Consider the following 56176-nt stretch of genomic DNA (forward strand, 5'->3'; position numbering starts at 1 on the left):
CTGATCGACTCGGTGCTGATGCCGCCGGCAAAGAAGTAGCTGCCGCCGCCACCATCACAACGCATTGGCCATCCAGGGGGTTGGTGCTCGACGAGAAGGATTCGTCAAGCACCAACCCCCTGATTTGGATCTATGTCGATCTCTCGGGGGATGGGCAGATACGACTTTTCTAGTAGCCGCGCCAGTAACGATGGTGGGTGAGATTTGGAATGCATGAGACCCTTGAACGCATGAGCTCACATCGACTTGGTGAAACGGAACATGTTTCCGCTCCCACACCTGAAGACCTGATGCTCCAGATTGCCGAGGGCAACGAAAACGCTTTTGAACAACTCTACGATCGCTTGTCTTCCCAGGTTTTTGGCCTGATTCGACGCATCCTGAAGGATGAGGCGCAAAGCGAAGAAGTGACCCAAGAGGTATTCGTGGAGGCCTGGCAGCAAGCAACGCGGTTTGACGCGGCCAGGGGTAAAGCGATCACGTGGCTATTGACGTTGGCTCACCGCAGGGCCGTTGACAGGGTTCGGGCAAGCCAGGCGAGCAAGGACCGTGACCTGCGCGAAGGCATGAAGGAATTCCAGGAAAGCTATGATGACGTTGAAGAAACGGCCATCCAACACGACGAAAGCCGTCGCGTTCTGCAAGCTCTGGAACGACTCAGCGAAACACAACGCGACGCCATCCAGCTAGCTTATTTCGGCGGCTACACACATCTGGAAGTGGCCGAGTTACTCAAGATCCCGGTGGGGACTGCAAAAACGCGGATACGCGATGGTATGAACAGACTTCGAGACCTTATGGGGGTGGCGTGATGGAAAAGCACAAGAACGAGCTGACCGGCAGCTTTGCCCTAAATGCACTTGATGACTCGGAGCGCGACGAAGTACTTCAGCATGCAGAGGCTTCCGAGGCTGTTCGTGACGAAATCGATGCCTTGCAGGAAACCGCTGCGCTCCTTGGGCTCTCTGCCGAACCCGTGCATCCTCCTGCCAGGGTCAAGGCAAACATCATGGCCGCCATCCGCAACACCCCTCAGCTTCCACCCGTTCAAACTGAAGTTGAAGAGCCGGCCGAGCCTGTTGCGGAAACTCCGCCGGCGGAACCGACTACCGAAAACGCTCAGCGGGAATCCCCATCCCAAATCCACGAGCCAACGGCGACGGCACTCGCAGCGGGCAAAACCAACCAGCGAATGTTCGCGTTGGCGGCAGGCGTCCTGTTGGTCGCCTCCGGCGTCCTGACCGGGGTGGTGGTGAACCAAAATGCCCAGCAGGAACAGCTCAAGCAGCAACTCTCTGCCTTGAACGACCAACGGGCCGAATTGACCAAGATCCTGACTGCCATTGACGTGAAGTCCAAGACCCAACGGATGGACGACGGCGCCCGGGTTACCCTGGCGTACTCGGCCGCCGAGGGAATGATGGCCGTGACCACGGAGGGCCTGCCGGCCTTGCCCAGCGACAAGGGATACGAACTGTGGCTGATCTCCGATACCGGTGCGGTATCGGCGGGCATGGTTGACGGAACGAAAACCGACGGAATGGTCATGGTTTCCGGCTCGATGGAGGGTGTCACCCACTTCGGCATCACCGTGGAACCGGCATCCGGGTCCCCGGCCCCGACGACCGATCCGATCATGGTCCAAGCTCTCTGACTTCAAACACAGAGAATGCGGCCGCCAACCAATCCGGCGGCGGTACCGTTCCGAATACGAAGTGATTGATGCTTCCCTGGATATGCCGGCGGAGGCAAAACACAACGTACGGGGCAGGTGCACTCATGAATGAGAGAACAGCAACCAGACTGCGTGACCTCGGAGTCTTCGGGCTCGCGGGTTTCGCGTCGGCGGCGGTGCTTTTTTCGGTGGCGCAGTTGGCTTCGGCCTTCTTCGCCACCGCTTCGGCACCGCTGGTGGCCATGGGGGCGGTCTTTATCGATCTGACTCCACCGTGGCTCAAGGACCTCGCAATCGCCACCTTTGGCACCAACGACAAATTGGCGCTCTTCGTCTCGATGGGCGTGATCGCCGCAGCCGCGTCTGTGATCATCGGGTTGATTGCCAAGCGTAGTATCGCCATTGCATCGGGATGTATCGTGGTCCTGGCGATCGCCATCGGCGGCGCAGTGATTTCCCGCCCGGCCACCGGCCTGGTCGATCTGACTCCGATCATCCTCGGAACCGTGGCTTCGTTGATCGTGCTGCGCAAGTTGACGCAATTGGCAGTCGCTTCCCGGGCCCCGGGCCCTGACGCCGACTCCGGCGTCGTGCCCGGTTCCTCGCGCAGGAATTTCCTGCTCGGAACCGGACTTGCCTTGGTCGGTTCGGCGATTGCCACGGGGGTCGGAAAGTCCCTGGCCACGGCCAGAAACGTGGCCGACGCCGCGCGTTCGGCCCTGGGCCTGCCACCGGCCAAGGTGTTGGCGAAACCCCTGCCGGCCGATGCGCAGATCGACCTGGCAGGCATGCCGCAATTCGTGACGCCGAACAAGGATTTCTACCGCATCGATACGGCACTGTCGGTGCCCCGCATCAACCCGGCCGAGTGGTCCCTGCGCGTCCACGGGATGGTCGAGAAGGAATTCACGATCGACTTTGCGGAACTTCTCAAGGAAGACCTTGTCGAAAGCTACCTGACACTGACCTGCGTATCGAACCCGGTGGGCGGGCCGCTGGTCGGCAACGCCAAGTGGCTGGGCTACCCGCTGCGGCTTCTCCTGGAACGGGCAGTCCCGAAGGCAGGCGCGGACATGGTGCTGTCAACGTCCATCGACGGATTCAGCGCCTCCACGCCCCTGGAAGTCTTGACGGACGATCGCATGGCCTTGCTGGCGGTCGGAATGAATGGCGAGCCGCTGCCGCTGGAACACGGCTTCCCGGTGCGCATGGTGGTTCCCGGACTCTACGGATACGTCTCCGCCACCAAATGGGTGGTGGACCTGGAAGTGACCCGGTTCGCGGACAAGGTCGCGTATTGGACCACCCGCGGTTGGTCGGATCACGGCCCCATCAAGATGTCTTCGCGGGTGGACGTTCCGCGTTCCTTTGCCAAGGTCCCAGTGGGCAAGGTGGTCATGGGTGGAACCGCTTGGGCCCAGACCCGTGGGATCTCCGGGGTGCAGGTCCAGATCGACGACGGCGAGTGGGCGGACGCCGAGCTGGGCGCCGAAGCGTCCCTCGACACCTGGCGGCAGTGGCGCTATGTCTGGGGCGGCGGGTCGTCGGGAAACCACACCGTCAGCGTCCGGGCGATCGATGGCCAGGGCGTGGTGCAAAGCAGTGAGAAGGCCAACCCGGCACCCGACGGTGCCAGCGGCTGGCAACGGGTCCAGTTCTCCGTGGAGTGACGCCCGCCGGGGTGGAATCCCTAGGTGTACATCAAGGAACCGGGCGTGGTCAGCCGTTCGCCGGTTTCGAGCCAGGTTTTCAATCCGGAGAGGATCATCGGCCAGCCGCCGTACAGCTCACCGTGCGCCCCGGCGTTCATCCGATCGTGGGTTACCTTCAGCAGGCACGTGTCCTCGACCTGGGTGATCTCGTAGGTGATGCGGCTTTCGCCCTCTGCCAGCACCGCCTCGCTCCACAGCGCCGTCATCGTCACGACCAGCTTGTGGTTGGGCTCGGCCTCGACAACGGTGCCCTCGCCCAGCGGGCCGTCGGCATTGGGGTTGGTCGTGGTGAAGGCGGACCCCGGCGCCCAGTCGGAGATGTATGAATTTCCGAAGTAGTAGATGGCGGTTTGCTCCGGGTCGGTCATCGCCGCCCAGAGCTTCTCGGGGGTGGTCTTGATGTAGTACTCAAAGATTTTTTCCATGTCCACAGGGTAGTCCCGTTGAGTGACAATGTTCTGGTTTGCAGCAGGACTTCCGGTGAATTCGACGCGGTAGGTGCTTAACCAAGAAACCGGCCGGCCCGATGCTTCAGGAGAAGCGTCCGGGACGACCGGGTCCGTGGGAGTCCGTGGGAGAAGACTATTTCTTGTCGTCTCCGGTGAGCCGCTGGCTCAGGTAGACCGGGATCATCGAGGCCACGATGAGCACCGCGGCAATCACGTTGACCACGGGTGCCTGGTTGGGGCGGGACATGTTGTTGAAGATCCAGATCGGGAGGGTTTCGGTGCCCGGCGCGGCGGTGAACGTCGTGACGACGATTTCATCGAAGCTCAGGGCGAAGGCGAGCAGGCCGCCGGCGATGAAGGCCGAGCGGAACCCCGGGAAAGTGACTTGGAAGAAGGTCTTGAACATGTTCGCGCCCATGTCCATGGCGGCTTCCTCGAGCCCGCGGTTCATGCGTCCCATGCGCGCCTGGACGTTGTTGAACACCATCACGATGGAAAACGTTGCGTGGCCGACGATCACGGAGAACAAGCCGAGCCCGATGCCCAGCGGCTCCAGCACCGTCTTGAAGGTGTTATTCAGGGCGACACCTGTGACGATGCCGGGAAGCGCGATCGGCAGGACCACCAGCAGGTTCACCGTGCTCTTGCCGAAGAAGTCGTAGCGTGAGAGCGCGAAGGCAACCATGGAGCCGAGGACCAGAGCGATCACCGTGGCCACGGATGCGACCTTCACGGAGGTCCACAGTGCTTCGCGGACGCCTTCGTTGTTCCATGCGGCTACCCACCACTTGGTGGTGAATTCCTTGATGGGGAATGCGCCCGAGGTCGTCGCGTTGAACGAGTTCGCGATGACCAGCAACAGCGGCAGGTAGATGGCCGCCATGATGAGACCCGCGAAGAGGGTCAGGGTGGTTTTTGCGGGAGTTGAGAGTCTCATGTCCGCCTCCTTAGAGTGCCTTCAGGGCACCGGTTTTGCGGGCCAGGAAGAGGTAGATGACAACGACGACGATCGGGACGATGCCGAAGGCGGCCGCCAGCGGCGGGTTCAGGTTGATGTTCGAGGCGATCACTGTGCCGATGACCTGCGTCTTGCCGCCCACGAACTGTGCGGCGATGTAGTCGCCCAGCGACAGGGAAAAGGTGAAGATGGACCCGGCGATGAATGCGGGCTTCAACAGCGGGATCGCCACGGTGCGGACGGTGGCCCACGACTTGGCACCCAGGTCGGAGGACGCGTCGAACAGGTTGTCGGGGATCTGGCGGAAGGCCGAATACACGGGAACGGCCATGTAGGGGAACCACAGGTAGGCAAGGGTCACCACGAGCGCGGCGGTTCCGTACCCGGGACCCGTCAGACCCAGGGGAGCCAGGAACCAGTCCAACGGGCCGCCCGAGGCGAAGGTGATGCGCCAGGAGAACACCTTGACCAGGTATCCGGCCCACAGCGGCAGGGTGATGCCGATGGCGAAGACGGCCCGCACCTTGGGGGAGGCGACCTTGGCCATGTACAGCCCGAGCGGCAAGGCAAGTGCGGCGCAAAGCACCGTGACCGCGAGCGCAATCAGGATGGTGCGGATGGCGGTGGCCTGGTAGGCCGGCTGGGTGACGATCTCCGCGAAGTTTTCCAGGGTGAACGCGGGGATGACCTTGGAGGTGAATGAATCGGTGGTCCAGAAGGCCGTGATGAAAAGCAGCGCGAGCGAACCGATGTAGAGCACTCCGAGCCACAGCAGCGGCAGCAGCAACAAGCTTGTGACGCGGACCTTGGGCCGCCTGTAGAGATACCGGGAGATCTTGTCGCCCAATGAGTTTCGCGGACGGATGGATGGCGGGGCTGCCGGAGCCGGAGACGGGGCGGTGTCCGGCGGGCTATGGAGTGCAGTCATGGCGGGTGCCGACGAAATTCGTCGATCCTCCTCGTTGATGAGAATGAAAAGTGGGGGAGCATTCACGGCCGGCCCGTGGCGAAACGGTCGTTGTGGGAGGGACGGGGCCGGTCGGCGGGCGGTGAAAAGTATCGGTCACCGCCCGCCGGAGGACCAGAAAAGACGGGACTAGCCCTTGACCTCTGTCCAGGCCTTTGTCCACTCCTGGTAGTTGGTGCAGGTCGCGTCGGTGCGGCCGTCGATGCACTGCTCGACAGGGGTGGTCCACATCCAAACCTGCTTGTAGTAGTCCTCGTCGGTGGCGTGGAACGTCTCGCAGTGGGCTTCGTTTTCCTTGGAACCTTCACAAGCCAGCTTGTTGGCCGGGGCCATGCCGAAGTTCTGTGCGAGCTTTGCGTTCACGTCCGCGCTGGAGGCCCAGTCGATCCACTTGTAGGCGCAGCTCGGGTTCTTCGACTTCGAGGAGATCATCCAGGTGTCGGACCATCCGGTGGCGCCTTCCTTTGGAAGGACCGATTCAACCTTGCCGCCGTCGGCCTGGGCCAGGTTGACCACGACCTGCCAGCCGGTGCCCAAGGAGGAAGTTCCCGAGGAGATCGAAGAGACGGCCTTCAGTGCGTCGTTCCAGTATTCGCCCGCAACTTCGTTCTGGGTCTTGAGTAGTTCAACGGCGGCTGCGAGCTGCTCCTTGTCCAACGCGTAGGGGTTCTTGATGCCCAGCTCAGGCTTGGTCGCCATCAGGTACACGGCGGCATCGGCGATGAAGATCGGGGAGTCGTAGGCCATGATGGAGCCCTTGTAGGGGGAATCCGCAGCCCAGGTGTCAGCCCAGGAAGTGGGTGCAGTGGTGACCTTGTCGGTGTTGTACATCAGCACGTTTGCGCCGCGCCCGATGGGAACGCCGTAGCTCTTGCCGTTGAGCGTGTCATAGATCTGGCCCTTGAGCCCGTCCACGATGTTGCCGAAGTTTGGGATCAATTCGGTGTTGATCGGGGCAACGTCGCCGCCGGCAATCAAACGCAAGGAGGCATCACCCGAGGCCGAGACCACGTCGTATTCGCCGCCGCGCATGAGCTGAACCATTTCATCGCTGGTGGCACCGACCTTGCGGTTGACCTTGCAGCTGGTTTCCTTTTCGAAGGCCGTTACCCAGTCCGCGTCGGGGTTCGTGGAACCGTCTTCGACGAATCCGGCCCATGCCACGATGTTGACCTCGCCCTCGGAGTCGCCGATCGAGGTTGCGGCGGGGATATCGGGAACCTGGATGCCGTTGCTGTTGGAGGCGGCGGTGCTGCCACCGCAAGCGGCCAGAACCAGTGAGAGTGATGCGAGCCCGGCCAGCGGCAGGAACTTCTTTGTTCGTTTCATGATGGTGTGCCTTCCTTGAATGAGGGTGAAGAGAGTGTTCTCAGACTGTGTAGTTGAAACGGGTGGGCCATTCGAGGCGGACGTTGTCGCCCCTTTTTGCCCCTGTGGACCCGGCCCCGTTTTGTTCCTGGATGATCAGGGCCGCGCCATGCTCGGTGGCCGCCACGTAGCGGGTCGTCGGTCCGGTGTAGACGATTTCCTCGATTACCGCGTGCACTGCCGAGGTGCCGGATTCCTGCATCGAGTCCTGCGGCCGAACCACAATGTGTTCGGGGCGTAGCGAAATGAGGTTGTCTTTCCCGGTAAGGTACTTGGCAAGTGCCCCCTCAATCAGGTTGGTGTTACCGAGGAACGAAGCCACGAAGCGAGTGGCCGGGCGTTCATAGAGATCTTCGGGGCTGCCGACCTGGTCGATTTTTCCTTCGTTGAAGACCGCCACCCGGTCAGAGAGCGTCAGGGCCTCCTCTTGGTCATGGGTGACGAAAACGAAGGTTATGCCGACTTCGCGCTGGATCTGCTTGAGCTCGATCTGCATCTGTTCGCGCAGCTGCTTGTCCAAGGCGCCCAGTGGTTCGTCAAGCAGGAGCACTTGGGGACGCAGGACCAGGGCACGCGCCAGTGCGACGCGTTGGCGCTGCCCCCCGGAAAGCTGCGAAGGCAGGCGGCCCGCAACCTGCGGCAGACGAATCATTTCCAGGGCCTCGTTGACAAGGGCCGTGCGTTCGGCCTTGGGTAGCTTGCGGAGCTTGAGGCCGTATTCGACGTTCTGCGCAACTGTCAGGTGGGGGAAGAGCGCGTAGTCCTGGAAGACGGTGTTGACGTCTCGTTCGAAGGGAGCGGCGTAGGTGACGTCCTTGCCGCCAAGCTCGATGCGGCCTGCCGTGGGCAATTCGAAACCGGCGATCATACGCAGGACGGTGGTCTTGCCGGAACCCGAGGGGCCGAGCAGGGAGAAAAACTCCCCGCCGCGAATTTCAAGATCCAGTCCCTTGACGGCATGGAAGTCGCCGAAGGACTTGCCGACCTGCTGTAGGGAGATCGCGGGGGTGCGATTGGAATCGGCTGAATGGGCCGGGCGCTGAAGTGATGTTGCTGTGCTGGGCACCGTATTCGTCCTTTCTCGGTGAGATGTGGTGTGGCTTACTTCCAAACTGTTAACCTATGAAACCAGATGTTAGATGTAATAGCCATCACTTTCTGACAAAATTCTGTGAGAGGATTTCGGAAGCGAGCCGCGCAAAGCTCTAACCTCAGTGTTTTGAAAGGATGGTGAACATGTCTCGAGATTCATCCCCGCATCAACGTCAGCTCTCATCCGTGTTCGCCTCCCTGGGGGACGAAGGGCGTGCCAAGCGCGTCGAAGATCGCATAGTCTCGGGCATCACCGCGGGGATCCTGCTTGATGGGGATCGACTGCCCAGCGAAGCAGAAATGGCCTCCGCATTGGGTGTCGCCACGATGACGGCCCGTGAAGCATTGATTGCTCTCAGAACCCGCGGGCTGGTCAAAACCACTCGGGGGCGCGAAGGAGGAACCTTTATTACGTTGCCGCAGGGGGACAGGGCCAGCCTGCTGCATGAACGACTCACAGCCATGAGCAGGGTCGAGCTTCGCGACTTGGGAATCCACTATGTGGCAATAGCAGCGACGGCCGCGGAGCTCGCCGCGAAGGCGGCTGACGACCAGGACCTGGAGATCTTGCGTCGGATATTGGACCCGAAAACCGCCGGCAATGGGTCGCCCGGCACCATTGTGGGAGATTTTCTCCTGGAGATGGCGGCACTTAGTCAATCGGCGCGGCTTACGCGAGAACACGTCCGGTTGCACACCGATTTTGGCTCACTGCTGTCCTTGGCCCATGCCGATGACACCTTTGATGCGAAGGCGATCGCTTTGTGCGACGAAATTCTTGGTGCGCTAGTGACCGCGGATTCCGCCAAGGCGCGTTCGCTGGTTGGCGACTACGTTGGGGCCGGCGTCGCTTGGCTGATCGCGGCCCAAGCCGAAAACGCCACCAAAAACAATCAATCCAATAAACTGCGCCCGAGCGCCACGTGAGGAGGCCAATGTGACCACCATCAAAACCGCCGACAATGACGCCAGCAGTAGCGTTGTCACCTTCTTTGAGTCCTTGATGGAAGATCTGCGTGTCTGGGCCGGAGGCATGAGTTCGCTTTTTGAAGATCGCGAACATGCCCCTAGCCAGCGGGAAGTGGATGCCGTTGTTCACCCCTTGGCCCGGAAATTGCTGAATCGCCAGGATCTGCCATTGGTGGGTGCCGGATTTGTGGCTGCTTTTGAGGCGGTCTCAGATGTGCCGTGGCACATGGCCTGGTGGCAGGGGGAAAAACAGGAGCGGCTTCTGATGCTCACCATGGAATCGGCGGGCGAAACGTATTCCCGTCGCGAATGGTTCACGGTTCCCATGGAATCCGGGGCTGGGCACATTACCGGACCCTACGTGGATTTCCTGTGCACCGATGAGTACACCCTGACATTCACTGTTCCGGTGAAGGCGCATGGACGCATCGTTGGGGTTGCCGGGGCTGACATTTTTGTGGAATCCATTGAAGGGCTGCTGGTGGACAGGCTTCGTGAAATTGATCCACGAGCGACTTTGATCAACGGTGTTGGTCGAGTCGTTGTTTCGGCAGACCCGCAACTAGCTGCGGGCCGGTTGCTGATCCGGAGTTGGAAAGATGCTGAAGGATCCGTTGTGCCTGTGGACGGTGTTGACCTTGGATTCACCAAGGTGCATGTGGCCCGGTGTGGTGATCTGCCGATGGCTGTTGCGGTGCCCGAATAGTTCATAACTGCTTTGGGCGCAACAGGTCTAAGCTTGAAATAGGTCTTCGGAAGATCCGTTGGCTACCCAAAAATCGAAGTCGGCATCGCACGAAAAAGCAACGAATCTTCTCGTTGGCCATCTTGGAATGGCAGCATTTCGCGATGGTTCCCCAGTATCGTGGACTCATCGAGTGAACCCCGGAATGCGTTGTTCGGACCAAATTCAGGAGCCCGGCGCTCGGAATAGGCGGACAACTTCAACGAAATCGAACCCCAAGTATTTTCCAGCCGGAAGGTACCGGGTCCGACATCGCTTCCCTAATTCTTGAGCCCTAACTTACGGGGCGCCTGTTGCACCAACAGGTGAACACAAGGAGCACACCATGAACGAGACCATGAGCCCTCGGTCCAACGAAGCGGCAGAGGACGTCGCAAGTGCATCGGCAGGTAAACCCAAGTCCTCCAAGCGCAGCGTGGATGATTTGCCGGATGGAACGGGCAATGATTCAACCAAACATCGCCACGGGGACTCCGACGAGGACCGCTACGACGCCGGGTGACAAGAAGCCTGACGCGTGACACATGGGTTGAAGCGGTACGAACCGCAGATCCGTATTCGTGTCACCGTGCCAGGTGCCAACCGAATGGACTTCGCCAGTTTGCCATCTTGCGAAACCCGGCCTGTCCGCAGAGTTTGCCGATGCAAGAAAATACCCCTAGCAAGCCCCGTGCGATAGGCGTAGCGTCAAAGGTGGTTCACCAGCTAGATTGCTGGGTCAACGGACCTGAATTAAGAAATCTGGTGTCAACGAACAACATCCGCGCAAGCACCGGGCGGAAGCAACCGAGTGATGGTTCAACGGCTGACCAAATCCACGAATACTCGTGAGGAATCGGCTCAACATCAAGGAACCGGCATCGACTCCGCCCCACCATCGTGGCACGGGGATTGTTACGGTTATCGGAGGCAACGCATGGGAATATGCGACGTTTGCGGCAACGAGTACGACAAGACGTTCATCATCATGCGCGGAACACAGCAGCACGTATTTGATTCATTCGAATGCGCCATCCACCTGATGGCGCCACGGTGTGCGCATTGCGGATGCGCCATCATTGGCCACGGGCTTCAATCGAAGACGGGCCAATACTGCTGTGCATCATGTGCGCGGCATTCGGGGGAATCGGGCCTTGTCGATAGAAAGGAATGAAGTGACATGGGCAACGAATCGAAAATTCCGGACACGGGCAGTGGCCCGCAAGTACCCAAACATGTTCAGGGGAAGCACCACATCAATGGGTTGCTCATTGGCGGAGGCAGCATTGCCGTGCTCTTCTTGATCTTCCTCGTCAGCGGCGGCTACACGCTCGGCGGCGTTATCAGCCCCCTGTGGATCGGCTTCGCAATCGGTGTCCTGATTGCGGGACTCGGCCTGTTCCGTCTCATCAAGGGACCCATGGCCTTCGGCCTGGGGGACACTGAGCACAAGCACTCCGATTAATGGCGGAAAGCCAAGGCCCGGGTGGTAGCTTCCCGCTCCCGCCCGGGTCTTCCTATGTAAAAGTCAGAGCGTGTCGAGGTGTCATGCCGATGGCGCATAGGGTGCGCAGATTAGGCTGTGGGGAGTATCCAGAAAGGTAATTCCCCTTATGAGACGGACTTTGGCCTACTTGCTTCGGATTGGCGGTTCCATAGCCATTGTGGCTGCATTGGTTGCCCAGATTCAGCGGACGATCCAGAACGAAAGCGCAGGCAAGGGCGAAGTCGGATTCGTGGTCCAGAACTTCTTCTCGTTCTTCACCGTGGAAGCCAATGTTCTTGCCGCCCTGGCGCTGTTCGTGGGCATATTCACGCTTTCATCGCGTAAGAGCGATTCCCAAGGCTGGACGATTTTTCGGGCCGGGGCTACAACGTACATGGCCACGACCGGTGTTGTGTACAACTTGCTGCTGCGGGGCATCGAACTGCCGCAAGGGGCAACCGTGGGCTGGTCGAATGAGATCCTGCACGTCATCGGGCCGGTTATCATGGTGCTTGACTGGCTCATTGCCCCGGGGCGCCGCCCCTTGAATGCGAAGGCGCTTTGGGCGATTGTTGCCTTTCCGATTCTCTGGGCCGGATACACCTTGGTCCGCGGGGCATTGGTGCTGGATCCCAGGACCGGGGACCCTTGGTTCCCCTACCCCTTCTTGAACCCGCATACGAGTGTCAATGGGTATTTTTCGGTTGCGTTCTACATCGTCCTGATTGGCGTGCTGATTGGCGTTGTCGGGGCCGGCGTCCTGCGGCTAAGCCGAGGCCGACGTCGAGCTTAGGGGAGCGATGCCCTGTTCCGTGCGATACCCTTGGGGGTATATGAAAGCAAGATTTTGGGAAGGATGGTGGCCGAGTTTTGCTTCGTGATCGCGTCATATGGATCGTCGTTTCCCTGCTGCTGGCGTCGATGGCAGCCTCCCTCTGGGGCGACCAAGCCATCGTCGGGGCGTTCGGCGCCGGTGCCATGGCCCTCTACGCCGGAATCGCGGCGGTGCGTGGGCGCTGCGTCGGGGCAGCTTGTGCCATGCCGCTGCCATTCCGAAGGAAGAACGGCGACGCCTCGGACGGGTAAGGCTGGGCGCATCTTGAATTCCCGGGAATGAAACCGCAACCACTCGTGTTTTATATGCAAACGCATTCAATCCTCGAGAGGAAATTCCCAGATCATGAACCAGTCAATCGTTGTAGTTTCAGGCGGTCTCGGCACCCCGTCAACCTCGGGCTTGCTCGGTCGGCAACTCGCTGAAGCGGCTGCCAGCGAGCTGGCAGCCAGGGGTTTCCAGGCAGACATCACCGTCCTCGAGCTCCGCGACTACGCCACCGACATCACCAACAACCTGCTGACCGGATACGCCCCTCCGCGACTCCAAGAAGCGATTGACGCTGTCACCGCGGCCGGTGCGCTTGTCATGGTTTCGCCCGTTTTCACGGCCTCGGTCTCGGGACTCTTCAAGTCCTTCATCGACGTGCTCGACCCGAAATCGTTGGAGGAAAAGCCGGTCCTCCTGGCTGCCACAGGCGGAAGCCCGCGCCACAACTTGGTCATCGATTACGCGATGCGGCCGATCTTCAGCTACCTGCGCGCTTCGATCATGCCCACCAGCGTTTTTGCCTCGCCGGAAGACTGGGGCGCGGACCAGGGACATGGCGCCCTGGCCGATCGTGAACGGTTGGCCGGGCGCGAACTGGCGTTGGCAATGATGGCCCGCGGAGGTGGCGGTACGCCCGTGATTCAAGATTTAGGTGACACTCGCTCGATTGCCCCCAACGTCAGTGACACGGCGAACCCCCGCGACGCCATGAGCTCGTTGCCGTTTGAACAGCTATTGGCAAATATCCGAGCCGTATAGTGGATCGCCACGCCGCATCTGAGGAGGGCCAGCGTCGGTTGACGTGGGGCGGGGGAGGGCTGGCCGCTGGACCACTGCGTGATCTGGGCCGTGGCCCTGGCGGCTGGCGCTAGCCTGACCGGGTATCGGCCGAGGCGGTGTGGAGGCAGAAGGACCCGTTGGCCCGGTTCCGCCAACCCGACGTGATCGCGTTCTCCATGCGCAGCCGTTGACCGTCCCATGATTTAGAGGATTCTCTCCCGGGAGTGCCGTGGCAACAGCGGGTCCGGCCACGGAAGCCGGGGCAACCGCCTGATGGTCGCGCACACCACCAGAACCCAGCCGAGCACGCCGGCGAGGCAGACCCGCTCGGCGAGCCCCAACAGGTCCGGCCCAATCGCGGCGGCCAGACCCAGCGATGCGAGCCCGACGGTAGCAATGGCCGTGAGAGTCAATGCCGCCGGGTAGGCATTTGCCAGCTCCGGGCTTGAACGTATCCAGCGGGTCAGCACGAGAATGCCGGCCAGCGCGGCCAAGAACCCCAAGCCGGCCACGAAGAGATGCACGATGCCAACAGTCGTCGCAGCCAGTATGCCGGCGTCGGCGACATCGGTGGGGAAGAAGGCCAAGATCGCCGAACACAGGCCGCCGGCGGCCATGAGGAGCGCTCCGGTCCGCCGAAGTCCGGTGGCCGGACCGACCCCGTTGATGGCGGCGATCGCACACAGGGTGGTGATGGCCCGGCCGATAAAATTCAGGTTCATGATCCACCCGAACGGGCCCACGGCCAAGTTGCTTTCGGCGTCGCTGATCACGCTGTAATAGGGCGGCAGGAACTGGAGTACGACATCGACGAGGACGTAGATGGCGACACCGGTCATGGCGGCCGTGGCAAGTCGTCGTCGAGCATTGTCCTGGTTCTGCGGCATCATTGCTCTAGCTTTCCACATCGGCGTCCACCCTCCGCCAACGCCAGCGCTCGTCCAGATACGGCAAAGTCGCACGGGGCCTCACCCGCAGCGGTCTGTTTGCCGGTTTCCCCTTATCAGCTGGCGAACTCGGGGTCGCTTGCATCAAACTTGTCGCACCCGTCCACGGCGGCGCCCATCCGGTGGATCATGCCGCCCAATACGGGTCCGGGTGTGGCGAAGTTAAGCCTGACAAACCCGCTGCCTCCCTTGCCGCAAGCGCTCCCGCTGGTCAGGGCGACCTGCGCTTCGGTGAGGAAAAATTGGGCAGGATTGGGTTCCAGTGCGAGGCGCGAAAAATCCAGCCATGCGAGGTATGTTCCTTGCGGCGCCTGGTACCTGACCTGGGGCAGGTGTTCGGCAATCAGGCTTCCGAGCAAGATGCGCGATGCATCGAGGTAGTCGAGGACGCCATCAAGCCACCCCGACCCCGTGCGATAGGCGGCCGTCGTCGCGGCAAGCCCCACATTGGCCGCTGCATGTTCGGGAACGTTGCCCACGCGGGACCAAACCGTCCGGTCAACGTCATTGGTCAAGACCAGTTGTGCACACTTGAGCCCCGGCAGGTTGAAGGCCTTTGTGGCGGCGACAGCGGTGATTGAATGACCCGCGGCGATCGGGCTTATGGAAGCGTACGGGATGTGCGTGGATCCTGAATAGACCAGCGGTGCATGGATTTCATCGGAGAAAACCCTCGATCCGGTGGCCTCAACCAGCAACGAGATTCGCTGAAGTTCCTCCCGGGAATAGACCTTGCCGATGGGATTGTGGGGATTCACCAGGACAAGCAGCGCCCCGCCGCTCAGGGCTTGTTCCAGCGCCGTCCAGTCCAGCTCCCACCCGGCTTCGGTTTGGAGCATGGCCACCTGCTTGGAATTCCTGCCAAAACGCGAAGCCGCCGAAATGAACGGCATGTAGGAGGGAGTGAGCAGCACCAGTGGGGCGTCCGGGCGGTGTTTTGGCGAAAAATGCATGATTGCGGCGTCGAGGGCTGCCGCAACGCTGTTGAGGGGGCGAACCTGTTCGCTTTCAAGCCTCCAGCCGAAGCGGGTTTCGAGCCATTGCGAGGTGGCCTGCTGCATGTCGCGGACCAACGAAGTCGGCGCGTATCCGGTTAGCCCGCCTGCCAGTGTTTGCTGTGCCGCCTCGATGACGCCCGGGGCTGTTCCAAAATCCATTTCCGCTACCCAGGCCCCCAAACTTCCCGGGTATTCGGTCCACTTCAATGACCCGTTGTGGCGCAGCTGATCAACGGTGAGGAGGTCAAATGGGTGGGCGGTCATTTAGCAAGCTTAGACTCGATCGACCCCTAGCGGTACAAATCCCTCCCCTTTTCTAACCCCATAAGTCGGCCACTTTCGATAGGTTGATACTCATCACCCAAGTGGGGGAAATCTTGGACCGGGCAACACGCGGACGCTGGGAGGAAGATCCTATGACGCAGGGCCGCCATGAGACCGTCGAAGAGCGGTTGGACCGAAATTGGAATGAACTGCTGCAGGAATTGCGGGTCATGCAGACAGGCGTCCAGATACTGGCGGCGTTCCTGGTGGTGCTTCCCTTCCAGGCAAGATTCACCATTCTCAATGCCGCCGATCGAACCTTTTACATGGTCCTGCTGGTTTTCTCGGCACTGCTGATTGTCCTGATCGTCACCCCGGTGGCGGTGCACCGGCATTTGTTCGGCCACCGGGTCAAGGTCACCACCGTGCGCATGGGCCATTCGATTTCCAAGATCGTCATTCCCGGGGTGGGCATGCTGGTCGCCGGCTGCGTCTGGTTTGTGGTGCAGGTGCTTGACGGGTGGCTCAGCGGGGTGTTCGTTGGCGGTTCCATCATGCTGGCGGTCTTCATCCTCTTGTTCGCGCTGCCGCGCATCATCAAGCCCCGGCTTTCGCTGGAGGAACTGCCGCCGACCGGCGAACCGGGCGCCGAATGATCGAGCCGGTTAAACACCGTGGGCGACGCGATCGCCCGTCTCCGGGGATCGCGCCGCCCACGGGGCGTGCCTGGACCGGCTGCTTCTTAGAGCAGCGAGTCGGCGAACTGCGAGGCGCCGATGGCGACCGCGTCGGTTCCCAGTTCGCTGCGGAGAACCTGGATCGGGTTTCCGGAAATGGGAGGGGTCCGGCGCAGGGACTCATCCATGGCCGGGTGCAGAAGATCCCACGCAAGGGCCACGCCGCCGCCGATGATGAGCGCAGAGACATCGAGGATTCCCGAAATCATCAGCGCCGCCTTGGCCAGCCCCGCACCTGCGTCGGCAAACAACCCGGCGGCGGTGTCGTCGCCCTCGCGGGCCAGCCGGGCCACGTCCTTGGCGCTGAAGGAATTACCCGTTGCCTGTGCGTAGAGCGACGCGATCGAGCGGCCCGCGGCAATGGTCTCCAGGTGGCCCTTGCGGCCACAGGTGCACAACCGGTCGCCGAAGCCCGGGATGTGGCCGATCTCCGCCGCGGCCCCGTGCTCCCCGGTGTGCAGGTCGGAGTTCAGGACAAGCCCGCCGCCCACGCCCGTTCCCAGCGCGATGCCAAAGAAGTTCTCCAGCCCCCGGCCGGCGCCGAAGCGCTGCTCTCCGAGCACGAACGCGGCAACGTCGTTGCCGACGCTGACCGGCATGGCCAGGCTCGCGTTGAGTTTCTCGCCCAGCGGGTAGCCCTCCCAGCCCGTGAACGAGTCGCTGGCGGCCAGGACCACCCCGTCGGCGTCGATGACGCCCGCGGCACCGACCCCGGCAACGCGCGGGCGAAGGCCCGAACGCTCCGTGGCCAAGGATGCCACCTCGCGGCAGGCCGCCACCATGGCGTCCCCGCCGTGTTCGGCGGGGGTGCCGGTGCTGGCGCGGCCCTTGACGCTTCCATCGACATCCATCACGACGGCGGAAATGCCCGTGCCGCCGATATCAATTCCCAGTCGTGGATACACCTCTAGGAACCTTGTGTGGCGGAGGACAACAACAATGCGGTGCGCGCCTCGCGGCGCTGCCTTTGCACGATGGGGTTGGGCGATGGAACCGATGCCAGCAGGTGGCGGGTGTACGACGCCTCCGGGTGCCGGAGCACCTTGGAGGACAGGCCCGACTCGATCACGTTGCCGTGCTGCATGACGGTGACGCGCTGGGACACCGAGTGCACCACCGCGAGGTCGTGGCTGATGAACAGGCAGCCGAAGCCGTGTTCCTTCTGCAGGTCCAGCAGCAGGGTCAGCACCTCGTCCTGCACCGAGACGTCCAACGCGCTGGTCGGCTCGTCGGCGATCAGCAGTTCCGGGGCCAGCGCCAGGGCGCGGGCCAGGCCGATGCGCTGGCGCTGGCCGCCGGAAAGCTCGTGCGGGTAGCGGTTCGCGTTGGCGCCCGGCAGTCGGACGGCCTCCAGCAGTTCGCGCACGCGGACGTCGCGTTCGGCGCGGCTCGGGCGCTTGCCGTTGACCCCGTGCATGACCAGCGGCTCGGCGATCGAGTCGCCCACGGTCATGCGCGGGTCAAGGGATCCGCCCGGATCCTGGAAGATGATGCCGATGCGCGAGCGCAGCTTGCGGATCTCCCGGGTCGAGGCCTTCAGGACGTCGCCGCCGAAGAGCGTGATCGCACCGCCGGTCACCGGGACCAGGCCCAGCGGGGCGCGGCCGAGGGTCGACTTGCCGGAGCCCGATTCGCCGACCAGGCCGACGATCTCGCCGCGGTTGATGACCAGGCTGGCCTGGTTGACGGCGCGCAGCTTGCGCCCGCCGCTGGTGTAGTCGACGCAGACCTCGCGCATGTCCAGCACCGGGTCGATGAGCGGGGCGTTCCCCAGGGAGTCAGCGTGCTGCGGTTCCCTGGCGGGTTCCTCGGCGCGTTCCTCGGCGATGATGGCATCCCACTGCGCCTCGGGCAGCGTCGGGACCGCGGCCAGCAGCGCCTGGGTGTAGGGCTCGGCCGGTTCGGTGAGCACCTGGACGGTGGTGCCGGTCTCGATGACCTTGCCGGCGTTCATGACGACCACCCGGTCGGACAAATCGGCGACGACGCCCATGTTGTGGGTGATCAGCAGCAGCGCGGTGTTGGTTTCCTTCACCAGGTTGCGCAGCAGCTCGAGGATTTCCGCCTGGACGGTCACGTCGAGCGCGGTGGTCGGCTCGTCGGCGATGATCAGCGTGGGGTCGCAGGCCAGGGCGATGGCGATGACCACGCGCTGGCGCTGGCCGCCGGAGAGCTGGTGCGGGAAGTTCCGGGCCTTGACGGCCGGATCCGGGATGCCCACCTTGTCCAGCAGCTCCACGGCGCGGGCCATGGCCTCGGCCTTGGAGACGCCGCGGTGGTTCAGGATGGCCTCGGCGACTTGCTTGCCGACCTTCATGGACGGGTTCAGCGCGGTCATCGGCTCCTGGAAGACCATGGAAACCACGTTGCCGCGCTTGGAGTCCATGTCCGCCGCGGAGGCGTTCAGGACGTCGTGGCCGTCGACCTCGACCAGGCCCGCGGTGCGGGCGGTGGAGGGCAGCAGGGCCATGGCGGTCAGCGAGGTGATGGTCTTGCCGCTGCCGGATTCGCCGACGACCGCCAGCACCTCGCCGCGGTCCACGGAGAAGGAAACCCCGCGCACCGCGTTGACGACGCCGTTCTTGGTCTTGAAGTCGACGACCAGGTCCTGGACCTTCAGGGCCGGGACGCTGGATTCAGTGAAAGTGGTGCTCATGACTGGCCTCGTACATCAAACATGTCGCGCAGGCCGTCACCAATGAAGTTGAAGGCGCTGACGATCAAAACAATGGCAATACCTGCGGGGAAGATCAGCCACCAGGCGCCGGAGTACACCGAGGAGATGCCGTCGGTGAGCATGGCTCCCCAGTCGGTCGCCGGCGGCTGCAGGCCCATGCCCAGGAAGCTCACGTAGGCGATCAGCAGGATGGCGTCGGCAACCTGGAAGGTCGCGTTGACCACCACGGTGCCGATGGTGTTGGGGATGATGTGGCGCAGGATCGCCCGGGCGTTGGAACCGCCGGTGGCCTTGATGGCCAGCACGTAGTCGCGGCTTTTGAGCGACAGCGCCTCGGCGCGGGTCAGCCGGGCCGGGACCAGCCAAGACACGGCGCCGATGATCAGCACCATCATCCATTCGCTCGGGCGGACGATCGCGGAGATCACCAGCAGCAGGAAGATGCCCGGGATGGCGATGCCGGCGTCGACGATGCGCATCATGGTGGCGTCGATCCAGCCGCCCATGTAGCCGGCGACCGAACCCCACAGGGTTCCCAGGATGGTGGCGAGCACGCCCGCGGCCAGGCCGACCAGGATGGAGGTCCGGCCGGCGATCATCAGGCGGCCGAGCACGTCGTAGCCCAGGCCGTCGGTGCCCAGCGGGTGGCCGTTTTCGCCGGGCTTGAGGTCCGCCTGCATGAGGTTGGTGGACACCTGCTCCGTTTGGTAGACCAGCGGACCGATGAAGCTGAAGATCATCAGGGCGACGACGATGACGACGCCGATGACCGCAAGCTTGTTGGAGAAGAACTGGCGCACCGCGCGGGCGGCCGGGGACTTCGGGGGAGCCATACGGCTCAGTGTTGCTGTACTCACTTGACACCTCCACGGGCGCGGGGATCGAGAATGAACTGGGTGATGTCCGCAAGCAGCGAGCCGACGACGGTGGCCACGGAGATGACCAGCACGCAGCCCAGCAGGACCGGGAAGTCGGTGGTCTGCGCGGCGTTCCAGAAGAGCAGGCCCATGCCCGGGTAGTTGAAGAGCTGTTCGACGACCAGTGCGCCGCCGAACATGACGGGCAGGTAGTAGCCGAGCATGGTGACCACGGGGGTCAGCGAGTTGCGCAGCACGTGGCGGGAGATGACCTTGGCCATCGGGGTGCCCTTGGCGCGGGCGGTGCGGACGTAGTCCTCGTGCAGGTTGTCGATCGTCGCCGAGCGCATGTAGCGCGAGAACGTCGCCACGCCGGCCAGGCCGCTGGTGAGGATCGGAAGGACCATCTCGCGCGGCTGGGACAGGATCTCGGCCACGGTGTCGCCCTGCGGAGCGCTGGCCGGAAGCCAGCCGAGCAGCTGCGAGAAGAACATGATCAGCAGCAGGCCCAGGAAGAAGCTGGGGGTGGAGTAGACCACGAAGTTCAGGCCGGTCATCACGTAGTCGAAGGCCTTGTTGCGGCGCAGCGCCTGAGTCATGCCCAGCGGGATGGCGACCAGCAGGGCGCCGACGATCGCGGCGACGGCCAGGATCATGGTCTTGGGCAGGCGCTGGGCGATGAGCGAGGAGACGTCCGTGTTCATGACGAACGAACGGCCCAGGTCGCCCTGCAGCCACTGGCCCAGGTAGTTGAAGTACTGCTGGATGAGCGGCAGGTCGAAACCCTGCTCATGGTTGAAAGCCGCAATCTGGGCTTCGGTGGCCTGCTGGCCCAGGATGCCGCGGGCGGGACCGCCCGGCAGGGCCTGGAGCAGCAGGAACACAATAACCGAGACGATCGCGATGACGACCGCCGCCTGCACAAGTCTTTTGGCTAAAAACCAACTGAACAGCCGAATCCCTGAGCTATCGCGAATGGCGGTGGTGGTGGTCGACATCGACGATCCTCCCTTCTTGGTGGGCCGAAGCCCGGTTGTTGGGCTAGTTAGCCCGAATTACTTGTTCCAACCCCAGCGCTGCGGGAAGAAGTTGGCGGTCGGGTCCTGCGTGGTGCCCGTCATGCCGTCGCGGATGACCGAAACCTGGTAGACCGGGTTCGGCAGCCACATCACCGGCAGCTGCTCGGCGAGCAGGGCCGAGTACTTCTGCATGGTGGCGGGGTCGTTGGTGGTCAACGCCTCGTCCATGAGCTTGTCGGCATCGGCGTTCGAGTAGTTGCCGAAGTTCACCGAGGCGTCGGTGCCGAAGATGCGTTCGCCGGTCGGGTAGGCCGGGAAGTACCAGGAGCCTGCTGCGCCGAAGTAGGAGAACTCCCACTTGCATTCGGCCGAGTCGGCCTTGCACGGGGCGGTGTTGTTCAGCACGGTGTTCAGCGGGGCGCGGTCGAACGTGACGGCAACGCCGATGTCGCGGAAGGAGGACTGCATGGCGGCGAACTGCTTGTCGGCCTCGTCCGAACCGGACTGGACCATCATGGTCAGGTCCATCTTGGTGCCCGCCTCGACGCCTTCGCCGCACTGGTTCTCGGCGGTGCCGGCTTCCTCGCACACCAGGACGCCGTCGGCTCCCGGCTTCCATCCGTGGTCGGCGAAGAGCTTCTTGGCCTTCTCGATGTCGAACGGGTACGGGTTGTTCTTCTGCGCCTCGGAGAGGTACGGGGACGGGATGTCCTGCGGGACAGGGCCGAAGACCGGGTTTGCGCCGCCCTTCCAGACGACCTTGGAGATGGTCGGCTGGTCTATCGCGGACTGCAGCGCCTGGCGGACGTAGAGCTGCTTGAAGGTGTTGCCCAGCTTCGGGTTGTTGAAGTTGTAGGGCATGTAGGTGACGGCCCAGCCCTCCCACGGATCGACCTGGTAGCCGTTGGACTCGAACTGGTTCTTCTGGTCCATCAGCGAGGTCGGGATGTAGCCGTAGTCGACGCCCTTGGAGCGCAACAGGTTGACTTCGGCGTCTGCCGAGGTGAACGGAAGCAGGTTCACGGTGGTGACCTGGGCAGCGTCCTTGCCGTCGTACTTCTCGTTCTTGGTCAGCGTGGTCTTGCCGGCGTTGTCGAAGGCGCCCAGGGTGAACGGGCCGGAGACGGTCTTCCACAGCGGGTTGGTGGCGTAGGAGGCCATGTCCTCGGAGGACTTGTTCAGGTAGGCGAAGATTTCCTTCGCGCCCTCGGCGGTGCGGTCCGCGTCGCCGATCTTGCCCTCGTCGCTGGTCTTGGCCCAGGCGTGGTGCGGCAGCGGCCGGATCGAGGTCAGCTGCGTGGAAGACATCCAGTCCTGGTTGTAGACCTTGTCGAAGGTCAGGGTGAAGGTCGTGTCATCGGTGTAGTCGATGTCGGTGATGTTGTCCGGAAGACGGCCTTCCTTGTAGCCGCCCCAGGCTTCCTTGTTCGCCTTGATGAGGTTGAACCAGAACTCGACGTCGCGGGTGGTGATGGCGGTGCCATCGGACCAGTGCATGTCGCGCATGTGGAAGGTGACCGACTTGCCGTCCGCGGCGTAGTCCATCTTGTCGGCGATGCCGGTTTCCAGATCCAGCTTCATCTCGCCCTTGGAACCGTCGAAGGTCATCATGGGGGACCAAAGCGCCTGGGCGATGGAGGAGTTGTGGGTCGCCATCTTGCCCGCGACGCCGATCGGCAGAATCCAGTTGGGAGTTGAATTCGGGGGAAGAGCGTAGTTGACCGTGGTGGTGTCCACGCCCGCCGCCACCGTGGCGGCGCTTCCGGAAGCGCCGGGCTTGTCACCAGCACCGCCACCGGCGCAGCCGGTGAGCAGCAATGCGAAGGCGGTGATGCCTGCGGCAAGACCAACCTTCAAGCGTTTGCGATCGTTAGACATTGAGCGATCTCTCCTGATCTAGATGTGGGGTGGAGCCATGTAAAGGTTAGTTCGTCATCGAACAAAGTATGATCACGAATGGATGAACTATGTGTAATATAGAGCACAAGTAGGGTTGCGCGCATCTCGGAAAGATAACGATTCGAACGTAATGGGCGAAAAACCCCTGCTGAGACGCCAAAGTCAGAAGTTATGCGAATCGAAAGAAGTTGCCCATGAGCACCGGAGACCTTGCAGTGGATGTACTGCGCAGAATTGCCGTGGAACCGGTCACCCGCTCGGCCCTGGCCAAGGAAATGGGACTGGCCCCCTCGACCATCTCGGCCAAGATCAACGACCTGATGGAGGCCGGCCTTGTCCAGGAGGGCGGCTCAGCCCCCTCCCGCGGCGGACGGCCCGGGCGACTTCTCTCGATTTCCTACCAAACCGGCCGCGTCGCCGTGATCTCCATGGGCGCCAAGCACGCACGCCTGGGGCTCTCCGATCTTTCCCGCGCCATCCTGTCCACCACGTCGATAGCCATCGACGTGACCCAGGGCCCCGAGGCGACGGTTGAACTGCTGGCCGCGGGAATCCGCTCCATGCTGGAGGCCGACGGCGGTGACCTGCTGTCGGTCGGCATCTGCCTGCCCGGCCCCGTCGATGCCGTGCGCCGCGTCGTGGTGGCACCCTCGCGCATGCCGGGCTGGCACAACCAGGACGTCGGCGCGCTGCTCGAAAAGGCGCTAGGCGTCCCGGCCATCACCGACAACGACGCCAACCTTGCGGCGCTGGGGGAGTACCTCTCGCGCCCGGATGCGGCGGCAAACTCCATCACGGTGCTGGCCGGCACGGGCGTGGGCACCGGCATCATGGTCAATGGCCAGCTGTACCGGGGCTCCACATACGCCTCCGGCGACATCACCCACACCAAGGTCGAGGCCGCGGCCGATCGCATGTGTTCCTGCGGAAACCGCGGATGCCTGGAAACCATCGCCTCCGGTGCCGCAATCGTGCGCGACCTGGCCAAGGTCGGCATCGAGGCAAGCGACATCTTCGAGGTGCTGGACATGGTCCGCGACGGCGACCCCACGGCCAACGGCGTGGTGCGCGAGGCCGGCCGCCAGCTCGGCCTGGCGCTGAGCACCGTGGTGAACTTCTTCAACCCCGGCGACGTCTACCTCGCCGGCGCACTGTCCGGAGCCAGCGTCTACGTGGCTGCCGTCCGTTCCCAGCTCTACGAACGCTGCCTACCGCTGGCCACGTCCGGGTTGCGCGTCGAGGCGGCACACTCGGGAAGCGAGGCCGGACTCGTCGGCGCCGCCGAGCTGGCCATCATCCACCTGTTGAACCAGCCGACCCTTCCGGCCAGGTTCTCCGAATCAGCCGGCTCCTGAGCCGGCCCCCGATTTTCAACACCAGCAAGATCATGTACCCCTCGTTTGCACAAGGAGCCCCACTCTCATGAGCGCAGCAGCAACCCGTCCCCGCATCGGCACCGGCGGCATGTCCATCGAAGCGTCCAACTTCTCCCCGCACCGCTCGGGCTTCGAGGCGTTCAACTTCACCAAGGACGACGTGCTGCTCTCGCGCTACACGGTGCTGGCCCCGGAACACGAGAACCACGATGCCGCCGTCGCCGACGGTGCCACCTGGGTACCGCTGGTGCACGCCCGCTCGCTGCCCGGCGGCATGGTGGAACCGGTGGTCTACGAGACCCTGAAGACCGAGCTGATCGAGATGATCCACGCCCAGGGTCCGTTCGACGGCTTCTTCCTGGACATCCACGGCGCCATGACCGTGGTGGGACGCCAGGATGCCGAGGCGGACCTGACCCGCGCCGTCCGCGCGGCGCTGGACGAGGTGAGCGCCAAGGCCGGCGCCCCGCGCACGCTGATCTCCGCCACCATGGACCTGCACGGCAACGTCTCCGCCGGCCTGGTCGAAAACTGCGACCTGATCACCTGCTACCGCATGGCCCCGCACGAGGACGAGCAGGAAACCAAGACCCGCGCCATGGCCAACCTGATCACCCGGCTGGTCGACGGCACCGGCGCCCCGGCCAAGGCGTTCGTGCGCATCCCGGTGCTGCTGCCCGGCGAAAAGACCTCCACCCGCCTGGAACCGGCCAAGGGCCTCTACGAGGCGATCCTGCCGATCGAGGCCTCCGAGGGCATCGTCGACGCCTCGATCTGGGTCGGCTACGCCTGGGCCGACGAGCCGCGCTGCTACGCCACCGTGGTCGTCACGGGCGACGACGCAGAGCTTGCCTCCGCCAAGGCCACCGAGCTGGCCACCGGTTACTGGGACGCCCGCGCCGACTTCGAATTCGTCGCACCGGCAGCGGACCTGGCCACCTGCCTGGCCGCGGCTCTGGCACCCGGGGCCAAGCGCCCCTACGTGCTCTCGGACTCGGGCGACAACCCGACCGCCGGCGGCTCCGGGGACGTCACCTGGACGCTGACCCAGCTCATCAACGACCCGCGCTTCGCAGAGGGCGGCCCGCGCACCGTGGTCGCCTCGGTCTTCGACAAGGCCGCGGTCGCGGCATGCTTCGCCGCGGGCCTTGGCTCCGAGATCGAGGTTTCCGCCGGCGCGCTGGTCGACCACGTGCACTCCGGCCCGGCCATGCTCAAGGGCACCGTGCTGCGGCTGACCGAGGGCGATGCCACCTCCGGCCGCGTCGCGGTGGTCAAGGTCGGCTCGATCGAGGCCATCATCACCGAACGCCGCAAGCCGTACCACCAGATCTCCGACTTCGCCGCGGCCGGCCTCACGGTCACCGACGCGGACATCGTCGTGGTCAAGATCGGCTACCTGGAGCCCGAGCTCTTCGAGCTGGCCGCGGACTGGATGCTGATGCTCACCCCCGGCGGTGTGGACCAGGACCTGATCCGCCTGGGGCACAAGAACATCGAACGCCCGATGTTCCCGTTCGACACCGACATGGACGCGCCGGACCTCGCAGCCACCGTGTTCCCGGCAGTTCCCGTGGGAGCCTGAACCATGACAAAACTCGAGATTGCCGTCCAGGATGCGGCCGGCGCACGGATCGCGCTGGAAAACGGTGCCGACCGCATTGAGCTCTGCACGGCGCTGGTCACCGGCGGCCTGACCCCCTCGCTGGCGGCCATCGAACAGGTGGTCGCCGTGGGAATCGGCGTCCACGTGCTGATCCGCCCGCGCGGCGGCGGCTACACCTACACCCCGGCCGAGGTCGAACTGATGGTTGCCGACGTCGCCCACGCGGCGCGCGCGGGTGTTGCCGGGATCGTGATCGGCGCGCTGACCGAAGGCGACGCCGCCCTGGACCTGCCGGTGCTCTCCGCGCTGATCGACGCGGCGCACCTGGTGAACCCGGACATCGAAATCACCGTCCATCGCTGCGTGGACGTGCTGCTGGAAAACGGGACGCCTGTTGCCGACCTCATCGGACAGCTGCGTGCCCTGGGCGCACACCGGATCCTGACCTCGGGCGGCGCCCCGGCGTCGGGCGCGGGTGCCGAGGTGTTGCACCAGCTGCGTGCCGAGGCGCAGGGAAACCCGCAGATCCAGGCCGGCGGCGGCGTGAAGATCGACGACATCCCGGCCTTGGCCGGGGTGGACGGCGTCCACCTCTCCGCACGCACCCAAACCACGTGGGGAGCCTCGGGTCCCGGCGGCGGCGAATCGGTCTTCGACGTGACAAGCCCGGAACTTGTCGCGGCCGCGGCAGGCGCGCTGGCCCGGGCCAAGTAGCACCGGACCAATTTCACCTGCGGGCGTTCCCACATACGTGTGGGGGCGCCTGCAGCGTCGTTTGCGGCAGGGGCCGTCATGCGCCGGTTTGACCCGCTGTCAGTGGCTTGTCAGGACCTCCGGCACCGGCAGGTCGTGGAGGGCCAAGGCTTCGCAGAGCGCGGTCAGGGGATAGGGGCTGGAAAGTGCCCGATTGCCCCGCAACAGCGGGAAAATGATGTTTGCCTCGGTGGGGTACACCTTGGCGATCCCCGCACGTTCCCAGAGCCAGAGGATCTCCAGCGCCACGCGGGCCGCGGTTCCGTTGGGCTCCTGGCACAGCGAGAATGTCCGGTGTGCCGCCTTCGGTTCGGCGCCGACCTGTCTCAGCAGCAGCATGGCAAGTTCCTCGATGCGGACCTGCTCCGGGCCCCCGGTGGAAAACGCCGCGACAAAAAGCTCGGCGGCCGCCCGGATGCGATCGTCTAGCAGCAGCCCGTACAGGTCCTGCGCGGCGGTGTCCGGAACGTGGAATGTGCTCGTGTGTTGCGTGACGGGAGCTCTGTGGCGTTTCCAGTTCATGGGACCCACGCTAGAAGCCGAAGATGAACCGGGCGTGAACCACTCATTGACATGTTGCTGTGCTGAATGTGAGTTGCGCTACCCATGTGGCTACCATGTTCAAGTGTGGCCCGGATTTGCAGAAGGGTCCCAGCAACAAACACGATCTCCGGAAGGGCCCAGGCCAGCATGCTCAATGATGAGACCATCACCCAGATTGCCGATGAACTCGTTCAGGCGGGTCAAGACCGCGTTCCGGTCAAACGTCTGACCGCACGATTCCCCGAAATGACGGTGGAAGACTCCTACAAGGTGCAGAACCTGTGGCGCCAGCGCTCCGAGGCCAACGGCCGCAGGCTTGCGGGCCGCAAGATCGGCCTGACCTCCCGCGCCATGCAGATGGCCACGGGCATCACCGAACCCGACTACGGCATCATCTTCGACGACATGGTCCTGGACTCGGGCTGCACCTTCGAATGGGACAAGTACACCCACCCGCGCGTGGAGATGGAACTTGCCTTCAAGCTCAACAAGGACATCGAAGGCCCCAACGCCAACATCTTCGACGTGCTCAACGCCACCGAGTACGTCATCCCGGCCCTGGAAATCCTCGACTCACGCATCGAGATGGAGGGCCGCACCATCGTCGACACCATCTCCGACAACGCCGCCATGGGCGCCATGGTCATCGGCGGCAACCCGATGAAGCCCTCGGACATCGACCTGCGCTGGGTCTCCGGCATCCTCTTCAAGAACCAGGTCGTCGAGGAAACCGGCGTCGCCGCCGGCGTCCTGAACCACCCGGCCGCCGGCGTGTACTGGCTTGCCAACAAGATCGCCGCCCACGGCGACAAGCTCAACGCCGGGGAAATCATCCTCGCCGGCTCCTTCACCCGCCCCATGTGGGTCGACAAGGGCGACACCGTCTTCGCGGACTACGGACGCATGGGAACCGTGACATGTCATTTCGCATAGAACCCGACCCGTCCTTCAAGGACGCGCTGTCCGCCGCCGACCGTTCGCTGGCCGGCATCTGGGTGTGCTCCGGGTCCCCTCTGGTGGCCGAGATCTGCGCCGGGGCCGGCTTCGACTGGCTCTTCATCGACGCCGAACACTCGCCCAACGGGCTCGAGTCCATCCTGGCGCAGCTGCAGGCGGTGCGCGGCTACCCGGTGGTGCCGGTGGTCCGCCCGCCGGTGAACGACACCGTCGTCATCAAGCAGTACCTCGACCTGGGTGTGCAGTCGCTGATCGTGCCCATGGTGAACACCGCCGAGGAGGCGCTCGCCGCCGTCCAGGCCTGCCACTACCCGCCGATGGGCGTGCGCGGCGTCGGCTCGGCGCTGGCCCGCTCGGCACGCTGGAACCGCATCCCTGACTACCTGAACCGTGCCTCCGAATCCCTGACGCTGATCGTGCAGATCGAATCGGCGCAGGCCGTGGCCAATGTCGAGGAGATCGTGGCGACGGAGGGTGTCGACGGCATCTTCATCGGCCCCTCGGATCTGGCCGCTTCCATGGGCGTGATCGGGCAGCAGGACCACCCCGAGGTTGTTGCCGCCGTGGAGAAATCCATTGCCGCGGGCAAGACCGCCGGAAAGTTCGTGGGCGTCAACGCCTTCGCCGAGGGCACCGCCAAGCGGTACATCGAACTCGGCGCGGATTTCGTGGGGGTCGGCGCCGACGTGGCCCTGCTGGCCCGGGGCTCCGAGGCGCTGGCCGCCAAGTTCGTCTCCGCGGAAGCCGCCAAGAGCGGAACCCCGGCCAGCTACTGATGAGCCGGCCGAGGCGGGCGGGCACCGCACCGGGCGACCGGTGAGGTGCCCGCCCGCCTTTTTGCTCCCGTGTGTTGTGCCTCACCGGACCCGCGGCGGCCCGACAAAACAGATTAGGCTCGCTTGAATGGAACTCTCCCTTATTTTTCTGGTGCTTGGCATGGTTGTCATCGGCGCCATTGCCCAGCGCGTTGCGGGACTGGGATTCGCGATGCTCGTCTCGCCGTTCCTGGTCCTGGCGCTCGGTGCCCACCAGGGCGTTTTCCTCGTCAACATCTGCGGCGTGGTGTCCTCGGCAATCATCGTCCCGAGGGTCTGGAAGGACATCGACTGGTCGATGTTCCGCTGGCTCACCGGCTTCAGCGTGTTCGGCTCGGTGGCCGGTGCGCTGCTGGCCGGCGGCCTGCCGCAGGCGCCGTTGTCGATCATCGTTGGCGCCACAGTGCTCGCGGCGCTGCTGCTTTCGCTGATCCTGGTACGCGCCGACGTCACAGTGACGGGCCAAATCCCCAAGGGCAGCGCGGGGTTCCTGTCGGGCCTGACCAATTCCCTGGCCGGCGTCGGAGGGCCGGCGGTCAGCGCCTACGCGGTGCTGGCCCGGTGGCCGCAGCGCCCCTTCGCGGCAACCCTGCAACCCTTCTTCGTGGTGACGGGCCTGGCCACCATCGGCATGAAGTTCCTGACCGTGCCGGACCAGTTGCCGCTGCTTCCCGCCTGGGCCTGGGTCGGCGTCGCCGTGTTCATCTGGGGCGGGGTGCTCATCGGGGAACAGGTCCAACGGGTGGTCAGCGACAAGCACGCCCGGTTCTTTGTCCTGTGCTGCGCCTTCGTCGGAGCGGTCACCGCCCTGGTGAGCGGACTGCGTGCGCTCTGACCCTGGCACCTGGCCCGGCAACGTGCCCTGCTTGGTGCGCGTCGGTGAACCGTGCGCGGGGGCATCGGTGGCACGATTGAATCAATGAGTGAGAAGAAGAAAAAGCCGCCGGCCGCAGCGGCGTTGAACGCGGCGCGCGAGCGGCTGAATACCGGCTGGCCCATGCCGCTGTTCCTCCAGGGTGCCTTCGAGCTCCTGCAGGCCGCCCTCTTCTCCGCGTTCCTTGTGGTCATCCCGTGGATGGCTGTCTGGTTCAGCGGCGGTTTCGCCGACCGGAGCATCGAATCGGTGCTGAAGATGAGCGGCCAGATGTGGCTGCTCGTCCACGGCGTTCCCCTGCACTTGCTGCAGGTGGGAACGGGAGCCGACCCCTCCAACCTCTCCGGGGTGCTGAACGTCGTCCCGCTGGGGCTGACGCTGGTCCCGTTCTTCCTGTGCTGGCGCGCGGGACGGCGCATCGCCCGGGCCTCCTACACCGACCAGCTGTGGCAGGGCATCCTTGGTGCCCTGGGCGTCTACCTGCTCTGCGGACTCTTCACCGGCTTCCTGGTCAACAACGACGAGGCCCAGACCACGCTGATGATGGCCTCCACCATCCCGCTGATCTCCGCCGGTGCCGGCGTCATCATCGGCGCCCGCCGCGAGGCGGGTTCCTGGGGCAGGCTCATCGGGTTCGACGCCGCGGCGTGGATCTCCAAGACCTCCCAGCATTCGCGCTGGGCCGGTTCCTACCTGTGGGCCGTCGTGTGCGGCGGGACCCTCGCCTACATGATGACCTTCGGGCTGGCGGCGCTGCTGCTGACCATCAACATCGGCCTGCACTGGGTCGACATCTCAAACGTCTACCAGCAGCTGCGGCCCGGGCCCATCGGCTCCGCGGTGCTGACGCTGGGCCAGCTCGGGGTCATGCCCAACCTGGTGCTGTGGACCCTGGCTTGGATCACCGGCGGCGGGTTCACCTTCGGCGTCGGCAGCACGATCTCGCCGCTGGAAACCACAGTGGGGCCGCTGCCCGCGATCCCGATCTTGGCGGCACTGCCCTCCGGGGACCTGACCTATGCCTGGGCCTTCATGCTGCTCCCGGTGTTCGCCGGCTTCATGGCCGGCTGGTACTTCCTGCGCGTCGGGGAGAACCACTTCGACGACTGGATCTCGCTCAAGGTCCGTTCGCGCTGGGTGTCACTGGGGTTGTCCACGGTTGTCCTGGGCGTCGTCGTCGGTGCCACCGCTGGGATCCTCTCGCTGGCCGGAAGCTGGCTGGCAAGCGGGTCGCTGGGCATCGGCCGGTTCACGGAGATCGGGCCGAACATCCTGCTGACGGCGTTGTTCCTGGCGGCCGAGGTGGCGATCGGCACGGCCATCGGCTACCTGGTCTCCCCGTTGCTGGAGCACGACCCGGTCCTCGGCGTCTAGCAATCCCCGCCCGGTGAAGCGTCCCGTTGACGGCCGCCGCCTGACAGCGACAGCCGCCCAGGGAATCCCCTTCACCAGGGAGAAGAGGACGTCAAGCCCCGATGTCGTGCAGGTGGTGCGCCGCGTCGTGCCAGGCATACCGGGCCAGCGTGGCGGCGGTGAAAGCCGACCCGTTGGAACGGAAGCCCGGGCGTTCAAGCTGCGCACCACGCAGCGTACCCAACGTGACCGCGAAGGCCTCCGCCGTGGCCCGCAGGCGTTCAACAACGAGTCTGGGGGACTGCGCCGCATAGTCGCTGCGGAGCGCTGCCTCGTCCTGGTCCCAGTTGGCGAACTTCGGTGCTTCCTGCCCGACGATGAGTTCCAGACGCTGGTTCATCACCTCGTACATGTCCCCGACGTGGGCGCAGTATTCCAGCGGGCTCCACACCTTCGGGGACGGCCGGGTGCAGGCATCGGGCCGGCGCAGGGCCGCGGCGAAGCGCGGAACGGAATCGCGCACCAGCCCGGCAATCAGGCGCGGTTCCAGGCCTCGCACATCCTGCCTGCATTCGTCGCACACGGAATCCAGGACCCAGGTCCAGTCCTTGGAATCGGGAGTCGGTTGATCGCTCATGGTGCCTTCCTTGGGGGAACAGGTAGTAGCTGGTTTTGCAGGTTGTTGAGGCATTGCTGCTGGGAACCCAGGGTCAGCGCATCCGCCATGCACCGCTGGTACTCGAGGCTGGGCTGGTAGAACAGGGCCTGGGCACCCAACGTCGCGGTGAACAAGGCGCAGGCCAGGGTCGCGATCGGGGCCGCCAGCCGGAGGAAACCGGCGCCAGGGTTCCCGAAGGCCTTGAGGCAGGTGATGAAGCCGACGACAAGCCCTGCGACGGCAAATGGCAAGCCGACAAGCCGCCACGGCAGGTGCGCGAAGGAAGCGGCGTAGGCCGCGGCCATCAGCAGGATCGTCGCCCGCACCCAGGCGAACATCGGGCGCGCGGGATCGGCTCCCGGCGAAAGCGGTTTGACGGCCATGGATCCAGACTAGTCCCGAATCCGAACTCCTTCGATGGATGTGGCAGCACATGCCTCCCGGCCATACGATAATGGTTTGTTGTGGTGTTGGATCGATACGCCAGTCGGGGCAGCGGAGACGCACCCTGGTTTCCCGATTCCGCCGGGGGGAAGCAGCCCCGTGCGGGACAAAGAAGTAAAAGTGAAGGAAACTCTTCCATGCAACGTTCGACCACAAGCCGTCGCGCCGGGGTGCTCGGTGCACTCATGGCGAGCGCGATACTTGCCCTGACCGGTTGCACGGCGGGATCCACCGGGACACCGGGATCCACCACGGACAAGACCAAGCTCACCGTGGCTCTCACCGGCGAACCCGTGAACCTCGACTTCACCACCACCGCAGGTGCCGCCATCCCGCAGGCCATGATGTCAAACGTCTACGAGGGCCTGGTCACGGTCGACCAGACCGGCGCCATCAAGCCGCTGCTGGCCACCGGCTGGGAAACCAGCGGCGACAACAAGTCCTACACCTTCACCCTCCAGAAGGGCGTGAAGTTCTCCAACGGCGCCGACTTCGACGCGGAGGACGTGAAGTTCTCCATCGAACGCGTGAAATCCGACGCCTGGCTCAACGGGCTCAAGTCCAAGATGGACGTCGTGGACACCGTGCAGGTGGTTTCCCCGGAAACCGTCACCGTCAACCTCAAGCGCCCCTCGCAGGCCTGGCTGTACTCCATGACCACCTTGGTCGGCGCGATGTTTGACCCCTCCGGCGTCGACGACCTGGCAAACCGCCCCGTCGGCACCGGCCCCTACGCGCTGGAATCCTGGGCGCGCGGCGAATCCATCAAGCTCGCCGGCCGCCACGACTACTGGGGTGCCGAGCCGGGCATCAAGAACGTGACGCTGCGCTACTTCGCCGACGCCATTGCCACCACCAACGCCCTGACCAGCGGGGACGTCGACCTGGTCTACAACATGCAGGCCCCGGAACTGCTCAACGGGTTCCAGTCGCAGCCCGGGTTCCAGGTCATCGAGGGAACCAGCAACGGCGAGATCATGCTCTCCATGAACAACAAGGTCGCCCCGTTCAACGACAAGCGGGTGCGCCAGGCCGTCATGTACGCGATCGACCGCCAGGAAGTGCGCGACACCGCGTGGAACGGCCTCGGGACCCTCGTGGGCGGCCCGGTCCCGCCGACCGACCCGTACTACGAGGACCTCAACGACCTCTACCCGCACGACCCGGCCAAGGCCAGGGAACTGCTCAAGGAAGCGGGCGCGGAGAACCTGGACGTCACCTTCACCGTCCCGACCCGGCCCTACGCCAGCGCGGTGGCCGAGGTCGTCTTCTCGCAGCTCAAGGACGTGGGCATCAACGTGAAGATCCAGAGCGCCGAGTTCCCGGCGGTCTGGCTGGACAAGGTCTTCAACCGCCACGACTACCAGATGTCGGTGGTGCTGGCCGTGGAGGCGCGCGACGTGCTGACCATGTTCGACAACCCGAACTACTACATCGGCTACGACAACTCGAAGATCAAGGACGAGGCCGCCCTCGCCGACGAGTCCGACGAGGCCAACTACGTGGCGGGCATGAAGAACGTGGTCCGCACCATCGTCGAGGACGCAGCCTCCGACACCCTGTTCATCTTCCCGAACATCTCCGTGGCCAAGTCCGGGCTGAGCGGCATCGGCGCCAACTCGGTCACCGAGGCGCTGACGCTGTCGACCATCGCCTGGTCCTAAGCGACCGGCACCCCGTGAACCCGAACAGGCCGAGCCCTTGCTGATCCGCATCGCCAAGAACCTGGCACGCTTCGTCGTGACGTTCCTGGTCGCCACCCTGGCCGTGTTCGGCATCATGCGCGTGCTGCCGGGCGACCCCGCGGCGATCGCGGCGGGGGAGAACGCGACCCCCGAGCTCATCGCGCAGCTGGCCAAGGAATTCGGCACCGACAGGCCGCTGCCCGAACAGTACTGGGAATGGTTTTCCGGGCTGCTGCGCGGGGACTTCGGCGTTTCCTACGTGACGCGGACCGACATCTCGCCGCTGGTGCTGGACAAGGTGCAGGTGTCGCTGATCCTTGTCACGCTGGCGATGCTGCTGGCGCTGGTCATCGCCATCCCGCTGGGCATCCTGGCCGCCGTCCGCCACGGGAAGCCCAGCGGTGCCCTGGTGTCGGGCCTCAGCCAGCTGGGCATCGCAATCCCCGGCTTCCTGCTGGGCATCCTGCTGGTGTCGTTCGTGTCGCTGCGCCTGGGCTGGCTGCCGGCCAACGGGTGGACGCCGCCCGGGCAGGACTTCGGCGATTTTCTCCGGCGCATCATCCTGCCCGTGACGGCGCTTGCCGGGGTGCAGTCCGCGATCCTGATGCGCTACGTGCGCTCGGCCGTCCTGGAGGTCATGCACGAGGACTACCTGCGCACGGCACGCGCCAAGGGGCTCTCTCCCGCACGGGCGCTGCTCAAGCACGGCCTGCGCAACGCGGCGATCCCGGTGCTGACCGTCACGTCGGTCCAGTTCGCGGCGCTGATCATCGGGGCCGTGGTCATCGAGCGAGTCTTCGTGATACCCGGGCTGGGGTCCATGCTGCTCACCGCGGTGGGCAACCGCGACCTGCTGACCGTCCAGTCCGTGGTCATGGTGCTGGTGGCCATCACCCTCATCATCAACCTGGTCGTTGACGTGCTCTACACCGTCCTTGACCCGCGCATCCGCGCCGCCAACTAGCAGAAGGGGAAGACGACGACGATGGGCGAAATCCCCGTGTTGCCGCAAGCCGCACCCGCATCCGCACCCGCATCCGCACCCGCGGCCGGGAGCCGTCCGGGCCGCAGGCCGAACTTCAACCTGCTGGCCGGAGGCCTCCTGGTGGGGCTGGTGGTGTGCATCGCGCTGCTCTCCTTCTTCTGGACCCCCTACGACCCGGTGCGGATCGACCCGCCGGCCAAGCTGCAGCTGCCCAGCGCCGCGCACTGGCTGGGGACCGACAACCTGGGCCGCGACCTGTTCTCGCGCATCCTGGTGGGCGCGCGCATCACGCTGCTGGTGGGCGTGGTCTCCGTGGGCATCGCGGTGCTGATCGGGACGCCGCTGGGCATCTGGGCCGGCATGAAACGCGGCGCCGTGGAGGAAATCACCATGCGCGGCGCCGACATCCTGCTGGCCTTCCCCGCCCTGCTGCTGGCCATCATGTTCGCCGCGATCTACGGGGCCTCCACAGTCAGCGCCATGGCCGCGATCGGGCTGGCCTCCGTCCCGGGGTTCGCCCGCGTGGCACGGGCCGGGACGCTGCAGGTGATGAACGCCGAGTACGTGCTGGCGGCCCGCGCAGCCTCGCAGCGTCCGCTGCGCATAGCCCGCAGGCACGTGCTGCCCAACATCGCCGGCATGCTGATCATCCAGTGCTCGGTGACGTTCGCGCTGGCCGTGCTGGCCGAGGCCGCGCTGTCCTTCCTGGGCCTCGGCACGCCGCCGCCGATCCCGTCGTGGGGGCGCATGCTCCAGGAGTCCCAGCAATACTGGGGCACCTTCCCCGCCATGGCCGTCTGGCCGGGCGTCGCGATCGCCGTCGCGGTGATGGGGTTCAACCTGCTGGGCGACGGGTTGCGCGACAGGTTCGATCCCAAACTGGGCAGGGGCAAGGCATGAACGAGACCGCGAACGAAACCACGGCCGAGACGCTGCTCGAGGTCAAGGGGCTGTCCATCCATGCCGGTGCCACGGCACTGGTGCAGGACCTGGAATTCTCCATGCAGGCCGGCGAGCGCATCGGGCTGATCGGCGAATCCGGTTCCGGCAAGTCGCTGACGGCCACCGCCCTGCTGGGCCTGCTGCCCGACGAGCTCGCCGTGGACGGGAAGGCGCGCCTGCGCGGCGTCGACGCCAACCTGCTCAGCGCTCCGGACAAGGTCATGCGCTCCCTGCGCGGGGACGAGATCTCCATGGTGTTCCAGGAGCCGCTCACCGCGCTGAACCCACTGATGCAGGTCGGGGCCCAGGTGGCCGAGGTGATGACCCGGCACCGCACGGTGCCCAACCGCCGGGCCGCCCGCAGGCGCGCCGTCGAGCTGCTGGCCTCGGTGAAGATCCCCGACCCGGCCGTGGCGGCGCGTGCCTACCCGCACCAGCTCTCCGGCGGGCAGCGCCAGCGCGTGATGGTGGCGATGGCGCTGGCCAACGACCCGCAGCTGCTGCTTTGCGACGAACCGACCACCGCACTGGACGTGACGGTGCAGCGCCAGGTGCTGGACCTTGTCTCCACCCAGGTGCGCGAGCGCGGCACCGGGCTGCTGTTCATCACCCACGACCTGGCCGTCGTGGCGAGCATGTGCACCCGCGTGCTGGTCCTGAACCGGGGGCGGATCGTCGAGTCCGGCCCGATGGAACAGGTATTCTCCACCCCGGCCCATCCCTACACGCGTGCCCTGCTGGCGGCCAGCGACCTGGAGGCGACCGACGAGCGCGGCCGTCTCTTCACGGTCGCCACCGCCGGCAGCTACGTGCCCCCGGCTCCCGGGGAGGAACCGGCCCAGGCCGGTGCCCAGACCCCGGCCCCGGCCCCAGGCCGGACCGCGGCGCCGGAGCAGCTGGCCGTCAGCGCGCAGCCGACGCCGGGGCAGGTGTCGGCGACGGGCCCGCTGGTCAGCGTCACCGGGCTGAACCGCACCTACCACCGGGCCCGCACGTCCCTGCGCGGCCCTCGCCCGGAGGTCCGCGCCCTGAAGGACGTGGACTTCACCCTGGTCGCGGGGGAACGGCTGGGCCTCGTGGGGGAGTCGGGCTCCGGCAAGTCCACGCTGCTGCGCATCCTGGCGGGCCTCGACCAGCCGACCAGCGGCTCGGCAGTGGTTGCCGGCACGGAGGTCGCCGGCGCCAAGGAGAACCGGCTGGAGGGATTGCGCCGGCAGCTGCAGATCGTCTTCCAGGACCCCATGGGTTCGCTTGACCCCCGGATGCGGGTCAGGGACATCGTCGGGGAGCCCCTGCTGGTTCCCGGGCAGTCGCTCAACGGCGCCCAGCGGTCCGCCAAGGTCGCCGAGATGCTGCTGGCCGTCGGGCTGGACCCGGAGTCGGCCGAACGCTTCCCGCACCAGTTCTCCGGCGGCCAGCGCCAGCGCATCTCCATTGCCCGGGCGCTGATCTGCCGCCCGCGCGTGCTGGTGGCCGACGAACCCGTCTCGGCGCTGGACGTCTCGGTCCGCGCGCAGGTGCTGAACCTGCTGGCCGACCTCGTGGACGAATACGCGCTCACGCTGCTCTTTGTCTCCCACGACCTCGCCGTCGTGCGGCACCTGTGCGACCGGGTGATCGTGATGAAGGACGGGGAGATCGTGGAGGCCGGGCCGACCGGGGACGTCTACAACAACCCGCAGCACCCCTATACCCGCGAACTCATTGCCAGCTCGCTGAACCTGCGAGAACAGGTCGCCAAGGCTTGATGCGGGGAGAAGGAACCCGCAGGTAGCCGAAACCGGTCGGTGCATGCCTGCCCACGGGCCAGACACGTGTCACACGGAGGGAACGAAGTTGGGCGGACCTCCTGCCGCGACCTAGGTTTGGTCCCATGGACTCTCGAACACTGGACTTCGGCACACTCAGCTTTGCCCCGGCCCTGGACGCCCCCGAACTCGTCGCCGAACCGGTGCGTGCCGCGCTCGACGGCTCCGCCGCAACGGAGGTCCATGTCGCCGCGATCGACCCGGCGCTCGCCGACACCGTGGCGTTCTGCGAGCACTACGGGATCGGGCTTGAGGACGGCGCGAACTGCGTCATCGTCGAGGCGAGGCGGGGTGACTCCTCCTGGTACGCGGCCTGCCTGGTCCTGGGCCACGAGCGGATCGACGTGAACTCCCTGGTTCGCAAGCACCTGGGCGCCAAGAAGGTGTCCTTCGCGCCCATGGACGCGGCCGTCGAGCTCACCGGCATGGAATACGGCGGAATCACCCCGATCGGCCTGCCCGAATCGTGGGCGCTGCTTATCGACGAATCCGTCGCCGCGGCACCGAGGCTGATCATCGGCAGCGGCGTACGGGACTCGAAGGTCCTGACCTCCGGCGCGTTCCTGGCATCGCTGCCTGGGGCCGAGGTGATCTCCCTGGTCAAGCGGCAGGAAAATTGAGCCGAGGCGTGATGTGCGTCCAGCAGGCCGCGGTTGCAAGTCCCGCCCGCGCAAACAACTAAACTTGAACCCATGCGCATCGTAGCCCTCGTTTCAGGAACCGGATCCAACCTCCAAGCCGTCATCGACGCCGTCGCCGACGGGTCGCTGGAAAACGTGGAGATCGCCGCAGTCGGCGCCGACAAGCACGGCACGTTCGGCGTCGAGCGCTCCGCGGCCGCAGGCATCGAGACGTTCGTGGTGAACTTCAAGGACTACGACGACCGCGCCGACTGGAACCACGCGCTGACCGAAAAGTGCCTCTCCTACGCACCCGACTACGTCGTCTCCTCCGGATTCATGCGCATAGTCGGCGAGGAGTTCATCAACGCCTTCGACGGCACCTACATCAACACGCACCCGGCGCTGCTGCCGTCCTTCCCGGGTGCCCACGGTGTCCGCGACGCCATGGCCTACGGGGTCAAGGTCACCGGCTGCACCGTGCACATCGCCGACGCCGGAGTGGACACCGGACCCATCCTGCGCCAGGAAGCCGTCGCCGTCCTCGACGACGACACCGAGGAAACCCTGCACGAACGCATCAAGGTCGTCGAGCGCCGCCTGCTCATCCAGACCCTGGCGGACCTCGCAGCCAAGTAACCCGACCGCCACGTAGCCCGCCCGCCTGCGTGGCAGGGCGCGCCTTGTCTTGCCGCGTCTTGTCCGCAGCGCACGTTTCCCCGGTCAGGCCGCCTGCTTTCGGGTTCCGCATGAATCCGGCGCCGGATCGGCGAAAACGACGAACCTGCCGTTCCCCGCAGCGGCCGTCACGCGGTCTGATGGGGCTTCCCCGCACAGCACGGTCGGCCCCCGCAAGGTCCCCACAACCCCGCAGCGCCGCCCCCTGCAGGTCGGCCCGGGGACCCAGACTCGGTTCATGGAAACCGGCACGCTCATCCAAGCACTCACGGACCCCCGTGACCATCCGGAACACCCCGTGTCACCGGACGATGAGCTGCGCCTGCTGATCGCAGCCGGAAAATTCCTCGGGGACCTCTGCACGGCACTGGCCTCGCACACCACCAATTCGCCCACCCGCGCCGCCCTGCTCGCCTTCACCGTGGAAAACGTCCACAAGACCCTGGACTATGCACAACTCCAGGCTGCGAAGACGGCCCAAGGGAACCTGGTCCACGAGTTGCCCGCCGGCATCCTCACCGAGTTGCGTGCAATCGGCGATGCGCCCGGGCCCTATCTCCAGGGCGAAACCGCCCTGCCGGCAGATCCACGGACGGTGCCCACCGGATTGCTGGCATTCAGGGACACCACCGAATTCCTGCAACGCACCCTGGCCATCTCGCACTTCGATGCCAAGGCACGCATCCACGCCGCGTTCGCGCTGCTGCCCGGCACCGACGTCTTCAGGAACCCCAAACCGCCTCGCTACCCGATCTTGGCCGAACAACTGCGCTCCGGGGCGGCCCGGGTGAAACCCACCGCCGCGGCGGCCCGCAAGCTCGACAAGCTGCGTCCCGGCATCCAGAAGCAACCGGGCCCCGATGACCTGGGTAGCCGCATCGAGGAACAGGTGGCGCAGTCCGTGAAGGAAGAAACATCCCGGAACACCAAGCGGCTCCTTGACGCACTGGGGGACGAGCTCGACGGTGCCGCCACGGCCCCCACTGTGGAGGAAATCCGCGCCAAGACCGGTGTATTCATCACGAAGCGCACCAGGAACTTCACCTACATGAACGTGTGCATGTTGAATCTGGACGCAGAGGTGTTCCTTTCCCACTTCGCCCAAACCGACAACCCGCGGACCCTTGCCGGGAACCGCGACGCCATGGCCGCGGCTGCAACCCACCCCGGCCCGGCCAACGCCAACGGCACGACAGAAACGCAGGACGGCCCGGATTGGTTCACCAAGCCGGCCGACGCGGCCACCTTCGAGACCCCTGCCCCCGCCGAAGGATACGACTTCGGCGAGGAATCCCTGGGCATCTTCAACACCACCGACCCCGGCGCCGACGGCCTCACGCCACCGCAACGACACCTGCAAACCCTGTTGAACCTCATGCGCACGCCAAAGAACGGAAGCGCGAAGGGCACCACCGGACTTCCCACCGCCCAACTGGTGGTCTACGTGCACCTTGAAACGCTGCTCGGCCTGGCTCGTGGAACAGGCTGGAGCGCCCACGGGCTGGAAATCCCCATCGGGGAGATCCGACGACGGCTCAGCACCGACGGAGTCATTCCGGTCGTACTGGGCGGGCAAAGCGAAGTCCTCGACGTCGGCCGCGGCATGAGATTCGCCCCGGACTACATGAAACGTGCGGTCCTCGCCCGCGATGGCGGCTGCATCTACCCCGGTTGCAGCGTCCCGCCGGAACACTGCGAGTTCTGTCATGTCGAGGCCTGGGCCGACGGAGGTACGACGAGTGTCGAAGGCCTGACTCCTGGCTGCACCAAACACCACCACATGTTCGACACCGGCGAAGCCAAACTCGTCATCCACGACGGGCTGCCCCACGTGATCCTGCCCAAATATCTCGATCCCGAACAAAAACCTGTCCGGAACACCTACTGGCCCGGCCCCCAGACACCTTTGTTCTAGTGTGCCGACGCAAGGGGCGCCGTGGTCTCACGTGAACATGCGTTCATGGAGATCACGGCGCCCCTGGCAGGGAGGAAAGACCCCTACTGCAGCGCGCGCCCCTTGGTTTCGGGGGCGAAGAACGCCATCATGACGACTGCCACCAGCACCAGGGCCCCGGCGGCCAGGAAGAGGTTGGCCAACCCGACGATCGGCCAGAGCGATGCGAAGACCAGCGGTCCGAATCCGGCACCCAACCGGCTGAAGGACGACGCCCAGCCGAACCCGGACCCGCGCAGTTCCGTGGGGTAAAGCTCGGAAACGTAGGCATAGAGCACCGGGATGGCGATCTGCACCACCACTCCGAAGACGAGCAGCCAGGCCAGTGCCATGCTCGGCGCGTTCAGCGACAGCGCAACCAGAACCAGCACGATTGCCGAGAGCGGCCCGGTAATGCCCAGCAGCCATTTGCGTCCCACGCGTTCGACCAGCAACGCCGCAATCACCACGCCGACCAAACCCATCAGCGCCATCACTGCGGTCATGAAGAACGCGGTGGATTGCGCCATGCCGGTGTCGGCGAGGATCGAAGGCATCCAGGTGAGCGCCAGGTAGTAGACCAGCAGGATGGTCAGGAACAAAGCCCACGACGTCATGGTGATCTTGGGGCTGAACTTCCAGATTTTCACCAGCTGCTCTAGCCAGGAACCGGCCGAGAGCCGGGGCGCTTCCTCGGGCTCCGGCAGCGTGTATTGCTGCTCCGGGGCCCCGGTGCGCTTCACCAGGTCGTCAATGACCTTCGCGGCTTCGTCGCGTTGTCCCTGGCGCACCAGGTACAGCGGAGACTCGGGAACTCCACGGCGGACCCAGAAGACCAGCAGCGCCGGCAGCACCATGACGGCCAGGATCAGGCGCCAGTTGCCTGTGGTTGCCTGCACCCAGCCGGAGATGAAGAATGACAGCGCGGCGCCCACCGGCCACCAGCCGTCCATGGCGGTGAGCACCCGGCCGCGTTGCTTGGCCGGGGTGAACTCGCCGACCAGTGCGTAGTCCACGGGGATGCAGCCGCCCAGGCCCACGCCGGCCAGGAAACGGCAGGCGATGAACCAGGCGAAGTTCGGGGCCAGTGCCCCGGCGACGGTGAAGAGCGAGAAGATCAGCAGCGTCCAGGTGAAGGCCTTCTTGCGCCCGATCTTGTCGGCAATGGTTCCCCACATGAAGGCACCGAGCGCCATGCCGATCAGGTTCGCCGTGCCCAGCCACGCGGCGGTGGGACGGTCAAGGCCCCATTCGGCGGAGACCAGGGGGATCAGCGCCCCGTTGAGCGTGACGTCCCAGGCGTCGAACATGAAGCCGAGCCCGCCGATGATGAAGATCTTCCCCTGGACGCCCCACCTCCATGGCAGGTTTTGGACGACTGACTCGCCGCTGGGCAACTTGCGGAAATTATTCATGCGGGGCCTTCAAAGAGGTGTGATCGGGTGCTTCGGGGGACATCGCGCTCGTGGAATCCGGCGACGCAAAGAGGTGCCGACGGAATAGATCGAGCAGCACTGCACACAAGGCTACGCCGACGGGGCAGAAAGCACAGAATAGCTATTGACTTTTTGTAGGAAACCGGGCGCTGTCTTCGCGAAACTGGGCGGTTTTCCGCTGGAAAGACCCGTGTGCCGCCGGACTGTTCCCGAGCTGGCCCTGCCGGGGTAGAGTCTGGATATGGGAGTAGATTGGACCGCTCTCGAAGAGGCGATACGGGTGTCGGCTCTTCGCCAGGCGGAAGAAATTATTGACCGTCACCCGAACGAGGTTTTCTATGCCGTGGCCCTTGACGGGGTCAGTGCGGATGAAACAGACCATCTGGACCTGCCGGTGCTCGCCCTCAATTCCCTCCAGGCCTTGGCCCGGAAGCAGAAGGAAGAAGAGGACGAAGAGGTTGTTGTCGAGGATGACTTTGACGACGACGAGGACGAAGGGTTCGAGGAACGCCCGGACGCCGAAGACGACGTTTCCGGCCGCGAGTATGAAGACGACGAGGACGAAGATGAGGACGACGAAGAGGATGAAGAAGACCTTGACGATGTCCTGAAGGAGCTCGAAGCCATGAACTCCGTGGAGGAGCAGGGCTTCTATTCCTCCAAGTGGAATCCGCCTGATTGGTTCTGGTGCTCGATCGAGCTCTTCGACGATTCGGCCACCGATCTGTGGAGCCAGGCGCTCACCAGCGTCGCCAAGCACCACGGCTGGGAAGAGACCAACCGCTTGTATTACGAGATGCTCATTCGCGTCACCGATTCATTGCGGCAGGCACTTGCCGTGGGACGCAACGCCGACATGGTCGTCTATCTTTCCGATGAGGAGCATGCCGACCGGATCCTGCGCCGCTGCCTCACCCAGGATCAGCTGGCCAAGCATTTCCCGGAGCTGGCGCACTAGCTTTGCGGACCAGGGTCCTGCGGCAGCGTCACCACCGCCAGGACCCTGGAATCGTAATCGCGCAATTGCACCGTAGCGATGTTTCCCAGCTCTGTGGGGACGGCTCCGGTGAGCGTGGTCTTGCCCGTCTTGGTGGCCTGCCAAGACCCCGCCCGGTCTGCAACGCCTCCGTGGTCGACAACCCACAGCGACAGGATCCCGGAGGTGGGAAGATCGGCGCCGGTGAATTCCAGCTCGGTTCCCCATGCCTTGGCATTCATTCCCAGTTCCACACGCGGTCCGAGCGCGGAGGCCACCGCAAATCTGGCGTCGGGTGCCGGGCCGGGGCGAACCACCGGGGCAAGGAACACCCCGGTGGCCACCGAGGCCGCCACTGCGGCAAGCCCGATAGCCCCGATCTTCAAGCGTTTCTTGCGGCGTTTGGCGGCCAGTCGCTCCAGCAAGTCGATGCACGCCTCCGGCTGCGCCGGATCGGAGGCGGTGTCCATTTCCCGCACAGTTCTGTCCACCGGCGGTTCTGTTCCCAAGAGCGCATTGGCATCGGAGGGATTCAGGGTGCCCAGTAGTGCCGAAAGGCCGGAAGCCCCTTGCATTTCCTCCTGGCAGGCGGCGCATCCTTCAAGGTGCGATTCAAACTCCAGGCGTTCGATGGGCGACAAGCCACCGAGAATGTAGGCGCCGAGCAGGATGTGTTCGTTCCCCGGTTCATTGGATGCGTTCAACGCTCAATCCCCATATCTTTAAGAATGCTTCGTAGGGCACGCACCGCGTAGAAGGCGCGTGATTTCACTGTTCCCTCGGGGATGCCCAAATGTGCGGCGGCCTGGGTGACCGTCGATCCGGCGTAGTGCAATTGCAGGACCACTTGCCGGTGTTCATCTGACAAATGCAAGAGTGCTTCCTCCATCAGGACACGGTCCAAGAGCTCATCGATCCGCCCGGAACTGCTGGGCGGAAGCGGCGTCTCATCTGTCAGCGCCGTGGTGGAAACACGGACAGCGGCCCGCCGGTTCCTGTCGATGAGCACATTGCGTGCCGTGGCAAACAAGTAACTGCGCAGCGACCCGGTGATGCGGGGCGCGGCCTGCCAGACCTTGAGCACTGTTTCCTGCAAGATATCCTCGGCGGTGTCCCTGTCGTTGGACACCCGCATGACATAGCGCCGCAGTGCCGGGCCATGTTCACGATATATCTCAGATACCACTTGTGCATCGAACGGCACATCGGCTCCATCATCTTCATTCGAGGACATTCTTCACCCACTTAGACGCACATCAATGACGAATGGTTCAACGTACCTATCGAGTATGCGCAAAAACGTTGTGGATTTCTCTGAACCGAATGATGAACCGGTGCGTCTTACCAGTCAGGAAGCCCGCCCCAAATCGTTCCCAAGGCGCCCGCCGCGGGAAGAACCGGGCTTTCTTGATCCCCAGAATTTAGGATGTGCCACCATGAAACTGCACCACAGCAAGACCTTTGCCGGATCCGCCGCGCTCATGATCGGAGCGGCCGTACTTTTGTCGGGATGTTCTTCCAGCACCCCGACCACGACCAGCCCTTCGGCCACCACCGCGCCTTCCAGCACGGCTCCATCCAGCATGGCGCCCTCCTCGCCCGCCGCCGCAACCCTGGATTTGAAGTCGGGGGAGTCCGCAAAGGGAACCATCGTCGTGGACGGCAAGGGCATGAGCCTGTACTACTTCTTGAAGGACACCAAGGACACCAAGGTCAGTGCCTGCACCGGCGCATGCCTGGACGCCTGGCCCATCGCCGTGGCCAGCAGCGAAACCCCTGTGGTCGAGGGAGTCACCGGCAAGGTCGGCACCATCAAGAGCCCCGACGGAAAGCTGCAGCTCACCCTCAACGGCATGCCGCTGTACTACTTTGCGCAGGACAGCAAGCCCGGCGACATCCTTGGACAGGATGTCAAGGAAGTCTGGTACCTGGCCGCTCCCGACGGAACGATGATCAAGTAGCACGTGTGAGGTAGATCAAGCGAGAGGTCTGGCGCACACTCCCAGCCGGTAGAATGGGTGAACACCCCTCAAACCGCACCCTGGGAGACTTCTGTGAGCCAGACCGTCCTTGATCGCGTCCCGATTCGTCGCGCCCTGATTTCTGTTTACGACAAGACCGGGCTGGAGGAACTGGCTGCGGGTTTGCACGCCGCCGGCGTCAAGCTGGTGTCCACCGGATCCACCGCCAAGCGCATCGCGGCGGCCGGCATCCCGGTGTCCGAGGTCGAGGAAGTCACCGGTTCGCCGGAAATGCTTGATGGTCGCGTCAAGACCCTGCACCCGCGCGTGCACGGCGGCATCCTTGCCGACCGCCGCGTCCCGGCACACATGCAGACCCTGGCCGACATGGAAATCGAGACCTTCGACCTGGTCGTCGTGAACCTCTACCCGTTCGTGGAGACCGTCCGCTCCGGCGCCGAAGGCGACGCCGTGGTGGAACAGATCGACATCGGAGGGCCGGCCATGGTGCGCTCGGCGGCCAAGAACCACGCAGCGGTTTCCATCGTGGTCGACCCGGCAGCCTACGGTGCGGTCGTCAAGGCAGCGGCCGAGGGTGGCTTCGACCTGAAGACCCGCCAGCGTCTGGCAGCCAAGGCCTTCGCGCACACTGCCGCCTACGACACGGCCGTTGCTTCCTGGACCGCGGCACAGTTCCTCGATGAAGACGGCGACGGCTTCATCGACTGGCCCGCATACACCGGTCTGGCCCTGGAGCGTTCCGAGGTCCTGCGCTACGGCGAAAACCCCCACCAGCAGGCTGCACTGTACGTTGACAAGGCCGCCCCGGCCGGCATCGCCCAGGCCGACCAGCTGCATGGCAAGGCCATGAGCTACAACAACTACGTCGACGCCGATGCCGCACTGCGTGCCGCCTTCGACTTCGAGCAGCCTGCCGTTGCCGTCATCAAGCACGCCAACCCGTGCGGCGTGGCAGTTGCCTCGGCAGACGCCGTAGACCCGATCGCCGACGCGCACGCCAAGGCCCACGCCACCGATCCGCTTTCCGCCTTCGGCGGCGTCATCGCGGCAAACCGCCCGGTGACCGCGGCCATGGCCAACACCGTCAAGGACATCTTCACCGAGGTTGTCATCGCACCGGCCTTCGACGCCGAGGCAGTGGAAATCCTGTCCAAGAAGAAGAACATCCGCCTGCTGGCACTGCCGGAGGGCTACGGCCGCTACCCGGCGGAAATCCGCCAGGTTTCCGGCGGCGTGCTGGTGCAGCTCAGCGACAAGGTTGACGCCGAGGGCGACAACCCGGCGAACTGGACCCTTGCCGCCGGCGAGGCAGCCGACGAGTCGACCCTGGCCGACTTGGTCTTCGCCTGGACCGCCGTGCGTGCCGCGAAGTCCAACGCCATCCTGCTGGCCAACAACGGTGCGGCCGTGGGCATCGGCATGGGCCAGGTCAACCGCGTGGACTCCTGCAAGCTCGCCGTCGAGCGCGCCAACACCCTTGGCGTGAAGATCGAATCCAAGGTCGACGCCGCGGGCGGTGCCGCCGGAACCGGCGACGCCGTCTCCGTGCAGCGCTCCCACGGTGCCGTTGCCGCATCGGATGCGTTCTTCCCGTTCGCCGATGGCCTGCAGATCCTCATCGACGCCGGCGTGCGCGCCGTCGTGCAGCCGGGTGGCTCGGTTCGCGATGAAGAGGTCATTGCCGCGGCCAACGCCGCAGGCATCACGATGTACTTCACCGGGGCGCGTCACTTCTTCCACTAGGGGAGCGCTCGACCTGAAACCGGCGCGGGGCGCCTGCCGCGGATCAAACGATCCGCGGCAGGCGCCCCGCTTCGTTTACAGCGAAAAACCCGCCGCCAAGCCGGTTTTCAGTTACTTCGAAGTAACTGAAGTTCGCCGGTGAAACAAAATGTACGCTTGCTCACATTGGGCGCGCATTCGGGGTCGTTCACCGATTTCATCCAGTCCTAAAAGGTGGTTTTGGGGTCGAATTCGGGTAAGTTGGGGACGTTGAGATCAGTTCGGACCACCCGTATCCGTAAGACCGTTCAGGGAGACGCCTCACCTATGGCCAAGATTATCTATACCCACACCGACGAAGCTCCGATGTTGGCGACCCACTCTTTCCTGCCGATTGTCGAAGCGTACGCTTCGACCGCGGGCGTAGAGATTGAGACGCGCGACATCTCGTTGGCTGGCCGCATCATTTCCACCTTCGGTGACTACCTCACCGCGGAACAGCAGATTCCCGATGCTCTCGCAGAGCTCGGTGCCCTGGCCAAGAGCCCGGACGCAAACATCATCAAGCTGCCGAACATTTCGGCATCCATCCCGCAGCTCAAGGCAGCCATTGCCGAACTGCAGGCCGCCGGCTACGCACTGCCGGATTACCCGGACAACCCGTCTTCGGACGAGGAAACCGATATCCGCGCCCGCTACGACAAGATCAAGGGTTCCGCAGTGAACCCGGTGCTGCGCGAAGGCAACTCCGATCGCCGCGCACCGTTGAGCGTGAAGAACTACGCCCGCAAGAACCCGCACTCCATGGGTGCATGGTCCGCGGACTCGAAGACCAGCGTCGCCACCATGGGTGAAGACGACTTCCGTTCCAACGAGAAGTCCGTGGTCATCACCAAGGACCAGAACATCTCCATCCGCTTTGTCGGCGAAGACGGCGAAGTCAAGGTCCTGAAGAAGGGCTTCCCGGTCCTCAAGGACGAAATCATCGACGGCACCGTCATGCACGCCGCCTCGCTGGACAAGTTCCTGAAGGACGCGGTTGCCCGCGCCAAGGCCGATGACGTGCTCTTCTCGGCACACCTGAAGGCCACCATGATGAAGGTCTCCGACCCGATCATCTTCGGCCACGTCGTCAAGGCGTTCTTCCCCGAGCTCTTCGAGACCTACGGTGAGCAGCTTGCCGCAGCAGGCCTGAACCCGAACAACGGCCTGGCAGCAATCCTCGGAGGGCTCGACGAGCTGTCCGACGAGGTTCGCACCGGCGTCGAGGCATTGATCGCCAAGGGCTTCGAAGAAGGCCCGGCCCTGGCCATGGTCGATTCGGACAAGGGCATCACCAACCTGCACGTTCCGTCTGACGTCATCGTCGATGCCTCCATGCCGGCAATGATCCGTTCCTCGGGCCACATGTGGGGCACCGACGGCAAGGAAGCCGACACCCTGGCAGTCCTGCCGGATTCCTCCTACTCGGGCATCTACCAGGTCGTCATCGATGACTGCCGTGCCAACGGCGCGTACGATCCGACCACCATGGGCACCGTCCCGAACGTGGGCCTGATGGCCCAGGCGGCCGAGGAATACGGATCCCACGACAAGACCTTCGAGATCAAGGCCGCCGGCCACGTCCAGATCCTGGATGCCAGCGACGCCGTGCTGATCGAACACCAGGTCTTCCCGGGTGACATCTGGCGCGCCTGCCAGACCAAGGACGTGCCGGTGCGCGACTGGGTCAAGCTGGCCGTCAACCGCGCCCGCGCCTCGCAGACCCCGGCCGTGTTCTGGCTGGACAAGACCCGCGCGCACGACTCAGTGCTGATCGGCAAGGTCAACGAGTACCTCAAGGACCACGACACTGAGGGCCTTGTCATCGAGATCCTGTCGCCGGTCGAGGCCACCCAGTACACCATCGATCGCATCCGCCGCGGCGAGGACACCATCTCGGTGTCCGGCAACGTGCTGCGCGACTACCTCACCGACCTGTTCCCGATCCTCGAATTGGGCACCAGCGCCAAGATGCTTTCCATCGTGCCGCTGATCGCCGGTGGTGGCCTGTTCGAGACCGGTGCCGGCGGTTCCGCCCCGAAGCACGTCCAGCAGCTGGTGAACGAGAACCACCTGCGCTGGGACTCCCTGGGCGAGTTCCTGGCCCTGGCCGTCTCCTTCGAGCACCTGGCCAACACCTCGGACAACGCGCGTGCGCAGATCCTGGCAGACACCCTGGATGCCGCAACCGGCACCTTCCTCCTGGAGAACAAGTCGCCCAAGCGCAAGGCCGGCGAGTTGGACAACCGCGGCAGCCACTTCTACCTGGCCAAGTACTGGGCAGAGGAACTGGCCGCACAGACCAAGGACGCCGAGCTGGCAGCGGCCTTCAAGGCAGTTTCCGAGGCGCTGGGCGGCAACGAGGAAGCCATCGTGGCAGAGCTCGCAGCCGTGCAGGGTGCCCCCGTCGACCTGGGCGGCTACTACCGCCCGGTCGAGGAAAAGGTCGCAGCCATCATGCGCCCGAGCGCGACGCTGAACACCGCACTGGAACTGCTCAAGAAGTAGTCTCCGGCCGCACATCACAACGGCGGGCCGCCTTCCCTTTCCGGGGGACTGGCGGTCCGCCGTTGGCGTTTGCAGAATCGGGGCAGGGGCTAGAGCCCCCGGCCGACCTCCCACAGCCCCTCGTAGGTCCCCGTCAGCAGGGCGTTCACCGAGACGGCCTGCGCGTCGGTGAACGAGGCGATGTAGTCGACGATCGCCCGGGCCCGGCCCAGCCTCTCGACCTCGCCGTGGCTGGCCTGCGCGAACAGCCCGGGCGACTGGGTCCGAAGCAGGCGGTATTCGCCGGTTGCCGCCTCGACGGAGTCCAGCAGCCTGCGCGGCGCACGGGCCGCGTCATCGCGGTCCTCGAGCCATGCGTGCAGCCCTTCTGCCAGCGAAGCGATGATGCGGGTTTGCCCGCGCTGGTACACCGCCAGGTCGGAACGCTCCAGCACGAAGCGCGAGTGCACGAACTTGAGCACCACCACGTCGTGCCAGGCCTCGTCGGCCAGCCGGACGTGCCCGCTGCGGACCGTGGGGTTCTTTTCCACCGCGATGGAGGCCTGCAGCCTGTCGATCCAGCGCCGGGTGAATCCCGTGACGGCGCGGTCCGCCTCGATCCCGCCGTCGTAGGGGACGGCCAGCAGCCCCTCGACCAGGTCGTGGCCGACGCGTTCCACCGAGGCGCGGAAGGCCTCGGCGTTGGCGATCCAGGGATCCTTCGCCGCGACGTGCCGCCACGTGCGCTCCAGCGCGTGCCCAGGCCTGCGCGTATCCAGGGCTGCATCCTCGGTGCCCGCCAGCTGCGCGCCGGAATCCAGCCATGCCCGCAGCTCGGCGGAGACCGTGGTGTACTGCAACACCCCGGCCCGGTAGAAGTCGTCGAGGTCGTGCACCGCGTAGGCAATGTCGTCGGCGATGTCCATCACCGAGCACTCCAGGGTCTGCTGGTTCTTCGCGATGCCGGGGAACACCGAGAGCACGTCGTGCATCTCGGCGGCCTCGATGTCGTAGGCGGAGAACTTGTGGGCGCCGGAGCTGCCGACGGAGCCCACGCCGCGGGGGAGCATCTCCGGGGCGCCCGGAGGTTGCGACCGCCATTCGTTGCGGGTCCACGGGTACTTGAGCACCGCCGCGCGCACGGCCCGGGTCAGGTTCAGCCCCCGGGGCGTCGCGTCGCAGCTGTCCAGCGCTGTGAGGATGCGGAAGCTCTGCGCATTGCCCTCGAAGCCGTCGGGCAGTCCGAGCGTCTGGCGGGCCACGCGGTCGAGTTCCTGTTCGCCCAGGTGCCCGAAGGGAGGGTGCCCCATGTCGTGGGCCGCCGCCGCGGCCTGCACCACCACGGGGTCGCAACCGCCCAGCCCGGCCACGAGCTTCCGGGTGGGCTCGTCGGCATTGATCAGGCCGATGGCGATGGAGCGCGCCACGGCGGAGACCTTGAGCGAGTGCGTCAGCCGGTTGTGCACCACGGTCCCGGCGCCCGCCTGAGGGATCACCTGGGTCACCGCGGAGAGCCGCGAGAAGTAGGGGGAGAACCTGATGCGCTCGATGTCGATGCGGAATTCGTCTTCCCCGGCGCGCATCTCCTCGATGATCGCGCGGTCGCGTCCGCCGGTCTGGTGGGTTTTCTGCCTGGTATCCATGGTGCGAACCAGCCTAGTGGGCGCCGGGTGCCAGTCGCGGACAAACCACGGGACATTCGAATGATGTCGCAAATGATTTGGCTTGACGGCGCCTTCGACTGCGATTCACACCGGTACAGGGTTTCAACGGACGGCTGCCGCTTACCACTGTCTCAAGAACCAGCAGGGTAGTGGGGCCTGGGGAGGAGTGACCCGAGAGTCGCTGGATCCGGGGCTGCAATGTATCCAGGACGAGCGTGCTGGCGCGCACATTAGCCTCACCGGTTCTGTTGCCCTTCCGCGAGAGGCTCAGCGGTTGGCGCCGTCGCAGCGTTCACCAGCCGGGTGACGAGTTCCGCATAAGGGATGCCCGCAGCCGCGAACATTCTGGGTACTTGGGATTCGGCTGTCATTCCGGGCATTGTGTTGACCTCATTGAGGACGGGGCCTTCGTCGGTGAGGAAGAAATCCATGCGCGCTACACCGGCACAACCGAGTGCCTCGAACATTTCGAGTGCCACCCGCGTGATCGCGTCGCGCTCCGTGCTGCCGAGATCGGCAGGAACGCTAAACCGAGCTGAGCCGTCGTACTTCGTGGTCGTGTCGAACAAGCCACTGGTGTGGATCTCAAGCGGCGGCGGAGCCCAGCAACTTCCGTCAGGCTCGCGTATGACGGCAACGTCGATCTCCCGTCCGTGAACGACGTGCTCGATGAGGATCCGGTCATCAAAGCGCGCTGCCGTCCGCAGCGCCTCACGAAGCTGGGCGGTGTCCCGCGCCAAGCCGACGCCGTAGCTGGACCCCGAGGAAGCTGGTTTCACGACAACGTCTGTCTCGAAGTCGATGTCCTCCATGTCGGCTGCGTGGACCAGTCTCCCTCGCGCGGTACGTATCCCGGTGGATTCGGCAACAAGCTTCGTTGCCCATTTGTCCATGCCGAGTGCTCCTGCCCGCAGGCCCGAGCCGACTACGGGTTTATGGGCGAGTGCACACAATGCTGCCAGCGTCCCGTCCTCGCCCAAGGGGCCGTGCAGGGCGGGGAAAACCACATCCGCCTGCTCGAAGAAGAACAATGCGCTCCTAAGCGAGGCGGCGGCGCTTTTTCCAAGCGGTCTTCGGGCCTGCCTCCAGATTCCATCGCGGCCGATGGTGACGTCGGTGACCTCGAATCCGTTGCTGCACAGTGCCTTTCCGATGGCTACGGCTGTTGCCAGCGAGACGTCGTGTTCGGCGTTCTGGCCGCCGCCGATGACCAAGATGTGCTGTGTCATGCAATTGTCCTTTTCACTCGTGATCCGATGTTGGTGACGATGGTGTGGGGAATGGTACCGGCCCAGCTGGCCCATTCCTGGATGGTTGGTGTGACCCCGTCCTTCGGGCCGAACACGGTCGCGGTTGTGCCGCGCGGGTAGTAGGTGGCCCCGGTGTTGATAACGATCTGGTCCATCGAGACGCGTCCGACCACCGGGTACCGGCATCCGTGGATCTCCACCGAGGCGTCCGGGGAGATTTCTCGAGGGATTCCGTCGGCGTAGCCCACCGGCAGGGTGCTCAGCCGAGTCGTCCGATCGGTGGTGTAGGTGCCGCCGTAGCCGACGGGAGTTCCTGGCATGACGGTTGCGTTGTGCACGATGGGTGCGGTCAAGCGGGATGCGCCGGAAAGGTCGGTGGTCCCGCTCGGATCGATGCCGACAAGTCCGGCCCCGAGTCGGATCATTCCGAAATGGGTCGCAGGGTCCGTCAGCGCGCCGGCGGTAGCGGCCAGGTGGGTGATCGGATCATCGAACCCCGCAGCCGTGATCTTGGCTTTGGCTTCGTGCATGAGCGCAACTGCTTCTTCGTTTGCCCTTGGGTCTGCCCGGTCAGCCAACGGTAGATGCCCCATGAGGCCGACGACGAAGATCTTGCCTCGCCGTTGTCCCTCGAGGGCGCGGAGGATAATGGCGTCCCACTCGGAGCGGGGGACACCTTCTCGAGACATGCCGGTATCCACGTGCAAGTGAATGCGGACGGCAGCACCGGAAGGCTGTTCGAGAAGTGTCTGCAATTCCTCGACCGAGCCGACCGCCAAGTCGATCCCGCCTGCCGAGGCGGCCCCGGCATCGAAACCCGCGGGGTTCAACCAGGCAAGGATCGGCACGCTCAGGCCCGCCTCGCGCAGGTTCACGGCTTCGTCGAAATCGGTGGTGCCAAGCCACTGTGCTCCGGCGGCGATCGCGGCGCGGGCCACGGTCAGGGCGCCATGTCCGTAACCGTCTGCTTTTACCACTGCCATGATTCGGGAGTCGGACCGGGCTTGCACGATTGCCATGTTCTTCGCGATCGATTCGGGGATCGTCTGCAGCGTGGGTGGTCTGAGACCAACGACCGTGGACTGGGCGCGGCAGGGCGTGCTGGTCACCGCTTCATCCTCGGGTCGTAGGTAGGGTCGAAATACTTGGCGGGGCAACCATTCTTGATCGCCTCGGAACGCAGTTCGAAGTGCCAAGCCTCGTTGTCGTAGATCTGGCACAACCCGTACTTCGCACCGTTCTTGGACAGCCATGCACTGGCGTCCCAAAGCCCAATGTCGACCGCGTCCCCCGACACATGTGCGGAGGTTTCCGCGGTTGCCACCCACCGGGAGGCTTCCTCCTTGGAACCGTACGTAGTGACCGCTTGCTGGAGAAGATTGTGCTGGAAATCCGGGGAACGCCAACCACTGTTGACATGGAACTTGATTCCTTCCCGGGCTGCATCCTTGGAGGCCCTGCCCAAGGCAGCACGGAGAGCGGGATCCAGGTTAACCACCGCCGGAATGTCAGAGGCAACCGTCGTGCCTTTGGGGACGTCACCGCCCGCCACTCCAAGCCCCCCGGATTGCTTCCCGTGAGGTTTCGCGAAGCGCGCTGCGGGGGATTCGAGATAGTTCGACACCGGATGGAAGTCGCGAGCCCCGAGAATCGCTCCCACCATGAGTACCAGGAGGACGGTGGCCAATGCCAAGACGGCCGTCATGATGACGACGATCGTCGATGGCTTCCGTCGTCCGGGAGTTTGTGCTGGTTCGTTGTACGTCATGTTTCCAGTCAAGAGCGTCCGATGTTGCCAGCATGTATGTGGTTTTCGATATGCCGACGATATGTCTCACCTCGTAGCATGGGGAGCATGCGCGTGTTGATCGTCGAAGACGAGCCATATATGGCCGAAGGTATCCGCGATGGTCTACGCCTGGAAGCGATCGCGGCAGACATCGCCGGTGATGGCGATACCGCCCTGGAACTGCTGACCGTCAACACCTACGACATCGCCATCCTTGACCGTGATATCCCCGGGCCGTCCGGCGACGAGGTCGCAAGACACATCGTGGCTTCAGGCAGTGGTACGCCAATTCTCATGCTTACCGCCGCCGACCGTCTCGATGAAAAGGCCTCCGGGTTCGGGCTCGGTGCCGACGACTACCTCACGAAACCATTCGAACTCCGGGAACTCGTGCTCAGGCTCCGTGCCCTCGACCGCCGGCGAGCACACCACCGGCCGCCCGTACGAGAGATTGCAGGCTTGCGACTGGACCCGTTCCGCCGCGAGGTCCATCGAGAGGGGCGCTACGTCGGACTTACCAGAAAGCAGTTCGCTGTCCTGGAAGTTCTAGTCGCATCCGAAGGCGGTGTCGTCAGCGCCGAAGAACTCTTGGAACGCGCCTGGGACGAGAACGCCGACCCGTTCACCAACGCCGTACGCATCACCGTCTCGGCACTGCGTAGGCGCCTTGGCGAGCCTTGGATCATCGCCACTGTCCCGGGAGTCGGATACCGCATCGATACAGGGACCGTCCCCGAGGCTGAAGGACGCGGACGTGCATAGGACACCGGGGATGAGCGTACGGCTCAAGCTCACCCTCAGCTACGTCGGGTTCCTCGTGCTCGCAGGGGCTTTGCTACTCGCCGCCGTGTGGATCTTCCTTCTTCGGTATGTTCCTGAAGGCGCGATCAACAACAATGGCGGATTCGTTCCAAACCGCTCCGACCTCCAACGCGCATTCGGTCCCGCAGTAGCCGCAGTGATGGCCTTCCTGCTGGTGTTCGGAGTGCTTGGAGGCTGGCTCCTCTCCGGTCGAATGCTCGCGCCCCTTTCCCGAATCACCGACGCCACCCGAACCGCTGCGAACGGATCGCTATCCCACCGAATCCGGTTGGAGGGCAGAAAGGACGAGTTCCGCGAACTCGCCGATTCCTTCGACACGATGCTCGAACGACTCGAAACACACGTTGCCGAACAACAGAGATTTGCCGCCAATGCCTCCCACGAACTGCGCACACCGCTGGCAATAACACAGACACTTCTCAACGTGGCACGAAACGACCCGGACCGAAACACCAACGAACTTCTCGAACGTCTCGACACCGTCAACACTCGTGCAATCGACCTCACCGAAGCACTGCTGTTGCTCACACGGGCCGACCAGAGATCCTTCACGCGAGAACGCGTCGACCTTTCCTTGGCGGTCGAAGAAGCAACCGAAACCCTCCTCCCGCTTGCGGAAAAGCGCGGAGTCACCATCGATGCTTCCAGCAGTTTCACCCCGACATTCGGTTCATACGCACTCCTGCTGCAGATGGTCACGAACCTTCTGCACAATGCGATCGTCCACAACCTCCCGGTGCAGGGGACAGTCTGGGTGAACACCAAGGTCGGCCCCGAATTCGTTGTGCTCATCGTCGAGAACACCGGTGAGAAACTCACCGAAGAACTGGTCTCCACGCTCACCGAACGATTCCAGCGCGGGACCGAACGCACCCGCACGAGCGACCACGCAGGCGTCGGTCTCGGGTTGGCAATCGTCAAAAGCATCACCCTCGCACACGACGGAACGCTTACCATTGCCCCGCGCCCCGCTGGCGGGCTCCGCATTGCGATCCACCTGCCGACCGCACCGGGTGATGTTGGGCAGTAACAAGAGAACTGTCGGGCATGCGTTGCTTCGAGACCGGCTGTGTTGAAGAGGTGGCGCAGCGATTTTTGGGCATTGCTATTTCCTGTCACCAGTACCGTGATGGGCTTCTCGCTGGTGAAGTAGAGCATGCGGTGTTGCAACACTGAAAGCAGCAAGAGCGCGAAATGGAACATTGAAAACCCCAGCATGGACCGCCGGTGGGAATTTTCGGCTCAGCGACCGGTTACTGACCGAGATCGAACGCCCGCAGGTGGCGAAGGACC

At 64.4% G+C, this 56176-nt stretch carries 54 protein-coding genes (1 of these 54 cut by a window edge); 32 read left to right on the forward strand and 22 right to left on the reverse strand.

All coding sequences use genetic code 11. The features are described from left to right. Nucleotides 1-230: 230 nt before the first annotated feature. The 3 genes from sigK to ACIQLF_RS13515 all read left to right on the forward strand — a co-directional run bounded on the left by sigK (nucleotide 231) and on the right by ACIQLF_RS13515 (nucleotide 3345). On the forward strand, nucleotides 231-812 hold the full coding sequence (gene sigK / locus ACIQLF_RS13505) for an ECF RNA polymerase sigma factor SigK (RefSeq protein WP_400299214.1): 582 nt from the start codon (nucleotides 231-233) through the stop codon (nucleotides 810-812). Next, complete coding sequence (locus ACIQLF_RS13510) at nucleotides 812-1654, forward strand: anti-sigma factor domain-containing protein (RefSeq protein ID WP_400299217.1); 843 nt, start codon at nucleotides 812-814, stop codon at nucleotides 1652-1654. The genes sigK and ACIQLF_RS13510 overlap by 1 nt, the downstream gene beginning before the upstream one ends. A gap of 125 nt (nucleotides 1655-1779) precedes the next feature. Continuing rightward, nucleotides 1780-3345, forward strand: a complete 1566-nt coding sequence (locus ACIQLF_RS13515; RefSeq protein ID WP_400299219.1) for a molybdopterin-dependent oxidoreductase — start codon at nucleotides 1780-1782, stop codon at nucleotides 3343-3345. A 20-nt stretch (nucleotides 3346-3365) separates the two neighbouring features. Here ACIQLF_RS13515 and ACIQLF_RS13520 read toward each other — a convergent pair whose 3' ends face one another. The 5 genes from ACIQLF_RS13520 to ACIQLF_RS13540 all read right to left on the reverse strand — a co-directional run bounded on the left by ACIQLF_RS13520 (nucleotide 3366) and on the right by ACIQLF_RS13540 (nucleotide 8195). Next, nucleotides 3366-3812, reverse strand: a complete 447-nt coding sequence (locus ACIQLF_RS13520) for an SRPBCC family protein (protein WP_400299222.1) — start codon at nucleotides 3810-3812, stop codon at nucleotides 3366-3368. Between the two features lie 157 nt (nucleotides 3813-3969). Continuing rightward, complete coding sequence (locus ACIQLF_RS13525) at nucleotides 3970-4773, reverse strand: ABC transporter permease (protein WP_400299224.1); 804 nt, start codon at nucleotides 4771-4773, stop codon at nucleotides 3970-3972. 10 nt (nucleotides 4774-4783) lie between these two features. After that, nucleotides 4784-5722 carry an ABC transporter permease gene (locus tag ACIQLF_RS13530; RefSeq protein ID WP_400299227.1) on the reverse strand — a complete coding sequence of 313 codons (939 nt, stop codon included), beginning with the start codon at nucleotides 5720-5722 and terminating at the stop codon, nucleotides 4784-4786. A gap of 168 nt (nucleotides 5723-5890) precedes the next feature. Next, nucleotides 5891-7090 carry an extracellular solute-binding protein gene (locus ACIQLF_RS13535; protein ID WP_400299230.1) on the reverse strand — a complete coding sequence of 400 codons (1200 nt, stop codon included), beginning with the start codon at nucleotides 7088-7090 and terminating at the stop codon, nucleotides 5891-5893. Nucleotides 7091-7130: 40 nt separating this feature from the next. Beyond that, nucleotides 7131-8195: an ABC transporter ATP-binding protein gene (locus tag ACIQLF_RS13540; RefSeq protein WP_400299233.1), complete on the reverse strand. Its 1065-nt coding sequence runs from the start codon at nucleotides 8193-8195 to the stop codon at nucleotides 7131-7133. A gap of 170 nt (nucleotides 8196-8365) precedes the next feature. Between ACIQLF_RS13540 and ACIQLF_RS13545 the strand changes: the two genes are divergently transcribed. The 7 genes from ACIQLF_RS13545 (at nucleotide 8366) to ACIQLF_RS13575 (ending at nucleotide 13264) form a co-directional block, all read left to right on the forward strand. Beyond that, entirely contained in the window at nucleotides 8366-9148 is a 783-nt protein-coding gene (locus ACIQLF_RS13545) for a FadR/GntR family transcriptional regulator (protein ID WP_400299236.1), read from the forward strand. A 10-nt stretch (nucleotides 9149-9158) separates the two neighbouring features. Beyond that, the gene (locus ACIQLF_RS13550; protein ID WP_400299239.1) at nucleotides 9159-9896 is read left to right on the forward strand and encodes a cache domain-containing protein; all 738 of its coding nucleotides are present in this window, start codon (nucleotides 9159-9161) and stop codon (nucleotides 9894-9896) included. Nucleotides 9897-10260: 364 nt separating this feature from the next. Then, nucleotides 10261-10437, forward strand: coding sequence for a hypothetical protein (locus ACIQLF_RS13555; RefSeq protein WP_400299242.1), 177 nt, complete (start codon nucleotides 10261-10263; stop codon nucleotides 10435-10437). A 657-nt stretch (nucleotides 10438-11094) separates the two neighbouring features. Continuing rightward, on the forward strand, nucleotides 11095-11379 hold the full coding sequence (locus ACIQLF_RS13560) for a hypothetical protein (protein WP_400299245.1): 285 nt from the start codon (nucleotides 11095-11097) through the stop codon (nucleotides 11377-11379). A gap of 148 nt (nucleotides 11380-11527) precedes the next feature. Further along, entirely contained in the window at nucleotides 11528-12193 is a 666-nt protein-coding gene (locus tag ACIQLF_RS13565) for a Pr6Pr family membrane protein (protein WP_400299247.1), read from the forward strand. Between the two features lie 77 nt (nucleotides 12194-12270). Continuing rightward, nucleotides 12271-12486 carry a hypothetical protein gene (locus ACIQLF_RS13570; RefSeq protein WP_400299250.1) on the forward strand — a complete coding sequence of 72 codons (216 nt, stop codon included), beginning with the start codon at nucleotides 12271-12273 and terminating at the stop codon, nucleotides 12484-12486. Between the two features lie 94 nt (nucleotides 12487-12580). Next, nucleotides 12581-13264, forward strand: a complete 684-nt coding sequence (locus tag ACIQLF_RS13575) for a CE1759 family FMN reductase (protein ID WP_400299252.1) — start codon at nucleotides 12581-12583, stop codon at nucleotides 13262-13264. 224 nt (nucleotides 13265-13488) lie between these two features. Here ACIQLF_RS13575 and ACIQLF_RS13580 read toward each other — a convergent pair whose 3' ends face one another. Continuing rightward, nucleotides 13489-14175: a DUF998 domain-containing protein gene (locus ACIQLF_RS13580; protein ID WP_400299255.1), complete on the reverse strand. Its 687-nt coding sequence runs from the start codon at nucleotides 14173-14175 to the stop codon at nucleotides 13489-13491. Between the two features lie 113 nt (nucleotides 14176-14288). Next, a complete protein-coding gene (locus tag ACIQLF_RS13585) occupies nucleotides 14289-15494 on the reverse strand; it encodes a MalY/PatB family protein (RefSeq protein ID WP_400299258.1) in 1206 nt (401 codons plus the stop codon). A gap of 152 nt (nucleotides 15495-15646) precedes the next feature. Between ACIQLF_RS13585 and ACIQLF_RS13590 the strand changes: the two genes are divergently transcribed. Then, nucleotides 15647-16150, forward strand: coding sequence for a DUF6328 family protein (locus ACIQLF_RS13590; protein ID WP_400299260.1), 504 nt, complete (start codon nucleotides 15647-15649; stop codon nucleotides 16148-16150). Between the two features lie 86 nt (nucleotides 16151-16236). On the opposite strand, the gene ACIQLF_RS13595 is transcribed toward ACIQLF_RS13590, so the two are convergent. The 5 genes from ACIQLF_RS13595 to ACIQLF_RS13615 are packed head-to-tail and all read right to left on the reverse strand — an operon-like array spanning nucleotide 16237 to nucleotide 22662. After that, complete coding sequence (locus ACIQLF_RS13595) at nucleotides 16237-17136, reverse strand: ROK family protein (RefSeq protein WP_400299263.1); 900 nt, start codon at nucleotides 17134-17136, stop codon at nucleotides 16237-16239. Nucleotides 17137-17138: 2 nt separating this feature from the next. After that, nucleotides 17139-18887: an ABC transporter ATP-binding protein gene (locus tag ACIQLF_RS13600; RefSeq protein ID WP_400299266.1), complete on the reverse strand. Its 1749-nt coding sequence runs from the start codon at nucleotides 18885-18887 to the stop codon at nucleotides 17139-17141. Then, on the reverse strand, nucleotides 18884-19765 hold the full coding sequence (locus tag ACIQLF_RS13605) for an ABC transporter permease (protein ID WP_400299269.1): 882 nt from the start codon (nucleotides 19763-19765) through the stop codon (nucleotides 18884-18886). The genes ACIQLF_RS13600 and ACIQLF_RS13605 overlap by 4 nt, the downstream gene beginning before the upstream one ends. Next, the gene (locus tag ACIQLF_RS13610) at nucleotides 19762-20763 is read right to left on the reverse strand and encodes an ABC transporter permease (RefSeq protein ID WP_400299272.1); all 1002 of its coding nucleotides are present in this window, start codon (nucleotides 20761-20763) and stop codon (nucleotides 19762-19764) included. Before ACIQLF_RS13610 ends, ACIQLF_RS13605 begins: the two co-directional genes overlap by 4 nt. 57 nt (nucleotides 20764-20820) lie before the next feature. Next, nucleotides 20821-22662: a peptide ABC transporter substrate-binding protein gene (locus tag ACIQLF_RS13615; RefSeq protein ID WP_400299275.1), complete on the reverse strand. Its 1842-nt coding sequence runs from the start codon at nucleotides 22660-22662 to the stop codon at nucleotides 20821-20823. A 215-nt stretch (nucleotides 22663-22877) separates the two neighbouring features. Between ACIQLF_RS13615 and ACIQLF_RS13620 the strand changes: the two genes are divergently transcribed. The 3 genes from ACIQLF_RS13620 to ACIQLF_RS13630 all read left to right on the forward strand — a co-directional run bounded on the left by ACIQLF_RS13620 (nucleotide 22878) and on the right by ACIQLF_RS13630 (nucleotide 26379). After that, nucleotides 22878-24038 (forward strand): ROK family protein, encoded by a 1161-nt coding sequence (locus ACIQLF_RS13620; protein ID WP_400299277.1) that lies wholly within the window; start codon nucleotides 22878-22880, stop codon nucleotides 24036-24038. A gap of 67 nt (nucleotides 24039-24105) precedes the next feature. Continuing rightward, on the forward strand, nucleotides 24106-25644 hold the full coding sequence (locus ACIQLF_RS13625; RefSeq protein ID WP_400299280.1) for a M81 family metallopeptidase: 1539 nt from the start codon (nucleotides 24106-24108) through the stop codon (nucleotides 25642-25644). Nucleotides 25645-25647: 3 nt separating this feature from the next. Next, nucleotides 25648-26379 (forward strand): copper homeostasis protein CutC, encoded by a 732-nt coding sequence (locus tag ACIQLF_RS13630; protein ID WP_400299283.1) that lies wholly within the window; start codon nucleotides 25648-25650, stop codon nucleotides 26377-26379. 99 nt (nucleotides 26380-26478) lie between these two features. Here the strand turns inward: ACIQLF_RS13630 and ACIQLF_RS13635 are convergent, their stop codons facing one another. Then, nucleotides 26479-26940 carry a hypothetical protein gene (locus ACIQLF_RS13635; RefSeq protein WP_400299286.1) on the reverse strand — a complete coding sequence of 154 codons (462 nt, stop codon included), beginning with the start codon at nucleotides 26938-26940 and terminating at the stop codon, nucleotides 26479-26481. Between the two features lie 168 nt (nucleotides 26941-27108). On the opposite strand from ACIQLF_RS13635, the gene hpaH reads away from it, so the two are divergent. From hpaH to ACIQLF_RS13655, 4 genes are all read left to right on the forward strand, one after another. After that, a complete protein-coding gene (gene hpaH / locus ACIQLF_RS13640; RefSeq protein WP_400299288.1) occupies nucleotides 27109-27894 on the forward strand; it encodes a 2-oxo-hept-4-ene-1,7-dioate hydratase in 786 nt (261 codons plus the stop codon). Further along, the gene (locus ACIQLF_RS13645; RefSeq protein ID WP_400299291.1) at nucleotides 27879-28694 is read left to right on the forward strand and encodes an HpcH/HpaI aldolase/citrate lyase family protein; all 816 of its coding nucleotides are present in this window, start codon (nucleotides 27879-27881) and stop codon (nucleotides 28692-28694) included. The genes hpaH and ACIQLF_RS13645 overlap by 16 nt, the downstream gene beginning before the upstream one ends. A gap of 127 nt (nucleotides 28695-28821) precedes the next feature. Beyond that, nucleotides 28822-29568: a TSUP family transporter gene (locus ACIQLF_RS13650; RefSeq protein WP_400299293.1), complete on the forward strand. Its 747-nt coding sequence runs from the start codon at nucleotides 28822-28824 to the stop codon at nucleotides 29566-29568. Between the two features lie 84 nt (nucleotides 29569-29652). Continuing rightward, the gene (locus ACIQLF_RS13655; protein ID WP_400299295.1) at nucleotides 29653-30981 is read left to right on the forward strand and encodes a DUF6350 family protein; all 1329 of its coding nucleotides are present in this window, start codon (nucleotides 29653-29655) and stop codon (nucleotides 30979-30981) included. A gap of 91 nt (nucleotides 30982-31072) precedes the next feature. On the opposite strand, the gene ACIQLF_RS13660 is transcribed toward ACIQLF_RS13655, so the two are convergent. Together ACIQLF_RS13660 and ACIQLF_RS13665 are read right to left on the reverse strand one after the other, a co-directional pair. Next, a complete protein-coding gene (locus ACIQLF_RS13660; protein ID WP_400299297.1) occupies nucleotides 31073-31597 on the reverse strand; it encodes a DinB family protein in 525 nt (174 codons plus the stop codon). Further along, nucleotides 31594-32001 carry a hypothetical protein gene (locus ACIQLF_RS13665; protein WP_400299299.1) on the reverse strand — a complete coding sequence of 136 codons (408 nt, stop codon included), beginning with the start codon at nucleotides 31999-32001 and terminating at the stop codon, nucleotides 31594-31596. The genes ACIQLF_RS13660 and ACIQLF_RS13665 overlap by 4 nt, the downstream gene beginning before the upstream one ends. A gap of 198 nt (nucleotides 32002-32199) precedes the next feature. On the opposite strand from ACIQLF_RS13665, the gene ACIQLF_RS13670 reads away from it, so the two are divergent. From ACIQLF_RS13670 to ACIQLF_RS13700, 7 genes are all read left to right on the forward strand, one after another. Next, nucleotides 32200-33726, forward strand: coding sequence for an ABC transporter substrate-binding protein (locus ACIQLF_RS13670; protein ID WP_400299302.1), 1527 nt, complete (start codon nucleotides 32200-32202; stop codon nucleotides 33724-33726). Between the two features lie 37 nt (nucleotides 33727-33763). Then, a complete protein-coding gene (locus ACIQLF_RS13675; protein ID WP_400299304.1) occupies nucleotides 33764-34711 on the forward strand; it encodes an ABC transporter permease in 948 nt (315 codons plus the stop codon). Nucleotides 34712-34732: 21 nt separating this feature from the next. Next, a complete protein-coding gene (locus ACIQLF_RS13680; protein ID WP_400299307.1) occupies nucleotides 34733-35632 on the forward strand; it encodes an ABC transporter permease in 900 nt (299 codons plus the stop codon). Beyond that, on the forward strand, nucleotides 35629-37422 hold the full coding sequence (locus tag ACIQLF_RS13685) for a dipeptide ABC transporter ATP-binding protein (protein WP_400299310.1): 1794 nt from the start codon (nucleotides 35629-35631) through the stop codon (nucleotides 37420-37422). The genes ACIQLF_RS13680 and ACIQLF_RS13685 overlap by 4 nt, the downstream gene beginning before the upstream one ends. Nucleotides 37423-37547: 125 nt before the next feature. Beyond that, nucleotides 37548-38102: a YbaK/EbsC family protein gene (locus ACIQLF_RS13690; RefSeq protein WP_400299313.1), complete on the forward strand. Its 555-nt coding sequence runs from the start codon at nucleotides 37548-37550 to the stop codon at nucleotides 38100-38102. A gap of 72 nt (nucleotides 38103-38174) precedes the next feature. Next, nucleotides 38175-38741 (forward strand): phosphoribosylglycinamide formyltransferase, encoded by a 567-nt coding sequence (gene purN / locus ACIQLF_RS13695; RefSeq protein WP_400299316.1) that lies wholly within the window; start codon nucleotides 38175-38177, stop codon nucleotides 38739-38741. Between the two features lie 277 nt (nucleotides 38742-39018). Beyond that, nucleotides 39019-40695 carry an HNH endonuclease signature motif containing protein gene (locus ACIQLF_RS13700; RefSeq protein ID WP_400299318.1) on the forward strand — a complete coding sequence of 559 codons (1677 nt, stop codon included), beginning with the start codon at nucleotides 39019-39021 and terminating at the stop codon, nucleotides 40693-40695. 83 nt (nucleotides 40696-40778) lie between these two features. Here ACIQLF_RS13700 and ACIQLF_RS13705 read toward each other — a convergent pair whose 3' ends face one another. Next, nucleotides 40779-42128, reverse strand: a complete 1350-nt coding sequence (locus ACIQLF_RS13705; RefSeq protein WP_400299321.1) for an MFS transporter — start codon at nucleotides 42126-42128, stop codon at nucleotides 40779-40781. Between the two features lie 262 nt (nucleotides 42129-42390). On the opposite strand from ACIQLF_RS13705, the gene ACIQLF_RS13710 reads away from it, so the two are divergent. Next, nucleotides 42391-43107, forward strand: coding sequence for a DUF4303 domain-containing protein (locus ACIQLF_RS13710; protein WP_400299323.1), 717 nt, complete (start codon nucleotides 42391-42393; stop codon nucleotides 43105-43107). Here ACIQLF_RS13710 and ACIQLF_RS13715 read toward each other — a convergent pair. After that, nucleotides 43104-43829, reverse strand: coding sequence for an anti-sigma factor family protein (locus ACIQLF_RS13715; RefSeq protein WP_400299326.1), 726 nt, complete (start codon nucleotides 43827-43829; stop codon nucleotides 43104-43106). The genes ACIQLF_RS13710 and ACIQLF_RS13715 overlap by 4 nt on opposite strands. Beyond that, the gene (locus tag ACIQLF_RS13720) at nucleotides 43826-44329 is read right to left on the reverse strand and encodes a sigma-70 family RNA polymerase sigma factor (RefSeq protein WP_400299823.1); all 504 of its coding nucleotides are present in this window, start codon (nucleotides 44327-44329) and stop codon (nucleotides 43826-43828) included. The genes ACIQLF_RS13715 and ACIQLF_RS13720 overlap by 4 nt, the downstream gene beginning before the upstream one ends. Nucleotides 44330-44561: 232 nt before the next feature. On the opposite strand from ACIQLF_RS13720, the gene ACIQLF_RS13725 reads away from it, so the two are divergent. From ACIQLF_RS13725 to ACIQLF_RS13735, 3 genes are all read left to right on the forward strand, one after another. Further along, a complete protein-coding gene (locus ACIQLF_RS13725; protein WP_400299328.1) occupies nucleotides 44562-45086 on the forward strand; it encodes a hypothetical protein in 525 nt (174 codons plus the stop codon). Between the two features lie 93 nt (nucleotides 45087-45179). Continuing rightward, nucleotides 45180-46850 carry a bifunctional phosphoribosylaminoimidazolecarboxamide formyltransferase/IMP cyclohydrolase gene (gene purH / locus ACIQLF_RS13730; protein WP_400299330.1) on the forward strand — a complete coding sequence of 557 codons (1671 nt, stop codon included), beginning with the start codon at nucleotides 45180-45182 and terminating at the stop codon, nucleotides 46848-46850. 306 nt (nucleotides 46851-47156) lie between these two features. Next, nucleotides 47157-49379, forward strand: coding sequence for an NADP-dependent isocitrate dehydrogenase (locus ACIQLF_RS13735; RefSeq protein WP_400299332.1), 2223 nt, complete (start codon nucleotides 47157-47159; stop codon nucleotides 49377-49379). A gap of 89 nt (nucleotides 49380-49468) precedes the next feature. Here ACIQLF_RS13735 and ACIQLF_RS13740 read toward each other — a convergent pair whose 3' ends face one another. From ACIQLF_RS13740 to ACIQLF_RS13755, 4 genes are all read right to left on the reverse strand, one after another. Next, a complete protein-coding gene (locus tag ACIQLF_RS13740; protein ID WP_400299335.1) occupies nucleotides 49469-51001 on the reverse strand; it encodes a deoxyguanosinetriphosphate triphosphohydrolase family protein in 1533 nt (510 codons plus the stop codon). Nucleotides 51002-51258: 257 nt separating this feature from the next. After that, nucleotides 51259-52251, reverse strand: a complete 993-nt coding sequence (locus tag ACIQLF_RS13745; RefSeq protein ID WP_400299338.1) for a D-alanine--D-alanine ligase — start codon at nucleotides 52249-52251, stop codon at nucleotides 51259-51261. Beyond that, nucleotides 52248-53381 carry an alanine racemase gene (gene alr, locus ACIQLF_RS13750; RefSeq protein WP_400299341.1) on the reverse strand — a complete coding sequence of 378 codons (1134 nt, stop codon included), beginning with the start codon at nucleotides 53379-53381 and terminating at the stop codon, nucleotides 52248-52250. Before alr ends, ACIQLF_RS13745 begins: the two co-directional genes overlap by 4 nt. Next, complete coding sequence (locus ACIQLF_RS13755; protein ID WP_400299344.1) at nucleotides 53378-54040, reverse strand: M15 family metallopeptidase; 663 nt, start codon at nucleotides 54038-54040, stop codon at nucleotides 53378-53380. The genes alr and ACIQLF_RS13755 overlap by 4 nt, the downstream gene beginning before the upstream one ends. Nucleotides 54041-54127: 87 nt before the next feature. Here ACIQLF_RS13755 and ACIQLF_RS13760 point away from each other — a divergent pair, with 87 nt between their 5' ends. The 3 genes from ACIQLF_RS13760 to ACIQLF_RS13770 all read left to right on the forward strand — a co-directional run. Beyond that, nucleotides 54128-54823, forward strand: coding sequence for a response regulator transcription factor (locus ACIQLF_RS13760; protein WP_400299346.1), 696 nt, complete (start codon nucleotides 54128-54130; stop codon nucleotides 54821-54823). 10 nt (nucleotides 54824-54833) lie between these two features. Further along, nucleotides 54834-55913 (forward strand): sensor histidine kinase, encoded by a 1080-nt coding sequence (locus ACIQLF_RS13765; RefSeq protein WP_400299349.1) that lies wholly within the window; start codon nucleotides 54834-54836, stop codon nucleotides 55911-55913. Between the two features lie 172 nt (nucleotides 55914-56085). Continuing rightward, nucleotides 56086-56176: the beginning of a hypothetical protein gene (locus tag ACIQLF_RS13770; protein WP_400299352.1), read on the forward strand. The gene runs 125 nt beyond the window's last position; 91 of the gene's 216 nt are visible here — the first part of the coding sequence; it begins with the start codon at nucleotides 56086-56088; its stop codon lies beyond the right edge, outside the window.

The sequence above is a fragment of the Paeniglutamicibacter sp. NPDC091659 genome (assembly GCF_044756805.1).
GTDB lineage: Bacteria > Actinomycetota > Actinomycetes > Actinomycetales > Micrococcaceae > Paeniglutamicibacter.

Excerpts from the sequence above, each read along its gene's own strand:
- sigK (WP_400299214.1), top strand. The coding sequence starts at position 231 with ATGAGCTCACATCGACTTGGTGAAACGGAACATGTTTCCGCTCCCACA.
- ACIQLF_RS13510 (WP_400299217.1), top strand. The coding sequence starts at position 812 with ATGGAAAAGCACAAGAACGAGCTGACCGGCAGCTTTGCCCTAAATGCA.
- ACIQLF_RS13515 (WP_400299219.1), top strand. The coding sequence starts at position 1,780 with ATGAATGAGAGAACAGCAACCAGACTGCGTGACCTCGGAGTCTTCGGG.
- ACIQLF_RS13520 (WP_400299222.1), bottom strand. The coding sequence starts at position 3,812 with ATGGAAAAAATCTTTGAGTACTACATCAAGACCACCCCCGAGAAGCTC.
- ACIQLF_RS13525 (WP_400299224.1), bottom strand. The coding sequence starts at position 4,773 with ATGAGACTCTCAACTCCCGCAAAAACCACCCTGACCCTCTTCGCGGGT.
- ACIQLF_RS13530 (WP_400299227.1), bottom strand. The coding sequence starts at position 5,722 with ATGACTGCACTCCATAGCCCGCCGGACACCGCCCCGTCTCCGGCTCCG.
- ACIQLF_RS13535 (WP_400299230.1), bottom strand. The coding sequence starts at position 7,090 with ATGAAACGAACAAAGAAGTTCCTGCCGCTGGCCGGGCTCGCATCACTC.
- ACIQLF_RS13545 (WP_400299236.1), top strand. The coding sequence starts at position 8,366 with ATGTCTCGAGATTCATCCCCGCATCAACGTCAGCTCTCATCCGTGTTC.
- ACIQLF_RS13555 (WP_400299242.1), top strand. The coding sequence starts at position 10,261 with ATGAACGAGACCATGAGCCCTCGGTCCAACGAAGCGGCAGAGGACGTC.
- ACIQLF_RS13560 (WP_400299245.1), top strand. The coding sequence starts at position 11,095 with ATGGGCAACGAATCGAAAATTCCGGACACGGGCAGTGGCCCGCAAGTA.
- ACIQLF_RS13565 (WP_400299247.1), top strand. The coding sequence starts at position 11,528 with ATGAGACGGACTTTGGCCTACTTGCTTCGGATTGGCGGTTCCATAGCC.
- ACIQLF_RS13575 (WP_400299252.1), top strand. The coding sequence starts at position 12,581 with ATGAACCAGTCAATCGTTGTAGTTTCAGGCGGTCTCGGCACCCCGTCA.
- ACIQLF_RS13580 (WP_400299255.1), bottom strand. The coding sequence starts at position 14,175 with ATGATGCCGCAGAACCAGGACAATGCTCGACGACGACTTGCCACGGCC.
- ACIQLF_RS13585 (WP_400299258.1), bottom strand. The coding sequence starts at position 15,494 with ATGACCGCCCACCCATTTGACCTCCTCACCGTTGATCAGCTGCGCCAC.
- ACIQLF_RS13590 (WP_400299260.1), top strand. The coding sequence starts at position 15,647 with ATGACGCAGGGCCGCCATGAGACCGTCGAAGAGCGGTTGGACCGAAAT.
- ACIQLF_RS13600 (WP_400299266.1), bottom strand. The coding sequence starts at position 18,887 with ATGAGCACCACTTTCACTGAATCCAGCGTCCCGGCCCTGAAGGTCCAG.
- ACIQLF_RS13610 (WP_400299272.1), bottom strand. The coding sequence starts at position 20,763 with ATGTCGACCACCACCACCGCCATTCGCGATAGCTCAGGGATTCGGCTG.
- ACIQLF_RS13615 (WP_400299275.1), bottom strand. The coding sequence starts at position 22,662 with ATGTCTAACGATCGCAAACGCTTGAAGGTTGGTCTTGCCGCAGGCATC.
- ACIQLF_RS13620 (WP_400299277.1), top strand. The coding sequence starts at position 22,878 with ATGAGCACCGGAGACCTTGCAGTGGATGTACTGCGCAGAATTGCCGTG.
- ACIQLF_RS13625 (WP_400299280.1), top strand. The coding sequence starts at position 24,106 with ATGAGCGCAGCAGCAACCCGTCCCCGCATCGGCACCGGCGGCATGTCC.
- ACIQLF_RS13630 (WP_400299283.1), top strand. The coding sequence starts at position 25,648 with ATGACAAAACTCGAGATTGCCGTCCAGGATGCGGCCGGCGCACGGATC.
- ACIQLF_RS13635 (WP_400299286.1), bottom strand. The coding sequence starts at position 26,940 with ATGAACTGGAAACGCCACAGAGCTCCCGTCACGCAACACACGAGCACA.
- hpaH (WP_400299288.1), top strand. The coding sequence starts at position 27,109 with ATGCTCAATGATGAGACCATCACCCAGATTGCCGATGAACTCGTTCAG.
- ACIQLF_RS13645 (WP_400299291.1), top strand. The coding sequence starts at position 27,879 with ATGTCATTTCGCATAGAACCCGACCCGTCCTTCAAGGACGCGCTGTCC.
- ACIQLF_RS13650 (WP_400299293.1), top strand. The coding sequence starts at position 28,822 with ATGGAACTCTCCCTTATTTTTCTGGTGCTTGGCATGGTTGTCATCGGC.
- ACIQLF_RS13655 (WP_400299295.1), top strand. The coding sequence starts at position 29,653 with ATGAGTGAGAAGAAGAAAAAGCCGCCGGCCGCAGCGGCGTTGAACGCG.
- ACIQLF_RS13660 (WP_400299297.1), bottom strand. The coding sequence starts at position 31,597 with ATGAGCGATCAACCGACTCCCGATTCCAAGGACTGGACCTGGGTCCTG.
- ACIQLF_RS13665 (WP_400299299.1), bottom strand. The coding sequence starts at position 32,001 with ATGGCCGTCAAACCGCTTTCGCCGGGAGCCGATCCCGCGCGCCCGATG.
- ACIQLF_RS13670 (WP_400299302.1), top strand. The coding sequence starts at position 32,200 with ATGCAACGTTCGACCACAAGCCGTCGCGCCGGGGTGCTCGGTGCACTC.
- ACIQLF_RS13680 (WP_400299307.1), top strand. The coding sequence starts at position 34,733 with ATGGGCGAAATCCCCGTGTTGCCGCAAGCCGCACCCGCATCCGCACCC.
- ACIQLF_RS13685 (WP_400299310.1), top strand. The coding sequence starts at position 35,629 with ATGAACGAGACCGCGAACGAAACCACGGCCGAGACGCTGCTCGAGGTC.
- ACIQLF_RS13690 (WP_400299313.1), top strand. The coding sequence starts at position 37,548 with ATGGACTCTCGAACACTGGACTTCGGCACACTCAGCTTTGCCCCGGCC.
- purN (WP_400299316.1), top strand. The coding sequence starts at position 38,175 with ATGCGCATCGTAGCCCTCGTTTCAGGAACCGGATCCAACCTCCAAGCC.
- ACIQLF_RS13700 (WP_400299318.1), top strand. The coding sequence starts at position 39,019 with ATGGAAACCGGCACGCTCATCCAAGCACTCACGGACCCCCGTGACCAT.
- ACIQLF_RS13705 (WP_400299321.1), bottom strand. The coding sequence starts at position 42,128 with ATGAATAATTTCCGCAAGTTGCCCAGCGGCGAGTCAGTCGTCCAAAAC.
- ACIQLF_RS13710 (WP_400299323.1), top strand. The coding sequence starts at position 42,391 with ATGGGAGTAGATTGGACCGCTCTCGAAGAGGCGATACGGGTGTCGGCT.
- ACIQLF_RS13725 (WP_400299328.1), top strand. The coding sequence starts at position 44,562 with ATGAAACTGCACCACAGCAAGACCTTTGCCGGATCCGCCGCGCTCATG.
- ACIQLF_RS13735 (WP_400299332.1), top strand. The coding sequence starts at position 47,157 with ATGGCCAAGATTATCTATACCCACACCGACGAAGCTCCGATGTTGGCG.
- ACIQLF_RS13740 (WP_400299335.1), bottom strand. The coding sequence starts at position 51,001 with ATGGATACCAGGCAGAAAACCCACCAGACCGGCGGACGCGACCGCGCG.
- ACIQLF_RS13745 (WP_400299338.1), bottom strand. The coding sequence starts at position 52,251 with ATGACACAGCACATCTTGGTCATCGGCGGCGGCCAGAACGCCGAACAC.
- ACIQLF_RS13755 (WP_400299344.1), bottom strand. The coding sequence starts at position 54,040 with ATGACGTACAACGAACCAGCACAAACTCCCGGACGACGGAAGCCATCG.
- ACIQLF_RS13760 (WP_400299346.1), top strand. The coding sequence starts at position 54,128 with ATGCGCGTGTTGATCGTCGAAGACGAGCCATATATGGCCGAAGGTATC.
- ACIQLF_RS13765 (WP_400299349.1), top strand. The coding sequence starts at position 54,834 with ATGAGCGTACGGCTCAAGCTCACCCTCAGCTACGTCGGGTTCCTCGTG.